The sequence below is a fragment of the Hydrogenophaga intermedia genome (genome assembly GCF_023715105.1).
Classification (GTDB): domain Bacteria; phylum Pseudomonadota; class Gammaproteobacteria; order Burkholderiales; family Burkholderiaceae_C; genus Hydrogenophaga; species Hydrogenophaga intermedia_A.
The window spans coordinates 1-54,359 of sequence record NZ_JAMBNO010000023.1 but is presented as its reverse complement, the minus strand read 5'-3'; the positions used below and the strand labels follow the sequence as shown (position 1 = coordinate 54,359).

Here is a 54,359-nt window from a genome sequence, read left to right as displayed (position 1 = left end):
GGGCACTGGCTCGATGCCTACCCCTTCGTGCGCTTGCATCAGCCCTCGAGCTTCTATGGCGTGTGCTCGGTGCCGCTGGGCGTCAATGCCCTCGACAGCCGGGGCACCAACGCCGGCTACTACGAGCTCGCGGGTGTGGACGAGATCCGTGCCTACTACGCGCACGTGATGCAGCGTCACTTCCTGCCCAGCGGACGCGTTCGCTACTTCCCCAACTGCGATCACCTCGGCGAGCACCGCTTCGTCTCGCGCCTGTCCGGCCAGGTCGGTCAGGTGCGTGTGCGGCGCAAGCTGATCGACACCACCTATCTCGAAGGCCAGGTGCCGGCCACTGCGCCGCCGCCATTCGAGGTGGAGGCCGGCGTGCGCTGCCTGCCCGCGGGCGAGGTGGCGCGCCTGCGCGAACGCGCCGAACGCTACGTCATCGTCGGCGCGGGCAAGACCGCGCTGGACACCTGCGTCTGGCTGCTCGAGCGCGGCGTGTCGCCCGATGCCATCCGCTGGATTCGACCGCGCGAAGCGCGCTGGCTGAACCGGCACTACCACCAGCCCCACAGCCTGTTGCCCGATTTCTACCGCGGCCTGGCGCTGCAGATCGAGGCGATGGCCCTGGCCAGCGATGTCGACGACCTGTTTGCAAGGCTCGACAGCGCGGGCTTCTTCCTGCGCATCGACCCAGGCGTGAGCAGCAGCATGTTCCGCGGCGGCCTGGTGGGCGAAGGCGAGCTCACCCTGCTGCGCCAGGTGCAAGACGTGGTGCGCCTGGGCCACGTGCGCCGCATCGGGCGCCGCGAGATCGTGCTCGACGACGGCCGCGTGCCCACGAGCGAGGACACGGTGCACCTGCACTGTGCCGCGCAAGGGCTGGCCGCGCCGCCACTGCGCCCCATCTTCGAGCCCGGTCGCATCACCGTGCAGCCCACTGTGTGGGGTTTCGCCTGCCAGCAATTCGCCATGATCGGGGTGGCCGAGGCCACCATTCCCGACGATGCGGAGAAAAACCGGCTGTGTCCGCCCATCCGCTGGTGGAACCACAACCGCGACTACCTCACCGCCTTTTTCGCCAGCATGGTCAGCGAGCGCGCACGCGCTGCGCACCCCGCGCTGGCGTCCTGGTCACGACAGACGCGGCTCAATCCGCTCGGTGCGATCGGTCAATACCAGGACGACCCCGTTGTCGTGCAATCGCGCGAGATCATCAAGCGGCACGGCGCTGCCGCGGCGGGCAAGCTGGCGGCCTGGCTCAAGGGCTGACGCTCAGTGTCGCCCGCGTCTCCCGCCGGGTTGGCGACAATGCCCGGTCGCCGCCCTCGCTGATGTGCGGCCCCCCAGCCCACACACACGCCCCTTGCCATTGCCCATGCCCCGCCATCCCGACGACATCTCCAAGACCCTGCTCCAGGCCGTGGCCATCCTCTTGCTGATCGGGCTGATTGCGATGGTGCTGCACAAGGGCTTTGCCGACGTGTCGGCCGTGTGGCAGCAGCACTCGGGCGCCGAGTTCTGGAAGGCGCTGGGGCGCTACCTGTTGCGCAACCTCGCGGGCTGAGGCGCCGCGGGCTGCGGTATCAGCCGGTGCGCACGTTCACCGCCACGTCGATACCCGTCTTCACGCTTTGCGTGACGGTGCAGAACGACTCGAACTGGGCCAGCACGCGCTCCAGGTGCTGCAGCTCGGCCGCGGGCTTTTCCAGTTCAATGGCAACGTCGATGTGCGTGACGCGCAGGCGCCCTTCGGCGTTGCGGCCCTGGGTGAGCGTGGCGGTGGCGCGCACGGTGCCCGGGTCTTGCTTGTACTTCTGCAGCGAAAACAGCAGGCTGGCGCCGAGGCAGTTGGCCACCGCCGCGCCCAGCAGGTGCTCGGGCGAGGGGCCCGCGCCCTGCCCCAGCGGCGCCGGCAGGTCGGCGGTGATGTCGGGCATGCCGGCCCCGAAATCGACGAGGAACTGGTAACCCTGCTGGCGGGTGACGGTGATGCTCAGGGATTCGCTCATGGCTGGCCTTCGGATGGTTTGAGCAAACCATAACGCACCCTGCAAGGCCAGGGCTTGCGGCAGGTCAACCGCCGCCGCGCTGCATGTACAAGTCGAAGCGGCGCATGAAGCCGAAGCGCTGTTCGTCGTTCAGACCATCGAACTGGAAGTCCACCTGAAGAACAGGCATGCGCACCAGGGCGATCACCCGCGGTGGCAGCACCTTCCAGCGCAGTGCCAGGTGCCCCGGTGGCACCTGTACCGTCGCGCGCTGCCCGTCGCGCTGCCAGGCGCATTCGCCGACGGCCGCGGGCAACCAGCGCAACCATTCCGCTTCGGTGCAACCCATCTCGCGCGTGAAGCGCTCGGCGTAGTGCGACTGCACCGAAAGGCCTCAACCGCCGGCGATCGGCGGCCAGATGGCCAGCACGTCGCCGTCGTTGAGCGTGGTGCTCAGGCGCTGCTCGGGCGCGATGTACTTGCCGTTCACCAGCACCAGATGCACCAGCTTGGGCGGCATGCCGTAGGGCTCGATGATCTGCTGCACCGAGGCCGAGGGATCGATGTCGAGCTCGATCTGGTTGCTGCGGCGCGCGTCGGGCGGCAGGTAGTCGGTGAGGGTGGCAAAAAGTTTGAAGGTGATCTTCATGGGTGGCGGCTGCCCTTGGACAGGCTCGGGACGAACGATGACAGGCGATTGAAGCATGTCAGCGGCGGCGTTCGTCGGCGGCACCTGCCCATTGCCCCTGTGCCTGCGCGGCTGCGAGGTAGGCGTCCATCAGCTTCGTCGGGTCGGCCTTGAGTTTGTCCTTCCAGGCACCGAGCTTCACCTGGCCTTCGACGAGGCCACGCATCACGCCCACGTGCTCGGTCCAGCCCACCGAATTGCAGCCCACCATCACATCGCCCTGGAACTGCAGGCTCAGGTGGCGGCCTTCGTTGAGGTCGGTCAGTTCCACGTGCTCGCCGCCGGGCACGCCCTCCCAATTGCCGAAGCTGGTGGAGACCATGCCCAGGGTGTCGAGCACGTTGATCTGCGTCACGCCCTTGAGCTCGGTGCGCTGTCCGACCATGTTGAGCGCGGCCACCCGCGCCTGCTCGGCGGCATTGGGCTGAATCGCACTCACGATGGTCTTGCCGCTCACCTTGTCGAAGGCCTCCGCGCAGTCGCCCGCGGCGTACACACCGGGCACATTGGTCTGCAGGTGCTCGTCGGTGAGCACGCCTTGCAGGCAAGTGATGCCCGAATCCTTGAGGAAGCCGATGGCCGGGCGCACGCCGGTGGCGCTGATGACGAGATCGACCTCGACCGACTCGCCACTGGAGAGCTTCACGCGCAAGGGCGAACCCGCTTCGATGGCCAGCACCTTGGTGCCGGTGTAGACCTTCACGCCCTGCTTCTCGCACCAGGCCTTGATCATGCCGCCCGCGGTGGGGCCCATCATGCGCGGCACCATGCGGTCACCCATCTCCACCACGCTGAGCTGCACCCCGCGCTGCTTGAGCGCTTCCATGATGATGCAGCCGATGAAGCCGGCGCCCATCTGCAGCACCCGCGCACCGGGCTTGGCGAGCCGCGCGATGGCGCGCGCGTCCTCCAGCGTCCAGCAGGGATGCACCCCGGGCAGGTCCATGCCCGGGATGGGGGGGCGCACCGGGTGCGAGCCGGTGGCGATCAGCAGCCTGTCGAAGGTGAGTGTCTGACCGTTGTCCAGTGTCACGGTGCGCTTGGCGCCATCCACCGCCGTGGCCTTGGCACGCACCGGGTTCACCCGCAGTTGATCCAGGTGCTTCGGGTTTTTGCGCAGGTAGGTACCCGGCTCCTCGATGTTGCCGATCAGCAGGTAGGGAATCGCCATGCGCGAGTACGGTGGCTCGGCCTCGTCACCCACAAGGGTGATCTGGTCGTGCGGTGCGTGCTTGCGCAGCGTCTCGGCGGCGATGACGCCGGCCGGGCCGGCGCCGAGAATGACGTGGTGCATGCGGGTCTCCCGAGCAAGAAAAGAGGGGGCAGCGCGCGCACTGCCCCCAGGAGGTTCAGGTGGAACCGGTAAGGGCCTTCGCCCTCACAGGCCCAGTCTTGCCTTGGTCTCGCTGGTCGGGCGGCCCTCGCTGTCCCAGCCACGCACCTCGTAGTACTTGGGCAGCATCTCGGGCAGCTTGCTCACCATGCCCTTGGAAGCACCGGTCTTGGCCGCTTCCGTCAGCAACCGCTTGGGCAGCGAGTCGTCCTTGGCGGTGAAGCCGGCCGCGTTGTTGAACTCGCGCTCCATGTTCCAGATGCGCTCGCCGATCTTCTCGAGTTCTTCGGTGGTGTACTGCTCGTCGCACGCGGCCTGCAGCTGCGGCGCCAGATCGGCCACGCCCCAGGCGAAGGTGGTGAACACGCACAGACCCGAAGAGTCGAAGGCCGCCGTCGCGTCCTGGAAGGCCTTGACGAGCTCGGGCTTGCCGTTGCTCTCCACCGGGTCGGTCTTGACCGGAATGCCCAGCACTTCGGAGGCAATGGTGTAGCCGCGCAGGTGGCACGCACCGCGGTTGCTGGTGGCATAGGCCAGGCCGATGCCCTGGATGGCGCGGCCATCGTAGGCCGGGAACTCCTGGCCCTTGACGCTCATGGACAGGTCGGGGTGGCCGTACTTCTTCGTCAGGCGCGCCGAGCCCTGGCCGATTTCCTTGCCGAAGCCTTCACCCTTGCCGACCATTTCGGCAAACGCCGCCAGTGCCGCGGCCGAACCGAACGGCGCCTCGACGCCGATCTGCGCCTTGGTGAGCACGCCCATCTCGTAGAGCTCCATCACCGCGCCCACGGTGGCACCGAAGCTGATCGGGTCCATGCCGTACTCGTTGCACAGCAGGTTGGCGTACTGCAGGGCCTCGAGGTCGTTCACGCCGTTGGCCGCGCCCAGCGCCCAGGCCGCCTCGTATTCCAGGCCGCCGTTGGCGCCCCAGTACTGCGGCTTGTTCTGCACGGTGAAGTGGTTCTCGTCCATCTTGCTGATGCGTCCGCACGCGATGGTGCAGCCGAAGCAGGCCTGGTTGGTCACGAGGTGCTTCTTGCCATCGCTCTCGCGCGGCGTGGCCATGGCCTCGGCCGAGATGTCCTTGGCACCTTCGAACTGCACGTCGCGGTGGTTGCGCGTGGGCAGCGCGCCCACCTCGTTGATCACGTTCATCAGCACCTGCGTGCCGTAGGTGGGCAGGCCCTGCCCCGTCACCGCGTTCTCGGCAAGGATCTTCTTTTTCTCCTTGGTGACCTGCATGAAGGCCTTCGGGTCGCGGATGTTGCCCACGCCCTTGGTGCCGCGCACGGCGATCGCCTTGAGGTTCTTGCTGCCCATCACGGCGCCCACGCCCGAGCGGCCGGCCGCGCGGTGCAAGTCGTTCACCACGGCGGCGTAGAGCACCTGGTTCTCGCCGGCCTGGCCGATGCAGGAGACACGCACCAGCGGATCCTGCAGCTGGGTCTTGAGCGTCTCCTCGGTCTTCCACACCGTCTGCCCCCACAGGTGCGAGGCATCGCGCAGTTCGGCCACGTCGTCGCTGATGTAGAGGAACACCGGCTTGGGCGATTTGCCCTCGAAGATCACCATGTCCCAGCCGGCCATCTTGAGCTCGGCGCCCCAGTAGCCGCCCGAGTTGGAGCAGGCGATGGCACCGGTGAGCGGGCCCTTGGTGATGACGGTGTAGCGCCCGCCGGTGGAGGCCATGGTGCCGGTGAGCGGCCCGGTGGCCCAGATGATCTTGTTGTCGGGCGACAGCGGGTCGACCTTGGGGTCGATCTCGCTAATGAGGTATTTGCTGCCGAGCCCGCGCGAGCCCAGGTAGGCGCGCGCCCACTCCATGTTCAGCGGTTCGGATTTCACGGTGCCTGCCGTCAGGTTGACGCGCAGGATTTTTCCAGCCCAGGACATGTGTATCTCCTTGTGTGCGTCGGGTTGATCAGGCGGCGCTGGCCTGGTTGCCGAGTTTGTCGGCCCACTGTTTCATGCGATCGATGCCGGTCCAGTTGGCGTCGATGAAGGTGATCGCGCTGGTCGGGCAGGCGTCGGCACAGGCCGGCTCGCCGCCGCACAGGTCGCACTTCTGGACCTTGCCGGTTTCCTGCACGTAGTTGATGGTGCCGAACGGGCAGGCGATGGTGCAGACCTTGCAACCCACGCAGGTGCTCTCGTTCACCACCTTGGCCCCGGTGACCTTGTCGACCGTGATCGCCTCCACCGGGCAGGCGTGCAGGCACCAGGCTTCGTCGCACTGCGTGCAGGTGTAGGGCACCTTCTTGCCGGTGTGATGGAAGTCGAACACCTTGATACGCGACTTCGAGGTCGCAAAGGTGCCGTAGTTCTCGAACGAGCACGCCATCTCGCACTGCAGGCACCCCGTGCACTTGTCGGGGTTGATGTGAAGCACTTTCTGCATTCTTGTCTCCTGTGGGGCGACGCCACACCCGCGGCGCGGTATGCATGCGTCTGCATACGATTCTTGGCGCGCGGGGTTGGGCGACATTGAGGGTTTACCCGGGTGGGCGACAAAAAGTCTCAGATTGCGACAGGGGCATGCCGCCACCGGGGTCGTCGTCGGCGTGGCATCCTCACGGCCATGGAAAACCTCGACCTCCTCGTGCTGCGCACCTTGCTGGACTGGCGCCGTGCCGGCAAGGCCACGCTGCTGGCCACCGTCATCCGCACCTGGGGCAGTTCGCCGCGCCCGGTGGGTTCCATCATGGCCTTGTGCGAAGGCGGCGCGGTGGTCGGCTCGGTCTCGGGCGGCTGCATCGAGGACGACCTGATCCACCGCTACCGCAGCGCCCTGGCAGACGGCCCGCCGCAGCGCACGAAATACGGCGTGAGCGCCGACGAAGCCCACCGCTTCGGCCTGCCCTGCGGCGGCACGCTGGAGTTGCTGCTGGAGTTCAACACCGATGCCGACACGCTGGCCGACCTGGTGGCGCGTCTGAGCGCAGGCCGCATGGTTCAGCGCAGCACCGAGATCGCCAGCGGGCGTGTGGTGCTGACCGACATTGCCCAGCCCGAGGCGCTGCGCGAGCACGATGGCTGGCTGCACAACGCCTTCGGGCCCGAATACCGGCTGCTCATGATCGGCGCCGGTCAGCTCACCGAGTACCTGGCCACCATGGCCTTGTTCAGCGGCTTTTCGGTGACGGTGTGCGACCCGCGCGAGGAATACCGCGGCGCCTGGCAGGTGCCGGGCGTGACGCTCTCGCACGACATGCCCGACGACCTGGTGCGCGGCTTTCGCGCCGACCGCCGCACCGCCATCGTGGCGCTCACGCACGACCCCAAGCTCGACGACCTGGCCCTGCTCGAAGCGCTGGGCACCGAGGCGTTTTACATCGGCGCCATCGGCTCGCGGCGCAACCAGCAACTGCGCCACGCGCGCCTGATCGAGCACTTCGAGCAGACCGAGGAGAGTCTTGCGCACCTGCGCGGGCCGATCGGTATCTACATCGGCAGCAAGACGCCGGCCGAGATCGCGGTGAGCGTGATGGCCGAGATCCTGGCGGTGAAGAACGGCGTGCCGCTGCCGCGCGACCTGGCCGTGGGCCCGGCCAAGGAAAAGCTCGACGTGCGGGCCGATGACGCCGTGAGCTGCTTCGTGCGCGAAGCCCCGTGACGCCAGCCCTCCACACCGTGGCGCTGGTGCTGGTGGCGGGCGCCGGGCGCCGCCTGGGCCATGTGCCCAAGTGCCTCATCCGCCTGAGCGGGCAGACGCTGCTGCAGCGCCTGCTCGATGCCCTGGCCACGCTCGGCATCCGCGACGTGCGCCTGGTGCTCGGCCACCACGCCGACGCGGTGGCTGCGCATGTGAGCACCCTGCCGGCCGGACAGCGCGCGCTGCTGCTGCGCAACCCCGCGCCCGGCGACGAGCCCGCAGATTCCCTGCAGTGGGGGCTGCGCAGCCTCACGTCCATGCCCGAGCGCTTGCTGGTGCTGCTGGGCGACCAGCCCTTGCTGGGTGCGCCGCAGATCGATGCCGCGCTGCGGGCTTTCGAGCAGCGCGAGCGCGGCCGTCACGCCCTGGTACCGCAGGTGGATGGTCGCCCGGGCCACCCTGCGGTGCTCGACGGCCTGGCCTGTGCGCAACTGCGCAACCATGCCGGTGGCCTGCGCGCCTGGCGCCGCGAGCGGCCCGAAGCTGTCGCGTTGTGGAACACGCCAGACCCGGCGCACACGTTCGACCTGGACACCCCGCTCGATCTCGATCGACTGGCACAGACAACCGGTTTGGCGGTGGCGCTGCCGCCGAACGCCCCCATGCCGCAGTGCGGCATGCACAACGGTTGATCGAGAAGCGACAGCCTGCTTCAATGCACCCCATGCCCGTCGGATCCGCTGCCCCCTCCCACGACCGCCTGACCCTGATCGCCCAGGCGCGCCGCGCGATGCTCGACGCGCACGACCCCGACGCCGGCCCACGCCTGTCGCCGTGGGTGGCTAACTCCTGGCGACGCTGCCTGCAACTGGGCCTGGAGCCGCGGCGCGAGGTGGCTTTCGAGGCGGTGAGCAGCGCGCAGATGCAGCGCGCCATCGAGGGCAGCCAGCCGCTGCTGCGCGCCGCCAGCCCCGTGATCCGCCAGCTCGCGCGTGCGATGTCGCACACGCGCTACTTCGCCATCCTCACCAACGCGCACGGCGTGGTGATCGACGTCAACGGCCCGATCGACCGGCACGATCCCAGCGTCAACCGCATCGCGCGTATCGGTGTCGACCTCTCCGAACGCGCGGTGGGCACCACGGCCATCGGCATGGCCCTGACCGACCTGCAGCCGGTGTGGCTGCACCGCGGCGAGCATTTCTTCGACGCCACCAGCGTGTACAGCTGCGCCGGTGCGCCCATCTGGGGGCCCGACGGCCAATGTGTGGGCATGCTCGACCTCACCGGCGTCAACGTCAACGAACAGCCCGCGCTCAAACACCTGGTGTCGCAATCGGCGCGCAGCATCGAGAACGCGATGGCGCTGGCGCAACCGCACCACCTGCTGCTGCGCATGAACTGGCCCGGGCGCGTGCTCGGCGACGACAGCGACGGTCTGGTCTGCCTCGACGCCGACGGCGAGGTCACCGCCCTGAACCGGCCCGCGGCCGAGATGCTGGGCATCGCCCCCGGCACCCCGGTGGGTCACGCCAGCCTGCATTTCGCCTCACCGATCGAGGCGCTGTTCGACGCCGCACATGCCCACGCCAGCGCGCTGGAAATCCCGCTTTGGTCGGGCCTGCGTCTGCAGGTGCTCGCACAGGCCGGGCACCGCAGCGCACGCAGCGCACCGGTGGCGCAGGGCATGCCGCTCAAGGACCTGGAAACCGCCCTCATCCGCAAGGCGGTGGACGACGCCCGCGGCAACGTGATGGACGCTGCCCGCGCCCTGGGCATCAGCCGCGCCACCATCTACCGCAAGCTGGGCGCGAAGCGGCGCTGAGCCAGGCAGCGCCTCAGCCCAGCCACCGCACCGAGCGCAGCGGCTTGAGCACGCTCGACGGCGTCATGCCGAAGGTGTTGCGGAACACGCGGCTGAAGTGCGACGAATCGGCGAACGCGCCGTCGAGGGCGGCGTCGGTGAGGCTGCCCCGGGGCCGGTATCCCGCCATCGCGCGGCGCACCTGCGCCCAGACCCGATAGCTGCGAAAGCTCACGCCGACCTGGGCGCTGAACAGGTGGTTGAAGCGAGAGGCCGACAGATGCACCTCGTGCGCCAGCGCCTCGCGATCGGGCACGGTCTCGCCGGCTTCCCGCAAGCGCTGCAGGCTGCGCAAGACGCGCGCGTCCACCGGCTGCAGCGGTGGCCAGGCCGCGCGCCCCAGCAACGCGGGCAGGTCGAAGCTGTGCAGGCGTTGCTCGGTGTGCCAGCGCTGTGCTGCGCGGGGTGCAAAGTCGCCCAGCACCGGCCCTTGTCGGTCGAACAGAGGCCGCAGCCGGCGCACCTCGGGCGCGTCCGGCTCCAGGTAGATCAAGGCCACGCGCTCGCCCTGCGGGTCGAACAGGTGCTCCACGCCAGCGTCGATCAGCGCGCTGTGGCAGGTCTCGCGCCAGCCCCCGGGGCGCTCGATCGCGAAACGCCCCGACAAGCCCAGCAGCAACACCGGCGCCGCATGGCGGTGCAGCCCGGTGGCGGGCAGCTCACCCAGGTAGAGCGCCTTGTCGGCGCACAGCGTCAATGCGTTGCCAGCCATCACAGCCCAAACCTTCAAGACAGCGCGGCGCGCCACCCGTACCGTGACGCCCCTGCCCCCACACGACACAGGAGAACGAGGTGCCGATTTCCACCACCCGCCAACGGGTGCCGCCCCGGTTGGCCCAAGCCGGCTTCGTGAAGACCGCGAGCCATGGGTTGCCACATCTGTTGAAAGCCCCGCTGATCGGGTTGAACCGCTGGATGGCGGGCCTGCGCGCGCACGAGATCCGCGTCGCCGGGCACCGCCTGCATTATCTCGATGGCGGGCGCGGCGAGCCGGTGCTGCTGCTGCACGGCATCTTCGCCGAGAAGGACCACTGGGTCGACTTCGCGCGGCAGCTCACGCGGCACCACCGCGTGATCGTTCCCGATCTGCCCGGGTTCGGGGAAAGCGATCGGCACGAGGACCAGCACTACGGCTACGCGCAACAGGTGCCCCGCTTGCAGGCGCTCCTGGATGCCCTGGCGCTGCCGCGCGTGCACGTGGCGGGCAGTTCAATGGGCGGTGCCCTGGGCGCGCTGCTGGCCCTGGCCAGCCCCGAGCGTCTGGCCACGCTCGCCTTCGTCGGCGCGCCGCACGGCCTGCGCTCGCCGGTGCCCAGCGAGACCGACCGGATGATCGATCGCGGTGAAGCACCGCTGATCGCACGAGACCCCGGGGAGTTCGAGGCCATGCTCGAGCGCCTCTTCGAACAACGCCCCTGGCTGCCCTGGCCGATCCGGCGCGCCGCCTGTGCAGACGCGATCGACCGCGCCGCGTCGAACCAGCGGATCTGGCAGGAACACCTGGCCGACCGCCATGTGCTGCAGCTGTGCCTGGCCGGCGTGCAGACGCCGCTGCTGGCGCTGTGGGGCCGGTGCGATCGCGTGTTCCACGCCTCGGGCGTGCGGGCACTGCGGCGTCAGCGCCCCGACGCCGAGATCGAACTGCTCGAGGACCTGGGCCACCTGCCCATGATGGAGGCGCCGCGTGCCGTGGCGCAGCGCTACCGGCGCTTCCTCGTGCAGCATCTTGCAGGTACAACTTCGCCATGACGACCCCTGCCGACCCCACACCCCGAAGCACAACGCGGCTGGCCAGCATCGCCGCCCTCGCCTTGTGCAGCCTGCTCGCCGCCTGCGAAACGGCGCCACGCGCGGGCGCCGAGACCACGGCCCAGGTGCTGCAGGTGGCGCCCGATCGGGACAGCCTGCGCGACGGCTACCCGGCGCTGCACGCCGCCCTGCGCGCGGGCGTGGTCCGACGTGACCTCGAAGAAGCACGCCTGGTGCAGGGCGAATGCGGCGTGCCCGATGCCAGCCGCAGCGGCGGCACACGCTGGGTCAGCGTGACGACCCTGGTGCCGCGCGGCACCGCATTGGCACAAGGCAGCCGCATCGTCGTGCGCGATGCCCGCTCCGCCTGGGCGGGTGTTGCGCCCGAGCGGGCCAGCGCGCTGCACGGCCAGTTCGTACGGGTCGACGACACACCACCCACACGAACCACCCCTGCGTGTCACACGAGCGAGCCTGCAGGCGCCACCACCTGGCACCTGCGGGTGCACCTCACGCCCCCGGCCTGGCAGCACGACTTTGCGTCGGCGGCCTTCCAGCGCCTCGATGCCCTGCGCGACGAGGACTTCGCGGCCGGGCGCGTGTTGCGACTGGGCTGCCAGCTCAAGGTGATTGACGGGGGCGACTGGTACGCGCCGCAATGGGTGGCGCTGGCGCCGCCACAACTGCCTCTGAAGGTGGGTGACGTCGTGCGGCTGCGCGCGGGCGCGCAGATGGAGTCGAAGGACGTCGGCCCACGAGCCGAGGTGCTGGCCCGGCTCGACAACGTCCCAACGCCGGCGGGCAATGCCACGGTGCGCTGCAACTGAACCAGCCGCGACGCGCCCGCACGCCGGTAGGCCTTGCCCGGCGGTATGCTCATCGCGGTTCCGAACGGAAGACGCGAATACAGGCAAGGAGATGGCGATGTTCGTGCGAGGCCTTCGTGCCCCATTGCTGGGGCTGTCCCTGGCCATGTGGATCACGGGCGCGCACGCGGCGCAGGCCACGGTGGCGGTGGCCGCCAACTTCGCCGAGCCCATGCGCGCGGTGGCTGAGGTGCTGCGCAAGACCACCGGCCACACGCTGGAGATTTCCGTGGGTTCGACCGGCCGGCTGTACGCGCAGGTTCGCAGTGGCGCGCCTTTCGACGCCATGCTCGCGGCCGACCAGCGGGTGCCCGAGCAACTGGAGGCCGACGGCCTGGCCGTGCCCGGCAGCCGCTTCACCTACGCCACCGGCAAGCTGGTGTTGTGGTCGGCCGACGCCGCGCAGGTAGACGCACGCGGCGATGTGTTGCGCAGCGGCGCCTGGCGCAAGCTGGCCATCGCCAACCCCAAGACAGCGCCCTACGGCGCTGCCGCAATCGAAGCGATCGACAAGCTCGGGCTGGCCACGGGCATCACGCCCCGCCTGGTGCAAGGTGAGAGCATCGGCCAGGCCCACAACTTTGTGTTCACCGGCAACGCCGAGATCGGCTTCGTGGCGATGTCGCAGGTGCTGCAAGGCGGTCGCCTCAAGGGCGGCTCGATGTGGGTGGTGCCGCAGGCGCTGTACACGCCCATCCGACAGGACGCCGTGCTGCTCAAGCGTGGCGAGCACAACGAGGCGGCGCGCGCGCTGATGCAGCTGCTGCGCAGCGAGAGCGTCAAGGCCTTGATTCGCTCCTACGGCTACGATCTCTGAGTGATCCTCACGCCATCCGACCTCCAGGCCATCGCGCTCACGCTGCGCGTCGCGGGGCTGACCACGCTGATCCTGCTGGTGCTGGGCGTGCCGCTGGCGTGGTGGCTGGCGCGCACGCGTTCGTGGTGGCGCCACCCGGTGGGGGCGCTGGTCACCCTGCCCTTCGTGTTGCCGCCCTCGGTGCTGGGCTTTTACCTGCTGGTGGCCATGGGGCCCGAGGGGCCCGTGGGGCAGTGGACGCAATCGCTCGGTCTGGGCCTGCTGACCTTCAGCTTCGGCGGGCTGGTGGTGGCCTCGGTTTTCTATTCGCTGCCCTTCATGGTGCAGCCGGTGCTCACGGCCATGCAGCAACTGGGCGAGCGTCCCCTGGAGGCCGCGGCCAGCCTGCGCGCCTCGCCGCTGGACCGTTTCTTCACCGTGGTGCTGCCGCTGTGCAGGCCCGGCCTCATCACTGGCACCGTAATGAGCTTTGCCCACACCGTGGGCGAGTTCGGCGTGGTGCTCATGGTCGGCGGCAACATACCCGGCGTCACGCGCGTGGTCTCGGTGCAGATCTACGACCACGTGGAAGCGCTCGAGTACACCGACGCCCACCGCCTGGCCGCGGTGATGCTGGTCTTTGCATTCGCGGTGCTGCTGTCGCTGCAGTGGATCAACCGGCGGCGCACATGAACTCCCAACCGATCGAACTGCGCGCCAAGGTGCAGCGCAACGACTTTGCGCTCGACGTCGACCTGCGACTGCCCGGACGCGGTGTCACCGCGCTGTTCGGGCCGTCGGGCTCGGGCAAGACCACCTGCCTGCGCGTGCTCGCCGGGCTGGAGCCCGCAGTGAGCGCGCGCGTGGTGGTCGGCGGGGAGGTCTGGAACGACACCGCGCGCGGCCATTGCCTGCCCACGCACCGCCGCCCACTGGGCTACGTGTTTCAGGAAGCGAGCCTGTTCGAACACCTGAACGTGCGCGACAACCTGCGCTACGGCTGGCGCCGCACGCCCGACGCACAGCGCCGCCACGGCTGGGACCACGGCCTGCAATTGCTGGGCATTGCACACCTGCTCGATCGCCGGCCGGCCGAACTCTCGGGCGGCGAACGCCAGCGCGTGGCCATTGCGCGCGCGCTGGCCACCAGCCCGCGCGTGTTGTTGATGGACGAACCTCTGGCATCGCTGGATGCCGCACGCAAGGCCGAGGTGCTGCCGTGGCTGGAGCAATTGAACGAGCGGCTTGACTTGCCCATCGTGTACGTTACGCACGCGTTCGACGAAGCCCTGCGCCTGGCCGACCACCTGGTGTTGCTCGAGGAGGGTCGCGTGCGCGCGCAGGGCCCGATCGCCGAGCTGATCACGCGCAGCGAGCTGCCGATCGCCCATGGCGATGCGGCCAGCGCCTTGATCACCGGGCAGGTGCTTGGCACGGACGCAGATGGCCTGACCACGCTTGCCATCGACGGCGGGATCTTGCGGCTGACTGCACCGCGACGCGAACCGCATGCCCCCGGCACCACGCTGCGCGTTCGGGTGCAGGCACGCGACGTCAGCGTGGCGCTGCAGGAGCCCCGGCAGATCAGCGTGAACAACGTGCTGCCCGCCACCGTGCAAGGGCTCACCGACGACGGCCCCGGCCAGGTGCTGGTCACGCTGCAACTGGGCGATCGCACAAGCCTGCTTGCGCGGCTCACGCAGGGTTCGGTGCAGCGTCTGGGCCTTGCAACGGGGCTTCCCGTGTTCGCGCTCATCAAGGGCGTGGCCGTGTTGCGCTGAGCTCAGCTGCGCCAGGGCAGTTCCAGCGCCTGGCCATCGGGCAGGCGCACCGGCACTGGCGTCTGGCCGAAGATGCCGGTGAGCTCCAGCGGGGTGGCGCCCACACTGAACAGCTGGTGCAGCTTCTCGCGCGGCAGCACCACACTCTGGCCGGCGCCGAAGCTCCGGACCTGGCCGTCGATATGCAATTCGCCCTGGCCCGCATGGCAAAGCACCACCTCGTCGCAGCTGTGGCTGTGTGGAGGGGTTGCCGCGCCGGGCGTCAGCGTCTGGCGCCAGACGGACAACTGCGTGAGGCCGTCGCTGACGCCTGCCCAGGTGGCGTGTGCCAGGCCTTCGATGGGCGTCGCTGCCGGGGTGGATTGATCGATGACATACATGGTGGGACTCCTTTCGTCCGGGGTTTGTGCGGACCACCATGGCCCGCTGCGGGGCGCAGTGTCTGGCAGTTGAATTCAATCCGGAATAAGCTTTAGCATCGTTTCATTGCCGAATATTCTTCGTTAATCCAGATGGGACCTTCATGACCGGCATTGCAGGCGCGCACGCGCTGATCGCGTTCTCCGAGGTGGCGCGTCGACAAAGCTTCGCTGCCGCGGCACGCGAACTCGGTCAGGCGCCGTCCACCTTGGCCAAGGCTGTCGGACGGCTTGAAGACTCACTGGGCGTGCGTCTTTTTCACCGCACCACACGCAAGGTGAATCTCACCGAAGACGGCGAGCGGCTGTTCGCACGCTGCCAGCGCGTGCTGGGGGAATTGCAGGAGCTTCAAGAAGAAGCCGACGGCCGTCGCGCCACGCCCAGCGGGACGTTGCGGCTTGACCTTCCGATCGCGTACGGGCGGCGCAAACTGCTGCCGGTGCTGGCCTCACTCGTGCGCAAGCACCCCGGCATCACGCTCGACGTGCACCTCTCCGACGCCTATGCCGACCTGGTGCAGGGCGGGCTTGACGCTGCCGTGCGCGTGGGCAGGCTTGAGGATTCGGGCCTGGTTGCACGGCGCTTTGCGAAGCAGTCCATGCTGTTGTGTGCCGCACCCGGCTATCTGCAACGCGTCGGGCGCCCACGGCGCTTCGACGATCTCGCGCGCCACCCCTTCATCGTCTATCGCCAGCACTCCAGCGGGCGGGACCGGCCCTTGCAGTTCGTGGTGAAAGGCAAGGCAATGACGCTGCACCCCGAGCACACGGTGCGCATCAACGATGGCGAGGCCATGGCGCACGCGGCCGCACTGGGCCTGGGCCTGACCCAGTTGCCCGACTACATGGTGGAGGACGAACTCGCGAGTGGCGCGCTGGTGGAGGTGTTGCCAAGCCTGCGTCCGCCCGACATCCCCATCCACCTCGTGATGCCCACGCAACGCCTGATGCCGCCGCGTGTGCGCGCCCTGCTCGACGAGCTGGCCATGGCCTTCGATGCCAAATGAAAAAGCCCCGCCAAAGCGGGGCTTCGGTTGGGCGCTGGCTGTTCAGGCTTTGCGGCGGCGCGCAGCGGCCAAGCCCACCAGGCCGAGGCCCAGCAGGGCCAGGCTGGCCGGCTCGGGCACATCGGTGGTCTTGAGCTGCACCAGCGTGAAGTCGGACTGGTTGTTGCAGCTCTGGTAGTCGCAGAAGGTACTGGTCAGCGCGGTGAACGAGATGCTCACGAAATCGGTGTAGCTGCCAAACGGGTTGCCGGTCAGCGCCCAGACAGCACCCGAACCGTCGGCCGCCTGCGAGAGGTTGGCCAAGTCGCCTGTGCCACTCCAGATGGCGGTGGTGGCGGTATCGGCGCGCAGGGTATGAATAATGGAACCGCCGCCCTGGCGAACGGCCGTGATCTGGGCGATCTCGTTGTAGTCGCCGAACTCGGGGCCGTCGAACAGCACGCCTAGCGTGAAGCCCGCGATGCCGAAGGTGCCCGAGACCGCGGTGCCGGTGAGGTACTCGCCGATGTCGATCTCGTCGCCGGTGCGACCACCGCTGATGCCCACGCCCGTGAACCCGCCCATGGTCTTTTTCTGGAAGGTCCCGCCGGGCGCGATGGTCCAGTTCAAACCGCCGATCACCTGACTGGGTTGGCCGTTGGTGAAGTCGCTGCCATTGATCACCGCAGCGGCGCTCGCCACCGAGGTGGTGCCCATCAAGACCACGGTACCGAGCGCCAGCGCGACTTGGGAGAGGATGGATTTCAGTTTCACGGCAGCTTCCTTGGGGGTTCAGTGGACGGCCGAGGCCGGGATGTGGCACGAATCAGCAATTGACGTGCCACCGTTGCAAGCCCTTGATTTGCAAGCAAAACGCGCGTGCTCTGCAGGGCGTGTGGCAAGATTTCCGACAGTTTGGCTACCCCACGCACCCATGAACCCCGACGCCCTCGCTGCCGCCCACGCGCTACCTGACCGTTGGCTGGCGGCCTTCAACGCCGCGGACTTGGCGGCCATCACGGCCCTATATGTACCCGACGCCCGCCTGTGGGGAACGACCGCGCCGCAAGCGATCGACCACCCGACGGGCGTGCGGGCCTACTTCGCGCGGGTGTTCGACCTGCATCCGCGGCCACGCATGGTGCTGATCGAGCGGCGTGGGCGCGCGCTGGGCGACGGGGTGGTCATCCAGAGCGGCCGCTACGACCTCGAGCTTGCGCCCGGACGGGTGCTGGCGGCACGGTTCACGCTGGTGTTGCGCCTTGAGGCCGATGCCCCCGTCGCGCCCGGTGCGGGTATCGCGTCGTGGCGCATCGTCGAGCACCACTCCTCGGCAGTGCCCGACCCCCCTGACCCCTGGCGTCGCGACTGTCACAGCGCGTTGACCGGAATCTTGAGGTAGCGCACGCCGTTGGGTTCGGCAGGCGGCAGCTCCCCGGCGCGGATGTTCACCTGCACCGAGGGCAGGATCAGGTTGGGCATCTCCAGCGTCGCGTCGCGCTGGGCGCGCATGTCCACGAACTGCTGTTCGCTGATGCCGTCGTTCACGTGGATGTTGTGCGCGCGCTGCTCGGCCACCGTGCTCTCGAAGCGCACCGCGCGCCCCGCGGGCGGGTAGTCGTGGCACATGAAGAGGCGCGTCTCGGGTGGCAGCGAAAGGATCTTGCGGGTGGAGGCGTAGAGGGTTTTCGCGTCGCCGCCGGGGAAGTCGCATCGCGCGGTGCCGACATCGGGCATGAACAGCGTGTCGCCGACGAACACCGCGTCGCCCACGTGATAGGCCGCGCAGGCTGGTGTGTGCCCCGGCACGTAGAGCACCTCGGCCTCGAGCTCACCGATGCGGAACTTCTCGCCCTCCTGGAACAGGTGGTCGAACTGAGAGCCGTCGAGGCGGAACTCCGGTTCCAGGTTGAAGATGGCCTTGAAAACCTTCTGCACCTGAGTGATGCGCCCGCCGATGCCGATGCGCCCACCAAGTTGTTTCTTCAGGTACGGCGCGGCCGAGAGGTGATCGGCGTGCGCGTGCGTCTCAAGGATCCATTCAACCTTGAGATCGTTGGCCTTCACGTAGGCGATCACCGCGTCCGCCGACACGGTGCGCGTGCGGCCGGACTTGGGGTCGTAGTCGAGCACCGAGTCGATGATGGCCGCGGGCGTGCCCGGACCGTTGTGCACGACGTAGGTGACGGTCCACGTGGCCGGGTCGAAGTGGCCGTGGACCTGAAGACGGGGGCTGGCAGCGGACATGGGGCACTCCTTTTTAATAAGTCGTCATTAATATATTGACAGACAATCTATTTGTCAATATATTGATGTTCATCGACAGAACCCACCCGACATCACCATGCCGAGCGTCAAACTCAATCTTGAAGACATGCAGGCCGCTGCCGCCGACGCCTGCCGCCTCATGAAGGTGCTCTCCAACCCCGACCGGCTCATGCTGCTGTGCCAGCTGGTCCAGGGCGAGCACAACGTCGGCGAACTGGAAGCCGCCTTGGGCATCGTGCAACCCACGCTGTCGCAGCAGCTCACCGTGCTGCGCGAAGAGACGCTGGTGAGCACGCGCCGCGAAGGCAAGAACATCTATTACCGCATCGACAGCCCGCAGGCGCTGGCCGTCATCCGCACGCTTCATCAACAGTTCTGCAACCCCTGAAGGACCGCACGCCATGACCATCGACTTCGCCAACTTCACGCCCTGGGCCTCGCTGGCCGGCGGCGTTCTGCTCGGGGTGGCCTCCGCCCTGTTCATCCTGCTCAATGGCCGCGTGCTCGGCATCAGCGGCATCGTGGGCGGCCTGCTCTCGCCCAAGGCGGGCGACATCGGCTGGCGCGTGGCGCTGATCGCGGGCCTGCTGGCCGCGCCCGCCGTCTACGCCCTGATCGCACCCGCGGGCTTCATCACCGCGCCGCGCATCGACGCCGGCTTCGGCCTGGTCGTGCTGGCCGGGCTGTTGGTGGGCATCGGCACGCGCTATGGCTCGGGCTGCACCAGCGGCCACGGCGTGTGCGGGCTCTCGCGCCTGTCGCCACGGTCGTTGGTGGCCACGCTGGCCTTCATGGGCACGGGCTTCGTCACCGTGTTCGTCATCCGTCACCTGATCTGAGGTCCACACCATGCAGAAACTCTCCGCTTTCATCGTCGGCCTGCTGTTCGGCCTCGGCCTCATCCTCTCGGGCATGACCGACCCCGGCAAGGTGCAAGGCTTCCTCGACCTGTTCGGCAACTGGGACCCGTCGCTCGCCTTCGTGATGGGCGGCGCCATCGCCGTCGGCTTCTTCGCCTACGCGCTCGCCAAGCAGCGCACGCGCAACTTCCTCGGGGGTGCCATGCACCTGCCCAAGGCCACGGCCATCGACAAGCGTCTGGTCATCGGCAGCCTCACCTTTGGCGTGGGCTGGGGCCTGGCGGGCTTCTGCCCGGGCCCCGGGCTGGTCTCCATGGCCTCGGGCGAGGTCAAGGGCGCGGTGTTCGTGGCCGCCATGGTGGCTGGCATGGCGGTGTTCGAGTGGCTGGAGCGCGTGAGCACACTCAAGCCCGCGCCCAAGGCCTGAAGCTCAGCGAGGGAACACCATGGACCTGCGCCGCCTCACCCCCCAACTGGCGGTGGCCGCCCAACTCGTGCCGAGCGACGTGCGCGCCGCCGCGGCCGCGGGCTACACCACCTTGATCTGCAACCGCCCCGACGGCGAACAACCTGGCCAGCCCGACCACGAAGCCATGGCGCAGGCCGCGGCCGCCGCCGGCATGCGCTTCGTGTTCCAGCCGGTGATCAGCGGGCGCATCACGCCTGAACAGGCCCGAGCCTTCGGCGACGCGTTGGCGCAGGCCGATGGCCCGGTGCTGGCCTATTGCCGCAGCGGCACACGCTGCGCCACGCTGTGGGCCATGTCCCGGGGTGCCGAACGCCCGTGGGCCGAGGTGATCGAGACCGCCGCCGCCGCGGGCTTCGATCTGCGCGGCCTGCCGCAGCCGACGGGTCGGAACTGAGCCGCCCATGACCACCGCCCACAAGCCCGCTGCCCGCCACTGGTGTCCCGATCTGCCGGTGCGACACTGGGCGCGCCAGTACGACCGCGACACGCTGCTGCGCGACGCGCTCGCTGCGGCCATCGTCACGCTGATGCTGATTCCGCAGAGCCTGGCCTATGCGCAGCTGGCCGGGCTGCCGCCCGAGGTGGGCTTGTACGCGAGCGTGGCGCCACTGGTCATCTACGCGCTGCTGGGCACCAGCCGCGTGCTGGCCGTGGGGCCGGTGGCGGTGGTCTCGCTGATGACGGCCGCGGCCGTGGGCGAGCACGCGGCCGCGGGCACCGGCCACTACATCGCCGTGGCGATCACGCTGGCGTTCCTGTCGGGGCTGATCCTGCTGGCCATGGGCTTGCTGCGCTTGGGTTTTCTCGCCAACTTCCTGAGCCACCCGGTCATCGCCGGCTTCATCACCGCCTCGGGCATCCTGATTGCCGCGAGCCAGCTCAAGACGCTGCTCGGCGTGTCGGCCGGCGGGCATACGCTGATCGAGATGGTCTCGGCGCTGTGGGCGCAGCGCGGCGCGGTCAACGGGCTCACGCTGGGCGTCGGCCTGTCAAGCCTGGCTTTCCTGTTCTGGGTGCGGCGCGGTCTGCAGCCGCTGCTGCGCCGCCTGGGTGTGCCGCCACGCGCGGCCGAATTGGGCGCCAAGGCCGGGCCGGTGGCTGCCATCGTGGCAGCCACCGTGTTCGCCTGGGCCATCGACGCCGGCACCCACGGCGTGAAGCTGGTGGGCGCGGTCCCGCAAGGGCTGCCACCGCTCACCCAGCCGCTGTGGGACATGGCGCTGCTGCAGTCACTGCTGGTGCCCGCGCTGCTCATCAGCGTGGTCGGCTTCGTCGAATCGGTGTCGGTCGGCCAGACGCTCGCGGCCAAGCGCCGCCAGCGCATCGAACCCGACCAGGAGCTCGTGGCGCTGGGCGGCAGCAACCTCGGCGCCGCCTTCACCGGGGGCTTTCCGGTCACCGGCGGTTTCGCGCGCTCGGTGGTGAACTTCGACGCCGGCGCGCAGACGCCCGCGGCCGGTGTCTACACGGCGGCGGGCATCCTGCTGGCCTCGCTGCTGCTCACGCCCGCCCTGTTTTACTTGCCACAGGCCACGCTGGCCGCCACCATCGTGGTGGCCGTGCTCGCGCTGGTGGACTTCGGCATCCTGCGCCGCACCTGGGTCTATGCCAAGGCCGACTTCATCGCCGTGCTGGCCACGCTGTTGGTCACGCTCGCGGCGGGCGTGGAAAGCGGCCTGGTGGCCGGCGTGGGCCTGTCACTGGTGCTGCACCTGTGGCGCACCAGCCAGCCGCACATCGCCGAGGTGGGCCAGGTGCCGGGCACCGAGCACTACCGCAACGTGCTGCGGCACCAGGTCATCACGCAGCTCGACGTGCTGGCGCTGCGCATGGACGAAAGTCTGTACTTCGCCAACGCCCGCGCGCTGGAGGACCGCATCAACGCGGCTGTGGCCGCGCGCCCTGCCCTGCGCCACGTCGTGCTGCAATGTTCGGCCATCAACGACATCGACGCCAGTGCGCTCGACAGCCTGGAAGCCATCAACGAGCGCCTGCGCGACGCCGGTCTTCAGTTGCATTTGTCCGAGGTGAAGGGCCCGGTGATGGACAAGCTGCAGCGCAGCGACTTCCTGCAACGCCTGAGCGGGCGCGTGTTCCTCACGCACCACCAGGCGGCACAGGCGCTCGCCTGAGCCTCACTTCATCGCGTTCGGAAAGAACAACTGCTCGCCACCGATCTTGTGGCTGGCGATGGCGGCCTGGCCGGCGGCGCCGGTGATCCAGTCCACGAAGCGCTGGCCCTCGACCGTTTTCACCTGCGGGTGCCTGGCCGCGCTCACCAGCATCACGCCGTACTGGTTGAACAGGCGCCGGTCACCCTCGACGAGCACCACCAGGTCACCGCGGTTCCTGAAGTTGAGCCAGGTGCCGCGGTCGGTGAGCGCATAGGCGCCGCTGCCGGAGGCGATGTTGAGCGCCGGGCCCATGCCGCAGCCACATTCCCGGTAACCGCTGCCCTTGTTGGCATCGGTGGCGGTCATTTTCCAGAAGCGCAACTCGGCCGCGTGCGTGCCACTTTTGTCGCCGCGCGAGATGAAGGGCGCGTTGGACGCGGCCACCTTCTGCAGGGCGGCCACCACGTCCTTGCCAGCGGTGCGGGCCGGGTCGCTCCTTGGGCCGACGAGCACGAAGTCGTTGTACATGACCTCCTGGCGCCTGGCCGAGAAACCGTCGGCGACGAACTTTTCTTCGGCCACCTTGTCGTGCACGAACAGCACGTCGGCATCACCGCGGCGCGCCATGTCGATGGCTTGGCCGGTGCCCAGGGCCACCACCTTCACGTCGATGCCCGTGGCCTGCTTGAACAACGGCAGGATGTGGCCGAACAGGCCCGACTGCTCGGTGGACGTGGTGGACGCGACGACGATGCTTTGCGCGAGCGCGGCACCGCCGATGAGCAGACCGGCAGACAGGGCGACGAGGGTGCGAACGGCTTTCACCAGCTTTCTCCTTGAACAAACAGATGGGCGTGCGGGCATAAGGCCTGCAACAGATCGGCGTTGAAAAAATCGTCCACGGGCAGGTCCGCCAGCACCCGACCCTGCTCGAGGTAGATCACGCGGCTGGCCAGGCGCTTGACCTGGCCGAGGTTGTGGCTGGCGAACACCAGCGTGGTGGGGCGCACGCCCGCGCGCGTGGCGGTGAACTCGGCAATCAGTTCCTCGACCTCGCGCTTGGCGTGCGGGTCCAGGCTCGCGGTCGGCTCGTCGAGCAGCCAGATGTCGGGCTTGAGTGCCCAGGCGCGCGCCAACGCCAGGCGCTGCTGCTGCCCGCCCGAGAGCGCGCGGCCGTTGCGCTGCGCGATATCGCCCAGGCCCACGCGGGCCAGCGCCTCGTGCGCGCGGGCGCGCGCCTCGGCCCACGGCACACCCTTGAGCCACAGGCCCAGTGTCACGTTGTGCAGCGCGCGCACACGCAGCATGTGCGGGCGCTGGAACAGCATGGCCATACGCGGCGCGGCCGGGCGCAGGCAATGGCCGGCGGCCAGCGGCAGCAGGCCGTGCAGGGCGCGCAGCAACGTGCTCTTGCCGCTGCCGTTGGCGCCGATGAGGGCGACGCGCTCACCCTCGACGATGCGCAGGTTCACGTCGTCGAGCGCGGGCGCGCGCGGTGGCGGGCCCAGGCGCACCTGCAGGCCGCGCAGTTCGAAACAGGTTGTGGGCACCAAGGCCTTGACCACCGGCAGGCTGGTCACGCTGCAGCTCCCACGGGCATCAAGCCGTCGGCGCGTTCGCGCCAGCGCCGCACCAGCGACACCAGCGCGTTGAGCAGCAGCACCACGGCCAGCAGCACCACCCCAAGCCCTAGCGCCAACGGCAGGTCACCCTTGCTGGTTTCCAGCGCGATGGCGGTGGTCATCACGCGCGTGAAGCCGTCGATGTTGCCGCCCACGATCATCACGGTGCCGACTTCGGAGATGGCACGGCCGAAGGCGGTGATGAAGATGGTGAGCAGCGCGTAACGCTCGTCCCAGGCCAGCAGCAGGCTGCGCATCAGCGTGCCGGCGCCCAGGGAGCGAAGTTGCTCGCCGTGGCCGAGGTCGGCGTCTTCCACCACCTGGCGCACCAGCGCCGTCACCAGCGGCAGCACGAGCAGCGTCTGCGCCACGACCATGGCGGGCACGCTGAACAACCAGCCCAGAAAGCCCAGCGGCCCCGAGCGCGACAGCAGCAGGTACACCACCAGACCCACCACCACCGCGGGCACCGCCAGCGCGGTGTTGAGCAGCGTGAGTACCGCACCGCGACCCTTGAAGCGCGCGGCGGCCAGCCAGGCACCAGCGAGCAAGCCCACCGCATACGCAATGGCGGCGGCCAGCACGCTGACCAGCAGCGAACGCCACACGATGGACCACAGGCCGGCATCGCCGGAGAAGACAAGGCCGATGGCCACGCCGACGCTGTCGGAAAAGGTACTCATAGCGACCGGAAGCTTAGCCATGCCCGGCCACGTGCGCCCTACGTGTTCACGCGGTATGCACCGGCTTGCATAAGGTCCTTGAGGCACACTCGCCGCCATGCGACGCATCGAGCTGGCCTACCACCTGAGCACACAGGACCACGCCGCCACACCGGGAGGATCGCCCCTGCGCAACCCCATGATGGACGTGTTGCAGGCCATCAAGAACAGCGGATCGATCTCGGCCGCGGCACGCGAACTGGGGTTTTCCTACCGCCATATCTGGGGCCAGCTCAAGGACTGGGAAACCGAACTCGGGCAGGGGCTGATCTTCTGGGAGCGCGGCCAGGCCGCCCGCCTCACGCCCTTCGGTGAGAAGCTGCTCGCGGCCGAGCGCCTGGCCCAGGCCCGCCTGGGCCCGCAACTGGAGAGCCTGCGCGTGGAGCTGGAACGCGCGTTCGCCCAGGTGCTGGCGCCCGAGGACGACGCCCAGGCCGTGCCCACGCTGCGCCTGTACGCCAGCCACGACCACGCGCTCACCGAACTGGTGAGCCACGCCGCGCAACCCGACAGCGGCAAACCGCTGCACCTGGATGTGCATTTCTGCGGCAGCGTGGATGCGATCCGCGCGCTCAACGAGGGCCGATGCAACATCGCAGGCTTTCACGCTCAACCCTTTGCCGGCGCCGGCACCGCAACAGCGCGCACCTACCGGCCGCTGCTCAAGCCAGGCCAGCACAAGATCATCGGCTTCGCACGGCGCACGCAGGGCTTGATCGTGGCACCGGGCAATCCCCTGCGCCTGCGCGACATCCAGGACGTGGCGCGCCTGCAGGCGCGCTTCGTCAACCGCGCGCTGGGCACCGGCACACGGCTCTTGCTCGACGAATTGCTGGCACGCGCCGGGTTGCTGCCACTTGACATCGATGGCTACGACCAGATCGAACGCTCGCACGCCTCGGTCGCACTCGCCGTGGCCGGGGGCACGGCCGACGTCGGCCTGGGCACCGAGTACGCCGCGCGCAGCGCGCGGCTCGATTTCGTGCCCCTCACCGACGAGCGCTATTTGCTGGTGGGGCTGAAATCCACGCTGGATGACCCGCCGACCCAGCGCCTGCTGCACTGCCTGCGCAGCCGCGCCTGGCAGCAGCGCATGGCGGCACTGCCCGGCTACCAGCCCGACCACTGCGGCGAGGTGGCGGCGATGAAGCGGCTGCTGCCCTGGTGGGGTTGAGCCGCCTCCCTGCGGTCGATCAGATCAACCCGATGCTGCGCGCCGCAGCCTCCAGGCCCTTGTAGTTTTCGGGCTTGGTCTCGATGTAGCGTGTGGCACGGTTGAGGCGCAGGATCTCGGCCTGCTCGGGCACTGCAGGCGACAGGCCAATCAGCGCGGCCTTGATCCTGTCCTGCAAGGCCTTCGGCATGTCGGCGTGCACCGACCAGTTGTAGTTGAAATAGCCGGGCGACGTGTAGAACACATCGACGGCCTTGGTGTCGACCCTGTTCTCGTTCACGAACTTGCGCCAGACGGTGATGTCGAGTGCCGCCGCATCGACCTTGCCACTGACCACTGAGGCGATGGTGGCGTCGTGGGCGCCGCTGTAGGCAATGCGCGCAAAGTCCTTCTCGGGGTTGATGCCAGCTTGCAGCAGGAAGCTGCGCGGCATGGCATGACCCGACGTGCTGCTCTGCGAGCCGAAGGACACCTGCTTGCCCTTCATGTCGGCGAGGGTCTTGATGCCCGAGTCGGTCTTGGCGATGAACACCGACTGGAACTTCGTGTCCTCCTCGCGCTGGGCGAGCGGCACGATCTTGCCGCCCGAGCGCAGGTTGGCCTGCACGTGCGTGAAGCCACCGAACCACACCAGGTCAACCTTCTTGTTCACCAGCGCCTCCACCGCGGCCGGGTAGTCGTTCACGGGCGTGAACTCCACCTTCATGCCGAGCTGTTTCTCGAGGTAGGACGCAAGCGGCGTGAACTTGCGCACCTGCTCGGTGGCGGCCTCTTCGGGGATGGTGGTCACGCGGAGCACCGCCTGCGCGTGGGCAGCGGCGGCGATCAGGCTGGTGGCGATCAGCAGGGCGCCGCGAAGGCGATGGAGAACGGTTTTCATGGTTGGTTTCCTGACAAAGGAAGGAAGGTCTCGGAGAAAAGGGCGCAGCCTTGCACAAAGGGAAGGCGGCATGCCCGGGGTGAAAAGGGCCGACAGGATATACGGCTCGGCGCCGCGTTGCCTCAGCCCAGCCGGCGCGCGATCTCGGCCATCAGCGCGCGCGCCAGAGAGAGTTTGTCGGCGCGCGGCAGTTCGCTCGCACCGTTCGCGTCCACCAGCAGCAGCGCGTTGTGGTCGCGGCCGAAGGTGTCGGGGCCAATGTTGCCCACCAGCAGCGGCACGCCCTTGCGCGCGCGCTTGGCCTGGGCGTGGGCCAGCAGATCGTGGCTCTCGGCGGCGAAGCCCACGCAATACAGCGCGCCGCTCTTCGCACGCGCGCTGGCGGCCACGCCGGCCAGGATGTCGGGGTTCTCGACGAAGGCCAGCGCGGGCACGGCGCCACTGCCGTCCTTCTTGATCTTCTGGTCGGCGGCACTGGCGGGCCGCCAGTCCGCCACGGCAGCAGCGGCAATGAAGACGTCGGCTGCATCGGCGCTGGCCTGCACGGCGCGCTGCATGTCGGCGGCGGACTCGACGTCCACGCGTTGCACGCCGCGCGGCGTGGGCAAGGCCACCGGCCCGGCCACCAGCGTGACCTGGGCGCCCGCTTCGCGCGCGGCGCGCGCGATGGCAAAGCCCATCTTGCCGCTGCTGCGGTTGGTGATGCCGCGCACCGGGTCGATGGCCTCGAAGGTGGGGCCGGCGGTGATGAGCACGTGCTTGCCGGCCAGCCGCTTGGGCTGGAAATGTGCGATCAGCTCTTCCAGCAACTCGTCAGGTTCGAGCATGCGGCCATCGCCCGTCTCGCCGCAGGCCTGGTCGCCCGAGCCCACGCCCAGCACCACGGTGCCGTCGGCACGCAGTTGCGCGAGGTTGCGCTGCGTGGCCGGGTGGGCGTACATCTCGCGGTTCATGGCAGGCGCCACGATCAGGGGCACGCGCTCGATCGGGCGCGCCAGGCAGAGCAGCGAGAGCAGGTCGTCGGCGCGGCCGTGCAGCAGCTTGGCCAGGAAGTCGGCGCTGGCCGGCGCGATGACGATGGCGTCGGCCTCGCGGCTGAGGTTGATGTGGGGCATGTTGTTGCCCTCGCGCGCGTCCCATTGCGAGGTGTAGACCGGCCGGCCGGAGAGCGCCTGCATCGTCACCGGGGTGATGAAGTGCTCGGCCGCGTCGGTCATGACCACCTGCACCGTGGCGCCGGCCTTCACCAGGCCGCGGCAGAACTCGGCCGCCTTGTAGGCCGCCACCCCGCCGCTCAGGCCCAGGACGATGTGTTTTCCCGCGAGATCGCTCATGGAGGCGCAATGTAGCAGTGCCCCGCCAGAAGCCCCAGCGGCCCCGGGCGCCGGGGGTGGGCCACCTATAATTGGAATTTCCCACCTGAGCGTGCCCGCGGGCGCGCCCGAGTCATGACCAAATACGTGTTCGTCACCGGCGGTGTGGTGTCCTCCCTGGGCAAGGGCATTGCTTCTGCGTCTCTTGCCGCGCTGCTCGAATCGCGCGGCCTCAAAGTCACCCTCATCAAGCTCGACCCGTACATCAACGTGGATCCGGGCACCATGTCGCCGTTCCAGCACGGCGAGGTGTTCGTCACCGATGACGGCGCCGAGACCGATCTCGACCTGGGCCACTACGAGCGCTTCATCGAAACGCGGATGAAGAAGTCCAACAACTTCACCACCGGCAAGATCTACCAGTCGGTGCTGGAGAAGGAACGCCGCGGCGACTACCTCGGCAAGACGGTGCAGGTCATTCCGCACGTCACCAACGAGATCCAGGAATTCATCCGCAAGGGGTCGGGCGAGGGCACGGCCGATGCCGTGGACGTGGCCATCGTCGAGATCGGCGGCACCGTGGGCGACATCGAGTCCCTGCCGTTCCTGGAGGCCGTGCGCCAGATGAGCCTGCGTATGGGCCCCAACCACTCGGCCTTCGTGCACCTGAGCTACGTGCCCTGGATCGCCGCCGCCGGCGAGCTCAAGACCAAGCCCACCCAGCACACCGCGCAGAAGCTGCGCGAGATCGGCATTCAGGCCGATGCGCTGCTGTGCCGCGCCGACCGCCGCATCCCCGACGAAGAGCGCGCCAAGATCAGCCTGTTCAGCAACGTGCCCGAGTGGGGCGTGATCAGCATGTGGGACGTCGACACCATCTACAAGGTGCCGCGCATCCTGCACGAGCAGGGCCTGGACGGCCTGATCTGCGACAAGCTGCGCCTGAACACGCCGCCGGCCAACCTCAAGCGCTGGGACGACCTGGTGTACGCGGTGGAGCACCCCAAGGCCACGGTGCACATCGCCATGGTCGGCAAGTACGTCGACCTGTCCGACAGCTACAAGTCGCTCAACGAGGCGCTGCGCCACGCCGGCCTGAAGAACCAGGCCAAGGTCGCCATCGACTACATCGACTCCGAGACCATCACGCCGGCCAACGTGGCGCAGATCCTCGGCCGATTCGACGCCATCCTGGTGCCCGGCGGCTTCGGCAAGCGCGGCACCGAGGGCAAGATCTGCGCGGCGCGCTACGCCCGCGAGAACAAGGTGCCGTACCTCGGCATCTGCCTGGGCATGCAGGTCGCAACCATCGAATACGCGCGTCACGTGGCCGGCCTGAAGGACGCCAACAGCACCGAGTTCGAGCCCGACACCCCGCACCCGGTGATCGCGCTGATCACCGAGTGGAAGGACAAGGACGGCACCATCCAGCAGCGCGACGCCAACTCCGACCTCGGCGGCACCATGCGCCTGGGCGCGCAAAGCTCCGACGTCACCAAGGGCACGCTGGCGCACAGCATCTATGGCGACGTGGTGACCGAGCGCCACCGCCACCGCTACGAGGCCAATGTCAACTACCTCGACACACTGCGCAAGGCAGGCCTGGTGATCTCCGCGCTCACGCAGCGCGAGCAGCTCACCGAGATCGTCGAGTTGCCGCAGGCGGTGCACCCCTGGTACGTGGGCGTGCAGTTCCATCCGGAATTCAAATCCACCCCCTGGGCCGGCCACCCGCTGTTCAATGCCTACGTGAAGGCCGCGCTGACCCACCAGGCGCAGCGCCAGCCCGCCAAGGCCGTTGCTTGAGGACACACAGCATGAAGCTCTGCGGATTCGACGTCGGCCTGGACAAGCCCTTCTTCCTGATCGCCGGCCCCTGCGTCATCGAGTCCGAGCAACTGCAGCTCGACGTCGCTGGCCGCCTGAAGGAAATCACCGCCTCGCTGGGCATCCACTTCATCTTCAAGAGCAGCTTTGACAAGGCCAACCGCAGCAGCGGCAAGAGCTTTCGCGGCCCGGGCCGCGAGGCCGGCCTGGCGGTGCTGGCCAAGGTGCGCTCACAACTCGGCGTGCCGGTGATCACCGACGTGCACAGCGAGGACGACATCGCCCCCGCCGCCGCCGTGTGCGACGTGCTGCAGACGCCCGCCTTCCTGTGCCGTCAGACCGATTTCATCCGCGCCGTGGCGCAAAGCGGCAAGCCGGTGAACATCAAGAAGGGCCAGTTCCTTGCGCCGCACGACATGAAGAACGTGATCGACAAAGCGCGCGACGCCGCGCGCGACGCCGGCCTGCCCGAAGACAGCTTCCTGGCCTGCGAGCGCGGCGTGAGCTTCGGCTACAACAACCTCGTCTCCGACATGCGCGCGCTGGCCATCATGCGCGAGACCGGCGCCCCGGTGGTGTTCGACGCCACCCACAGCGTGCAACTGCCCGGCGGCCAGGGCACCAGCAGCGGCGGCCAGCGCGAGTTCGTGCCGGTATTGGCGCGCGCGGCGGTGGCCGTGGGCGTGTCGGGCCTGTTCATGGAAACCCACCCCGACCCGGCCAAGGCTCTCTCCGACGGGCCCAACGCCGTGCCGCTCAAGCACATGCCCGCCCTGCTCGAAACCCTGCTCGCGCTGGACGCCGTGACCAAGAAGAACGGCTACCTCGAGGACCGGTTCAACGCATGAATGCCGCCGAGCTGCCATCCGACGACACCATCAAGGCCGCTGTGGCTGCGGTGGTGCCCTCGGCTACCGCCGTGTGGCTGTTTGGCAGTGCGGCCAAGGGGCAATGGCACATCGGCAGTGATCTGGATCTCGCTGTGCAGACGCCAGGGCCCTGGTCATCGGCCGAGCGCTTCGATGCGGCCCAGGTGCTCAGCCAGCGCCTGGGGCTCGACGTCGACCTGCTCGACTTCCAGCGTCTGGACACCGTGATGCAGGTCCAGATTCTCGATACCGGTCGCCTGCTGATCGCACGCGACCCGGTGGCGCTGCTCCAATACGCAGGTTTTCTGCACACGGAGTACCAGCACATGCAGCGCTGGCGCCAGCCCATGATGCGCGCACTGGCCGACCGCCTGGTGGCCCGCGGAGGCACAACATGAACAGCAAGCAGGTGCTGGCCGACGCGATTGCACAGAAGGCGGTGCGGCTGGAGCGCTGCGTGGCGCGCGCCCGTGAGGAATTGAACGCCTCCACCGACTTCCGCCATGACCACACCCGCCAGGACGCAGCGATTCTCAATGTGCAACGCGCCTGCGAACTGGCGATCGACATGGGAAACATGGTCATCGCACACGAAGCCTGGGGACTGCCGCAAGGAGCACGCGAGATGTTTGCGATCCTGGCCCGGCAGGGCCTGATCGACGACGCCATGTCGACCGGACTGCAGAACATGGTGGGCTTTCGCAATGTCGCCGTGCACGAATACGATGTGCTGGACCTGGGCATTGCCGAACGCGTGATCCGCCACGAGCTCGATGCCCTGCTGCGCTTTGCCGGCCTGCTGATGCAGCGCTGTTTGAACAACCGTTGATTCTTTCTTTGACCCTGAGGACCTGAGATTCATGAGTGCCATCGTTGATATCGTCGGCCGCGAAGTGCTGGACAGCCGCGGCAACCCCACCGTCGAATGCGACGTGCTGCTGGAGAGCGGCGTGATGGGCCGCGCGGCCGTGCCCTCGGGCGCGTCCACCGGCTCGCGCGAAGCCATCGAACTGCGCGACGGCGACAAGAGCCGCTACCTGGGCAAGGGCGTGCTTAAGGCGGTGGAGCACATCAACACCGAGATCAGCGAGGCCGTGCTGGGCCTCGATGCCTCCGAGCAGGCCTTCCTGGACAAGACCCTGATCGACCTGGACGGCACCGAGAACAAGAGCCGCCTGGGTGCCAACGCCATGCTGGCCGTGTCGATGGCCGTGGCGCGCGCCGCGGCCGAAGAGGCCGGCCTGCCGCTTTACCGCTACTTCGGCGGCATGAGCGCGGTGCAGATGCCGGTGCCGATGATGAACGTCATCAACGGTGGCGCGCACGCCAACAACAACCTCGACCTGCAGGAATTGATGATCATTCCCGTGGGCGCGCCGAACTTCCGCGAGGCGGTGCGCTGGGGCGCCGAGGTGTTCCACGCGCTCAAGAAGATCATTCACGACAAAGGCATGAGCGTGGCCGTGGGCGACGAGGGCGGCTTCGCCCCGAACGTGGCCAGCCATGAGGCCGCGCTGCAGATGCTGCTCGACGCCATCGCCGCCGCCGGTTACACGGCCGGTGAGCAGATCGCGCTCGGCCTGGATTGCGCCGCCAGCGAGTTCTACAAAGACGGCAAGTACCACCTGGAAGGCGAAGGCCTGGTACTGACCGCACAGGAGTGGACCAACGTGCTGGCCACCTGGTGCGACAAGTACCCGATCGTCAGCATCGAGGACGGCATGGCCGAGGGCGACTGGGAAGGCTGGAAGCACCTCACCGAGCGCCTGGGCAAGCAGGTGCAACTGGTGGGCGACGACCTGTTCGTCACCAACACCAAGATCCTGAAGGAAGGCATCGACAAGGGCGTGGCCAACTCGATCCTCATCAAGATCAACCAGATCGGCACCCTCACCGAGACCTTCGCCGCCATCGAGATGGCCAAGCGCGCGGGCTACACCGCCGTCATCAGCCACCGCAGCGGCGAGACGGAAGACAACACCATCGCCGACATCGCCGTGGGCACCAACGCGGGCCAGATCAAGACCGGCTCGCTCTCGCGCTCGGACCGCATGGCCAAGTACAACCAGCTGCTGCGCATCGAGGAAGACCTGGGTGACGTGGCCGTGTACCCCGGCCGCGACGCGTTCTACAACCTGCGCTGATTCATGGCGAATCGCCTGATCCCCGGCCTGCTCGTGGCACTGCTGCTGGTGCTGCACGCGCAGCTGTGGTTCGGGCGCGGAAGCGTGCCGCAGGTGGCGCAACTCGAGCGCGATCTCGCAGCGCAGCTCAAGGCCAACGCCGAGGCCCAGCAGCGCAACGACCAGGTGGCCAGCGAGCTGCGTGACCTGCAGGAAGGCCTGGAAATGGTCGAGGAGCTCGCCCGCCAGGACCTCGGCATGGTCAAGCCGAACGAAGTTTTCGTGCAGATCGCGCGCTGAGCGCGCGCACGCGGTCGCCATGCTCCGTGTTGCGCTGCTCGGCGGCGAGTCCAGCGGCAAGAGCACGCTGGCGCAGCAGTTGCACTCGGGCCTGAGCACGCAGGGCATCGACGTTCACACCGTGCCCGAGCACCTGCGCGAGTGGTGCGAGCGCGCCGGTCGTGCGCCCCATGCCCACGAGCAGGCGGCCATCGCCACCGAGCAAACCCGGCTCATCGAAGCCGCCCGCGCCGAGGTGGTGATTGCGGACACGACCGCACTGGTGGTGGCCGCCTACAGCGAGCTGTACTTCAAGGATCGCAGCCTGTGGCCCGCGGCCATCGCTGCGCAGCGCAGCATGGGGCTCACCTTGCTGATGGGCCTGGACCTGCCGTGGCGCAGCGACGGCTTCTTTCGCGACAGCCCGGCCGTGCGCGAAGCCACCGACGCGCTGCTGCGACGCGAACTGCAGGCAGCGGGCATCGGCTTTCAGACCATCTACGGCCAGGGAGCGCAGCGCCTGCACGCCGCGCTCGGCGCCATCGGCAATGCGCTGGGGCGCGATCTGTTGCCCGACGACCCGACGCTTCGAGAGGGCAACGCTCGCTGGCAGTGCGAGTCGTGCAGCGACCCGGATTGCGAGCACCGCCTGTTTCGCGCGCTGCTCGCGCGTCGCGACGCCCGATGACTCAGTGCTGCTGGGCGCTGCCCGGCGGCTGGTCCTTGGCCTGCAGGAAGATCTGCGCCGCGTCCACCGGGTCGAAACGGTAGCCGGCACCGCAGAAGTCGCAGCTCACCTGCACCTCGCCCTGCTCGGCCAGGATGGATTCGATTTCCTCGCGACCAAGCGAGCGCAGCATGTCACCCACACGCTCGCGTGAGCAGGTGCAGGCAAAGCGAGGGCCGCTGCTGCCTTGCAGGGGCTCGAAGCGGCGCACGTCTTCTTCCCAGAACAGGCGGCGAAGAATGGTCTCGGCGTCGAGTTCGAGCAGTTCCTCGCGCTTCAAGCTGCTGGCCAGGATGGCAATGCGGTTGTAGTCCTCGTTGCGGCCGATCTGATCCTCGTCTCGCTGCTGCGACTGCCCCGCGAGGTTGGCCTCGCCCTGCAGCGGCAGGCGCTGGATCAGCAAGCCCGCGGCCATGTGCTGGTTGGCAGCCAGCACCAGCTTGGTGTCCAGTTGCTCGCTCTGCAGCATGTAGTGCTCCAGAACGTCACTGATCTTCTCCAGCTTCTCGTGCCGGTCGCCGAACAGCGGCACCACCCCTTGGTAGGGCTGCTGGCCGGGCTGGCGGTCCTTGGGGTCGAGGGTGATCGCGCAGCGGCCCTGGTTGGTGACGTTGACCATGTGCGACAGCGGCGCCTCGTCGGCCACCTCGCCCGTGACGGTCGCGGTGGCCCGCAGGCGCAGGTCGGGCTGCACCTCGGCCACGGCGAGCTTCACCGGTCCATCGCCCTGGATCTGCATCACCAGCGCACCGTTGAACTTGATGTTGGCCTGCATCAACGCGGCCGCGGCCGTCATCTCGCCGAGCAGTTCGGTCACGGCCGCGGGGTAGCCGCCGGCCTGCGCACGCCGCTGCAGGATCTCCTGCCAGGCATCGGTGATGCGCACCAGCATGCCGCGCACGGGCAGGCCTTCAAACACGAATTTGTGAAGCTCGGACACTTGTTTCCTTCGACCAAAACCGGGCAGATGACGTTCAGCCCAGCTTTTTCAAGCCCTTGCGGTAGCGCTGGGCGTTCTCGACGTAGTGGGCCGCGCTGCGGCGCAAACCTTCGATCTGCTCGGGGGTGAGCTGGCGCACCACCCGGGCCGGGCTGCCCAGGATCATCGAGCCGTCAGGGAATTCCTTGCCCTCGGTCACCAGCGAACGCGCGCCCACCAGGCAGTGCTTGCCGATTTTCGCGCCGTTGAGCACGGTGGCACCGATGCCGATGAGCGATTCGTCGCCGATGGTGCAGCCGTGCAGCATCACTTGGTGGCCGATGGTGACGCGCTCACCCACCACCAGCGGAAAGCCGTAGTCCGCGTGCATCACGGTGCCGTCCTGCACGTTGCTGCCCTTGCCCACGGTGATGGTCTCGGTGTCGCCCCGCAGCACGGCACCGAACCACACGCTGGTTTCCTCGTGCAGCTGCACATTGCCCATCACCTGCGCGCTGTCGGCCACCCAGGCCGATTCGGCCATCTGCGGCGCCACGCCATCGAGTTCGTACACAGCCATGCGGGGTCTCCTGTCGGGTTCTTCGGAAAGGGCGAAAACCTAGAATTGTAGGGATGCCCCCCACCCCATCGCTGCGCGCCGAGGCATTGGCCACACTGTGCTCGGCCGAACCCACCGCCAAGGTGGAACGCACGCACGCCCTGTGGACGCGCTGGCGCGCGCTCGGCACCGACGACGCATCCGCCTGGGACCGCGAACGCACGCTCACGCCCGATCCGACCACGCCGCTGCCCGGCCGCCCGCCCCGGCCCGAGCTGGTGGCTCCGCAGCAGGTGGCGCAACGCTCGCCCTTCAGGCGCGAGGGCCTGGCCGCGCTGCTGCACGCCATCGCGCACATCGAGTTCAACGCCATCAATCTCGCGCTCGACGCGCTGTGGCGCTTCCCAGGCATGCCGCTGGATTTCTACCGCCAGTGGCTGCAGGTGGCCCAGGAGGAGGCCATGCACTTCGGCCTGCTGCGCGAGCACCTGGCCACGCTCGGCCACGCCTACGGCGACTTCCCGGCACACAACGGCCTGTGGGAGATGTGCGTGAAGACGCAGCACGACATCACCGCGCGCATGGCGCTGGTACCGCGCACGCTGGAGGCGCGCGGACTCGACGCCACACCATTGATCCAGGCCCGCCTGAAGCAGGTGAACACGCCCGAGGCACGGCGCGCGATCGAGATCCTGGACGTGATCCTGCGCGACGAGATCGGCCACGTGGCCGTGGGCAACCGCTGGTATGCGTGGTTGTGTGCGCAACAGGGGTTGGAGCCCGTGGCGCACTACCGCCACCTCGCCCGGCTGCATGCAGCGCCGCGGCTGCGCGGGCCGTTCAATGTGAACGCACGGCGCAGGGCGGGCTTCAGTGATCAGGAGATCGCGGCTTTGTCGGCGCCTGAGTGAGGCCCCTTTGCAAGCCTCGATCACCATGCCATGGCGCCCGGGGGTCGCATTTTGTTGACCCTGGGTGGCCGATGCCCCTTGTGAGCACCGGCGCATGCGTCTAGCATGAGGCACACAAGAAAAGTAGAGGATCGCCATGGTGCCCCAGCACGTCCAGCTGGACGAATACCTCGGCCAGGCATTCAACCGCATGCCGGTGGCCATGATCGTGGTCAACCAGCAGGGTGCTATCACCCGCGTCAACCACCTCGCGGAGACCACCTTCGGCTACGAGGCCCGCGAGCTCATCGGCCAACCGGTCGAGACCCTCATCCCTCAGCGCTACCGCGGCCAGCACCCTCACTACCGTCGCGGCTTTCTCGCCGAAGCCACGGCCCGCCCCATGGGCCTGGGTCGTGACCTGAGCGGCCTGCGCAAAGACGGCAGCGAGTTTCCGGTCGAGATCGGCATCAACCCGGTCGATACGGGCGAGGGCCCGATGGTGCTGTCGGTCATCCTCGATCTGTCCGAACGCAAGCAGGCCGAAAAGCGCATCCAGGACGCGCTGTCCCAGAAGGATTTGCTGCTGCGCGAAGTGCACCATCGCGTGAAGAACAACCTGCAGGTGATCCATAGCTTGCTCGACCTGCAAGTGCTCAAGCTCGACGATCGCGACGTCATCGGCGTCCTGCGCGACAGCCAGAACCGCATCCGTTCGATGTCGCTCATCCATCAGACGCTATACCAGTCGAGCAATTTCGCGTGTGTGGATTTCCAGCGTTTTCTCGACGAGCTCGTGCCGTCGCTGATCGAGTCCTATCGTTCGGTCGTCGGGCAGGTGAACATCGCCATCGACGCTCACCAGGTCAAGCTACCCATCAGCGAAGCCATTCCTTGCGGGCTCATCATCAACGAGCTGGTCAGCAATGCGCTCAAGCACGGCTTTGCAGGCGCACACCACGGAACCATCACGGTGTCCGTTCTGGCCACCCAGGAAGACCAGGTCGAGATCTCGGTCAGCAACGATGGCCACCCGATTCCGACCGATCTCGACTTCGCCCAGTGCACCACGCTCGGGTTTCAACTGGTTCGCCTGCTGACGCGCCAGCTGGACGGCACGCTGGACATACAGCGCGCCGGGCCAACACGCATTGCATTGCGATTTCCGCTGGAGGTGGAAGCATGAGGAACCCCGCCAAGATCCTGATCGTGGAGGACGAAGGTATCGTGGCCTTCAACTTGCAACAACGCCTGCAGCAGCTTGGCTACAAAGTCATCGGCCCGGCCGAATCCGATACCGAAAGCCTGGCCCTGGTGGCCAGCGAACGGCCCGACCTGGTGTTGATGGACATCCACATCAAGGGCGAGCTGGACGGCATCGATCTCGCGGGCCTGCTGGGTCGGGACTATCAGCTGCCGATCGTCTACCTCACCGCGTACTCCGAAGACGCCACTCTGGAACGCGCGCGCCACACGCGGCCTTACGGCTACCTCATCAAACCGTTCTCCGAGCGGGAGCTGCACGCCACCGTCCAGATGGCGCTGGAGCGGCACGAGGTTCAGCGCGCACTGGCCGCCAATCAGACCTTGCTGGAGCAGGCCATGAGCGCGGCGGAGATGGGGTTCGTGCGCATCCGCCCGCAAGCGGGGTCGATCCGGATGAGCGGGGAACCTGCCGCGTTGGCCGCACTGCCCGACGACCAGGACAAGCCCTTGAGCGACTTTCTTTCGCGAGTCTCGCCTACGGATCGGGAGCAGTTCCTCTCCGATTGCGAGCAGGGTGTTCTGAGACGTCGTACCCTGAAACTCGGCGAAACCGATGACTTCCTGCACTGGCTGCAGCTCGATGCGGCCTCGAACGACGAAGGTCTGCTGCAAGGCGTGGCACAGAACGTGAGTGAGCGCGAGGCCGCACGCGCTGCGCTGCAGCGCAGTCACGACCTGCTCGAAGAGCGGGTGCGCGAACGCACCGAGGCGCTGCGCCTGCACATGCGCGAAATCGAATCGTTCAGCCATTCGGCGGCGCACGATCTGCGTTCGCCGATCCGGGCGATTGCCGGCCTGAGCCACCTGCTCGACGAATCCCACGGCGAGGCGCTGGGCGACGAAGGCCGAGCACTGCTGGGTCGTATTGGCCATTCCGCCCGACGCATGGCCGAGCTCGTCGACGCGCTGCTGGGCCTGGCCAAGCTCTCGAACACGCCGCTGAACCCTGAACCGCTGGATCTGGCGGAAATGGCCCGCGAGGTCCAGCAATCGCTGATCGAGACAGAACCCACGCGCCATGTCCAGTTCCGCATCGCACCCAGCGCACCCGGATACGGGGATCGACCATTGGTCCGCAGCGTGATCGAGAACCTGTTGCGCAATGCCTGGAAGTTCAGTCGCGATCGCGACCCCGCCGTCATCGAGTTTTGCGCCGAAACGCGCGATGGCCGCACGGTTTACCACGTGCGCGACAACGGCTGCGGTTTCGACAGCCGTCAGCACGACAAAATCTTCGCCGCCTTCCACCGCCTGCACGACGACCGCCAGTTCGGCGGCTTCGGCTTGGGCCTGAGCATTGCGCAGCGCATCGTGGTGCGCCATGGCGGCGAGATCCAGGCCGAGAGCGAGATCGACCGCGGCGCAACCTTCTACTTCACGCTCGGGCACTGAAGCTCCGACGCTCACCCCCTCGGGTGGTGCTGCGCCACCACGTTCTTGAGCCGCTCACGCGCCACGTGCGTGTAGATGGTGGTGGTGGAGATGTCGGCGTGGCCGAGCAGCATCTGCACGGCGCGCAGATCCGCGCCATGGTTGAGCAGATGGGTGGCGAAGGCGTGGCGCAATGTGTGCGGCGACAGCGGCGCGGTGATGCCCGCCTGCACCGCGTACTTCTTCACCAGTTGCCAGAACATCACGCGCGACATGGCCTCGCCGGCGCGCGCGCCGCGCGAGGTGACGAACAAGTCCTCGCTGGCCTGACCATTCAGGATGGCCGGGCGTGATTCGGCCAGGTAGCGTTGCAGCCACTCGCCCGCCACCTGGCCGAAAGGCACCAGGCGCTCCTTGTTGCCCTTGCCCGTGATGCGCAGCACGTGCTCACCCAGGCCGACGTGCCAGGCCTTGAGCGTGACGAGCTCGCTCACGCGCAGGCCGCTCGCGTACATGAGTTCCAGCATCGCCCGGTCGCGCAGGCCCAGCGGCGTGCCGGTGTCGGGCGCCGCGAGCAGCGCCTCGACCTGGGCCTCGGAGAGTGTCTTGGGCACGCGCAGCGGCTGGCGCGCGGGCAGCAGGCGCAGCGTGGGATCGACGCTCACGAAACGCTCGCGCAGCGCCCAGCGGAAGTAGCGCTTGAACACCGTGAGCCGCCGGTTGGCGGTGGTGGCGCGCGTGGCGGCATGGCGCTCGGCGAAGTAGGCGTGGATATCGGCCTCCTGCGCTTCGGGCAGGGCCTTGCCGCGCGTCGCCAGCCACTGGCCGAAGAGCGTCAGGTCACGCCGGTAGGCCTCGAGCGTGTTGCGCGCAAGGCCCTCTTCGAGCCAGAGGCTGTCGATGAAAGCCGACAGCGAAGGGTGTTCGCTGCCGGCCACCGGCGCGGACATCAGGGCTCCCGCCGGGCCGCCCCAAGGGAGACCTGCGCCCCCTCGGGGGGCAGCGACAACACGAAGTGCGCAGCGTGGGGGCTCATCAGTCCAGCTTGAGTTTCTGCTTGGCCACCACGCCCTTGTAGACCTCGAACTCGGCCTTGATCTGCGCCGTGAACTCGCTCGGCGAGTTGCCCACCACCAGCGAGCCGGTGTCCTCGATGCGCTTGCGCACGCCAGGGTCCTTGAGCGCCTCGGTGGCAGCGGTGTGAATCTTGGTCACCACATCAGGCGCCATGCCCTTGGGGCCGATCAGGCCGTAGTAGGCCATGCGGTTCACCGGCTCCAGGCCCACCTCCTTGAAGGTGGGCACGTTGGGCAGGGCAGCCACGCGCTGCGGCGCTGCGACCACGATGGCCACCAGCCGCCCACCCAGGATGTGCGGCAGCGCCGAGGGCAGGTTGTCGAAGATGATGGGCACCTGACCGCCAATGGTGTCGTTGAGGGCCGGGCCCGCACCGCGGTAGGGAATGTGCGTGATGAAGGTGCCGGTGAGGCTCTTGAACAGCTCGGTCTGCAGGTGGCCGATGCCACCCGTGCCCGAGCTCGCGTAGCTGTACTTGCCCGGGTTCTTCTTCACTTCTTCGAGGAAGCCCTTGAAGTCCTTGGCCGGGAAGCTCGGGTGCACCGCGATCACGTTGGGCGTGGCCGCGATGTTGATGATGGGCGTGAAGTCGTTGAGCGTGTCGTACGGGATCTTGGGGTTGATCGCCGGGTTGGCCGCGGTGGTCGACACCGTGGCCATGCCGATGTAGTGGCCATCGGGCGCGACGCGCGCAAGCTCCTGGGCGCCGACCACGCCACCACCGCCCGCGCGGTTGAGCACGACGACGTTCTGGCCGAGCGCCTTGCTCAGCGGCTCCGACATGACACGAGCAATGATGTCGGTGGTGCCGCCCGGCGCGAACGGCACCTGCAGGGTGACGGGTTTGCTCGGGAACGCCTGTGCCAGGGCAAGGCCCTGCGCGCCCAAGGCGGCCAGAGCGACTGCACTGGCCAGCGCGGTACGACGGTTGATCATGGTGGGGATCTCCTGAGGGGGTTACAAAAGCGAAGTACGCCGACTGTACCCAGTTGGAGCGCGCGACACCTTCGGGACAATACATAAGGGGAAACCCGGCCGCGGCGGTGGCCGGCCGCTACGATCGCGCGGTGAACTTCGCGCAACTGCTCTTCCCCGATTTCTCGCTCATCCTGTGCGGCTACCTCGTGTGCCGCTTCACCAAGCTCAACCGCACGGTGTGGGAGCAGGTCGAGAGCCTGGTCTATTACTTCCTCTTTCCGGTGCTGCTGTTCCACAGCATCGTCAAGAGCCCGCTCGATCTGTCGGCCGCCTCCAGCCTGGTGGGCGCGGCGGTGTCCCTGGCGCTGTGCGCCATCGCCCTCACCTACTCGCTGCCTCACTGGCCGTGGCTGGGCAAGCGCATCGACGTGCGGCTGCATGCCGCCAGCGCCCAGGTAGGGTTCCGCTTCAACTCCTTCATCCTGCTCGCCATCGCCGAGCGCGTGGCGGGGCCGCAGGGTCTGCTGATGGTGGCGGTGATCATCGGTTTTTGCGTGCCCATCTTCAACATCGGCGCGGTGTGGCCCATGGCGCGCCACGCCAACAAGGGCTTCGCGCGCGAGTTGGTGCGCAACCCGCTCATCATCGCCACCGCCACTGGCCTGGTGGCCAACCTGCTCGGTTTTGCCATGCCGCCCTGGCTGGAGCCCACGGTCAACCGCATCGGCCAGGCCTCGCTGGCGCTGGGCCTCATGGCCGCCGGCGCCGGCATGCAGTTCGGCAGCCTGGCCAGCGCCAAGCTGCTGGGCATCCTGGTGCTGGGCATCAAGCACCTGGCCGTCCCGCTGATGGCCTTTGGCCTGGCGCTGCTGTTCCGGCTCGACCCGGTGCAGACGGCCGTGCTGCTCACCTTTTCGGCCGTGCCCACCGCGTCCAGCTGCTACGTGCTGGCGGCGCGCATGGGCTACAACGGACCGTACGTGGCGGGGCTGGTCACGCTATCCACGCTGCTGGGCATGCTGAGCCTGCCGTTCGCACTCGGGGTGCTGGGTTCCCTTCAATAGCCCAGCAGGTTCTGCCGCACATGCAGCAGGTGTTCCAGCGTGAGCTGGCGCGCGCGCACGGTATCGCGCTCGCGCAGGGCGTTCACGATCGCGCGGTGCTCGGCCTGATACGCCAGGCGGCGCTCGGGCGTCACGCTCTTCTTCTTGAGTTGGCCCCAGTCGCTTTGCGCGCGCACGGTCTTCATGAGCGTGAACACGTTGGCCACGAAGCTGTTGTGCGCGGCGTCGGCAATGGCCTGGTGCAATTCACCGTCCCAGTGCTCGAAGGCCTCCAGCGTTTCGGCACGCTCGGCCTCGTCGCAACAGGCCTGCATGCGCTGCAGGTCGGCCGCGTTGGCGTTGCGGATCGCCATGTCGATGATGGCCGGCTCCAGCGCGAGACGCGCCTCCATCAGCTCGGCCGGGCTGGTGTGGCGCGATGAATCGGGCGCAGCGGCCCGGACCAGGCGATTCAGCCGCGTCGACGCGTGATCGGCCACGTAGGTACCGCTGCCCACGGTCTGCTCGATCAGGCCCTGTTGCTTGAGTTCCGCCAGTGCCTTTCGCACGGTGGTGCGGCTCACGCGGTGGCGCTGCGCGAGTTCGCGCTCGGTGGGCAGACGCTCGCCGGCGCGCCACTGGCCCGACTGCAGTTGATCGAGAAGGGTCTGGCGCAGGGCGAGGGGCATGCTCATGGCGTCGCACTGTACCAAAACAGACCAATCGGCGGTAGACCGGCCGGCCAGGGTTATTCCCTGATGGCATCGATCGTTTCACCCTCTACGATTCACAACCTGGTACCTATTGGTATTCATTGGTATATCGACCGTCAGCAGGAGTTTTCGTGCGCATCGTCACCTTCGTTCACCAGGGCCAACGCTTTGTCGGCCTGGTTTCGCCCGATCAACAGACCGTCACGCCGTTCGCGCTGTCGCCCGCCGAGGCACAGCGCGGCGCCTTGCCCTTGGTGGAGGCCGCCGCTGCGGGCCAGGCCCTGCCGGCCACCCAGGGCCCGGCACTGGCGCTGTCGGTCGTGCAGCTGGAATCGCCCATCCCGCGCCCGCGCCGCAACGTCTGGTGCGTGGGGCGCAACTACCACGAGCACGCGAAGGAGCTGCAGGGCTCGGTGTTCAAGAACAACAACGCCAACCCCGCGGTGTGGCCGATCGTCTTCACCAAGGTGCCCGAGTGCGTCGTTGGCCCGACCGACACGGTGAGATTGCCGGGCGAGACCATCTCGCCGCAGATCGACTACGAGGCCGAGCTTGCGGTGGTCATCGGGCGCGGCGGCAAGAACATCGCCAAGGCCGATGCGATGCAGCACGTGTGGGGCTACACCATCGTCAACGACGTGACCGCGCGCGACGTGCAGATGCGCCACCAGCAATGGGACATGGGCAAGAGTTTCGACACCTTCTGCCCCATGGGCCCGTGGCTCGTGACGGCCGACGAACTGGATGGCCAGCACACGCGCGTGCGCTGCTGGGTCAACGGCGAATTGCGCCAGGACGCGCGCACCGAGGACCTGATCTTCGACATCCCGACGCTGATCGAGACCATCTCGCGCGGCATCACGCTCTACCCCGGCGACATCATCGCCACCGGCACGCCGGCCGGCGTGGGCCTGGGCCTGAACCCGCCGCAGTTCCTGAAAACCGGTGACGTGGTGCGTATCGCCATCGACGGCATCGGCGAGATCCAGAACCGCTTTGCCTGAGCCCTCCCCTTCAAAACGACACAGGAGACAGACACCATGCAACGACGCGACTTCCACCGCCTGCTGGGCGCATCGGCCATCGGCCTCACCGGCCTGGGCACGGCCTTCGCGCAAGACGCCTTCCCGAGCAAGCCGATCACCATGGTGGTGCCCTTCCCACCCGGCGGCGTGGCCGATGCCGTGGGCCGGCCGGTGGCCGAGGCCATGGCGCGCCACCTGAACCAGTCGGTGGTGGTGGTCAACCGTGGCGGCGCGGGTGGTGCCATCGGCATGGCGGCGGTGGCCAAGGCGCCGGCCGACGGCTACACCGTGCTGATGGCGCTGTCGTCGCTGGTGGTGCTGCCCGAGGCCGACCGTATCCTCAACCGCCCGCCGCAGTTCGAGGTGAATCAGCTCGCACCGATCGCGCGCATGACGGCCGATCCCACGGTGCTGGTGGTGCGCGCCGACAGCCCGTGGAAAACCTACGCCGAGTTCATCGCGCACGCCAAAGCCAACCCGGGGCGCATCAGCTTCGGCTCATCGGGCAACTACGGGACGATGCAGGTGCCGATGGAGCAGCTCAAGGCGGCCACCAATACCTTCATGCTGCACGTGCCTTACACCGGTGCGGGCCCGGCCATCGTGGGCCTGCTGGGCGGCCAGGTGGAAGCGCTGGCCAGTGGGCCGGCGAGCATCGTGGGCCACATCAAGAGCGGGCGCCTGCGCGCGCTGGCGCACTGGGGCGAAGGCCGCCTGCCGCTGTTGCCCGATGTGCCCAGCTTCAAGGAACTGGGCGTGAACATCGGCTACTCGCAGTGGGCCGGCCTGTTCGCGCCCGCGGGCACGCCGCAACCGGTGATCGACAAGCTGCGCGAGGCCGCGCGCATGGCCGCGCGCGACGAGCGCACGATCCAGATCATGACGACCGCGGGCACGCAGTTCCAGTACCAGGACGCGGCCGAGTTCGACGCCTTCGTGAAGGCCGACGCGGCCGCCATGAAATCGGTGGTTCAGCGCATCGGGCGCGTGAACTGAAGCGCGGCAGCCGAGCTCAGCGCGGCGGCGCCACGGTGTCGATGCGGCGCTGCAAGCGCTCGACCTGCGCCGTGTCGCCCGCCGCGCGCGCGGCCTGCTGCTGCACGCCCAGCCACGCCAGCAGCGGCCGCGGCCAGCCCTGGGCCGAGGCCGTATCCACCGCCACTTGCACAACGCCGGGCGACGCCTGGCCGCGGCGCAGCGCAGCACCGGCGGCCACCAGTCGCGTGACCGGGTCGGCCACGCCTTGCAACGCACCCGCGGGGTCGGCCACTCCCAACGCGGCGCGGTGCGCCGGCGGCATGCGCTCGGCATCACCGGGCTGCAGGCGGTTCGACAGGTAGCGCGCGTAGGCCGCGTCCTCGGGCAAGGCGTCGGCCGACACAGTGTCGAAGCCGGTGCAGGGCTCGGGGTGCAAGGTGGCCACGCGCAAGGCGCAGCGATAAGCCTCGGTGCGCGCCACCAGCTCGGGCCGGCCGGTGCGGGCCACGGCCGCGCGGGCGCGCGCGAACTCGGCGCGTTCCACCGCGTCGCGGCCCTCGAACCAGGCAATGGTCGCGTTATCCAGGCTGCTTTTCGCGCTCATCTGCCAGTCCGGTGGCGGCGGCGTGCTCGAACACGCAGCGAGCAGCGTCACGCCGATCAGGATTCCCAGGCGTCTCATGGCAGCTTGATCTCCGTGTCGCGCGCGAAGGGCCACTTGCGGTTGATTTCGTTGATCAGGCTGTCGACCTGGCGCAGGCTGCGCTCCACCTCGGCGCGCAGCGCGGTGAGGTCGGTGGTGGCCTCGCGCGTGTTGGATGCGATGCCCTGCGCCTCGACCAGCACCGCGTCCACCTTCTGCAGGCTGCCGCGCGCGTCGCCCAACAGACCGTTGAGCTGCGTCACGGTGGCGCGCACATCGCCCAGCAGGCTGCCCTCGCCCGGCGCGGCGCCCTGGCCGAACACCTGGCGGTCGGCGTTGGCCACCAGCGAGTCGAGCCGCGCGGTCAGCGCGTTGGCGCGCGCCATCAAGGCATTGGCGCTGGCGATGGTGGCGGCGAGCTGCTTTGCATCCGCCTCGTTGCCCGTGAGCACACCCAAAGCACCGTGCGGGCCGTTGAGTTTCTCGGTGGTGGTCTGCAGGTTGGCCAGCGTCTGGTTGAGCGCCGCGTCGCGTTGCGTCATCGCCTTGAGGTTTTCCAGCAGCTCGCGCACCGCCGCGGTGATCTGCGGGATCTCGGCCGCAGCATCGCCGCGCAGCACGGTGCGTTCGGCGCCGTCGGGCAGCGGCGGGTCGTCGAGCACGCCGCTGAAGGCGCGGATGCGCGTGCCGCCCACCAGGCTGCGCTCCATGGTGAAGATGCTGGAGCTGCGCAGCCACTTGGCGTCCTTCTCGGCCACGTCGACCAGGATGCGCGCATTGCCGTCCTCACCGAGCTCCACGCGCGCCACGCGCCCGATGGCAAAGCCGGCGAAGGTCATGTCCATGCCCACGGTCACGCCCTCGGCGTCGTCGGCGATCAGCACCACGCGCTGCGTGGGCTCGAACACGCCGCGCGCGAACATCACGTACAGCACCGAACCCACCACCAGCAGCAGCGTGAGCGCCATCAGCAACGCGGCCTTGAAGGCGAGACCACGCACCGGCGGTGGCTCGGGCACCAGGGGGTCTTCGTGCTGCGGGTTGGTCATGGCGTGATCAGTAATAGTTGCCCACGAGCGAAACGATCTCGACCATCAGCAGCACCGAGAACAGGCGCGCGAATTCGGTCATGTCGCTGCGTGGCACGAAGCGGCCGTGCGCGTCGGGTTCGGCGGCGCCGGCCAGCGGCACCACCGCCACGGCCAGGCTGAAGAAGAAGGTCTTGAAACCGAAGATCAGCGAGACCACCGGCGTGAACACCGAACCCACGTCGCGCGTGTAGCCGGCCAGCGCCCAGGGCGAGGCGCCATAGACCATGAGGTAGGTGAGCACCAGCGCGATCACGCCCGAGAGTGCGGCCAGCAGGATGACCGAATGGATGCTGGCCAGCGCGCGCGGCAGCAGAACGCCGGCCAGGCCGGCAATGCCCGGAATGCGTTGCCCCGTGCGTTGGCGCGCGTCGAGCTGCGCGCGCAGCTGCTCGGCCCCGGGCATGGCGTGGCGCAGCGCCACAAACAACGCGGCCGTGAGCGGAATGAGCTCCAGCACCAGGGTGCGCACCAGCACTTCCAGCGCGTACTGCGACAGGCCGTAGCTGCTGGCGGTGGCGGTGACGATGCGGATGATGACCAGGCTGATGAGCAGCGACAGCACCAGGAACCAGGGCAGTAGCGGCAGCACCGCGTGCACCATGTGCAGCAGCACCGCGCGGCTGCGGCCCTGGGTGTAGCTCGACGGCGAGAGCACCAGCACCAGGATCTGTGCCGCCAGTTGCAGCGCGTGCCACCAGGCCACGGCCTGCCCGCGCAGGCGCCGGGCTTCGCGGCCGAGGGCGTGTGGCGGGTTGGCGTGCAGCGGCATGCGCAGCATGATAGCCAGCGCCCGTGTCTCGCCGGCATGTCGCAAAGTGAGACTTCGTGACAGGCGGGTGACGCAGGGGCGACGCGCTCGGTGTTTGTGCCGATGGCCAAATGGCAACCCGCCGCTCCAATGCCCAGCGGCACCGACCCGACAGCACCCCGGAGACAACATGAAGCACGCCTACTCGCCGCTGGTGCGGCGCCAGACCATCGCCGACGCCCTGCACCGCACGGCCCTGCGCCTGCCGGACAAGCTCGCCATCGCCTGCGGCGAGGTGCGCTGGAGCTACGCCGACTTCAACGCCCTGGTGAGCCGCCTGGCTGCCGGCCTGGCGCAGCTCGGCGTGGCCGAGGGCGACAAGGTGGCCGTGCTGGCGCGCAATTCGCACGGTTTCGCGGCGCTGCGCTTTGCCGTGGCGCGCCGCGGCGCGGTGCTGGTGCCGATCAACTTCATGCTCAAGGCTGACGAAGTCGCCTACATCCTGCGCCACGCGCAGGCGAAAACCCTGGCCACCGACAGCGGCCTGAGCAGCCTGGCGCGCGCCGCGGCCGCGCTGGACACCGCGGTGGAGCGCTTCATCTGGCTGCCCGGCGAAGACCCGAGCGAGCCCGACCCGACCATGCACCGCTTCGACCACCTGGCCGCGTGCGCCGACCCGCTGCCCGAGGTGACGCTGCAAAGCACCGACGTGGCGCAGATCGTCTACACCAGCGGCACCGAGTCCATGCCCAAAGGCGCCATGCTCACGCACGACGCGGTGCTGTGGCAGTACGTGAGCTGCGTCATCAACGCCGAGATCTCCGAGACCGACGTGGCCCTGCACGCGCTGCCGCTGTACCACTGCGCGCAGCTCGACGTGTTCTTCGGCCCCGCCATCTACATCGGCAGCAGCAACGTCATCACCGGCAAGCCGGTACCCGACCATTTGCTCAACCTGCTGGAGCAGCACCGCATCACCAGCTTCTTCGCGCCGCCCACGGTGTGGATCGCGCTGCTGCGCTCGCCCGCCTTCGACGCCGCGCGCCTGAAGACGCTGGCCAAGGGCTACTACGGCGCATCCATCATGCCGGTGGAGGTGTTGAAGGAACTGGCCTCGCGCCTGCCCGCGGTGCGGCTGTGGAACCTGTACGGCCAGACCGAGATTGCGCCGCTGGCCACCATGCTGCCGCCCGAGGACCAGCTGCGCAAGCCGGGCTCTTGCGGCAAGGCGGTGCTCAACGTGGAGACGCGCGTCGTCAACGAACTGATGGAAGACGTGATGCCCGGCGAGGTGGGCGAGGTGGTGCACCGATCGCCGCACCTGATGCTGGGCTACTTCAACGACCCCGAGAAAACCGCCGCCGCCTTCAGCGGCGACTGGTTCCACAGCGGCGATCTGGCCACCATCGACGACGAGGGCTACATCACGATCGTCGATCGCAAGAAGGACATGATCAAGACCGGCGGCGAGAACGTGGCCAGCCGCGAGGTGGAGGAAATGATCTACCGCCTGAGCGCGGTGAGCGAGGTGGCGGTGATCGGCCTGCCCGACGCCAAGTGGGTCGAGGCGGTGACGGCCATCATCGTGGTCAAGGCCGGCCACGCGCTCACCGAGGACGAAGTCATCGCCCACTGCAACACGCACATGGCGGGCTTCAAGAGCCCGAAGCGCGTGGTGTTCACCGATGCGCTGCCCAAGAACCCGAGCGGCAAGCTGCTCAAGCGCGAGCTGCGGTTGAAGTACGCGCAGCAAGGCTGAACGCGCCCGCGCGCCCGGCCCTCAACCCTGCGCCAGCGCCCAGGCCACGTGCTCGCGCACGAGTGCGCTGGGGTGTTCGGCGCGCGCCTGCAGCGCCTGCGTGATGGCCGGGTCCGGCTTACCACGCAGCGCATTGCCCAGGCCCACCGCCAGATTGCGCAGCCAGCGCTCGTGGCCAATGCGGCGGATCGCGCTGCCTTCGGTGCGGCGCAGGAACTCGTCCTCGCTCCAGCCGAACAGCTCGACCATCGTGGCGCCGGCAAAGCCCTCGCGCACGTCGAAATCGGGCAGCGTGGCGCGCTGCGCGAACTTGTTCCAGGGGCAGGCCAGCTGGCAGTCGTCGCAGCCGTAGATGCGGTTGCCCATGGGCGCGCGCAGTTCCAGCGGAATCGGCCCTGCGTGTTCGATGGTGAGGTAGCTGATGCAGCGGCGCGCGTCCACGCGCTGCGGGCCGGTGATGGCCTGCGTGGGGCACACATCGATGCAGGCGCTGCACGTGCCGCAGTGGTCGGTGACCGGTTCGCTCGGCGGCAGTTGCAGATCGACGTAGATCTCGCCCAGGAAGAACATCGAGCCCGCCTCGCGGTGCAGCGTGAGCGTGTGCTTGCCGCGCCAGCCGATGCCGCTGCGTGAAGCGAGCTCGACCTCCAGCACCGGCGCCGAATCGGTGAACACGCGGTGGCCGAACGGGCCGATCTGCGCGGCAATGCGGTCGGCCAGTTGCTGCAGGCGCGCGCGCAGCACCTTGTGATAGTCCCGCCCACGGGCATACACCGAGACGATGGCCTCGCCCGGGCGCTGCAGGCGCTGCCATTCGTGGTCCACCCAGTCGGGCGGCGTATCGCGAGGCAGGTAGTCCATGCGCGCGGTGATCACGCTCAGCGTGCCGGGCACCAGCTCGGCCGGGCGCGCACGTTTGAGGCCGTGGGCGGCCATGTAGGCCATCTCGCCGTGGCATCCAGCCGACAACCAGGCCATCAATCCCGGTTCTGCGGCGCTCAAGTCCACCCCGGCCACCCCGATTTGGGAGAATCCAAGTTGTCGTCCCCAAGCACGCAACTGCGAGACGAGTTGAGCAGCATCCAACACAGCCTTCATGGGGCGCCGATGGTAGCAACGCCCCCCGCCACCTGGCAGGGCCGCTGGGCCCACGAGGCCGACACCCAGGCCTTTGCCCAGCGGATGGCCACGTGCCCGGCCGTTGCCCACGCCACGCTGGCCCTGCATGGCGACCTCGGCGCCGGCAAGACCACCTTCGTGCGCCACCTGCTGCGCGCCCTGGGCGTGCGCGGGCGCATCAAGAGCCCCACCTACGCGGTGGTGGAACCGCACAGCGCCATCGACTGCCCGCTGATGCCGCCCGGCGAGGTGCTGTCCATCTGGCATTTCGACTTCTACCGCTTCTGCGACCCGCGCGAGTGGGAGGAAGCGGGCTTTCGGGAACTGTTCGCCAGCCCGGGCCTCAAGCTCGTCGAATGGCCCGAGCGCGCGGCCGGCTTCCTGCCCCCGATCGACCTGGACCTGCACATCGACCCCGACCCGATGAACACCGACCCCGAGCACGACGACGCGCGACGCGTGCGCGCCGAGGCCCAAACGCCCGCCGGCCGCCTGCTGCTGGCCGCCATCGCATGACGGCACCGCCGCAAGCCGCCCTGCCCCGCCGCACGCTGCTGCGCGCCGGCACCCTGGTGCTGCTGCTCGGCAGCGCGCACATCGCGCGCGGCGCCAGCGTGCTGGCGGTACGCCTCTGGCCGGCGGAGGACTACACCCGCGTCACCATCGAAAGCGATGCACCGCTCAGCGCGCGCTCCTTCATGGTGAACGAGCCGCCGCGCCTGGCGGTCGACATCGAGGGCATTGACCTGCTGCCCGGCCTGCGCGAGCTGGTGGCGCAGCTGCGCGCTGACGACCCCAACATCGCCGGTATCCGCGTGGGCCAGAACGCGCCCAACGTGGTGCGGCTGGTCATCGACCTCAAGCACGCCATCCAGCCGCAGGTGTTCAACCTGCCGCCGGTGGCCGCCTACCAGCACCGGCTGGTGTTCGACCTCTACCCCACCAACCCGCCCGACCCGCTGGAACAGCTGATCGCGCAGGCCATGAAATCGCGCGACGAGGCGAGCGAGCGCGCGGCACGCCTGCTGGGCCTGGAGACCGGACGCCTGGCGCAGGCCAGCCCCGGCCCGGCCGCGCCGCCCACCCCACCCGGTGAAGCGCACGACCCGCTGGGCGACCTGATCGCCCGCGCGGGCAAGCCCGGGGCGGCGCCGGCCGACAAAGCCAACGAAGCGGCCGGCGCCCCAGCCAAACCCGGCGACGCCACCACCGTGGCCAAGGGCCCGCCCCCGCCCAGCAAGCAGCGCCCCGGCAGCGCGCCCGCGCGCAAGACCGAACGCCTCATCGTCGTCGCGCTCGACCCCGGCCACGGCGGCGAGGACCCGGGCGCTATCGGCCCGCGCGGCACACGCGAGAAAACCGTGGTGCTGCAGATCGCCCAGAAGCTGCGCGACCGCATCAACGCCACCACCGTCAACGGCAACCCCATGCGCGCCTACATGACGCGCGACGCCGACTTCTTCGTGCCGCTGCAAACGCGCGTGAGCAAGGCCCAGCGCGTGCGCGCTGACCTTTTCATCAGCATCCACGCCGACGCCTTCTACAGCCCCAAGCCCGCAGGCGCCAGCGTCTACGCGCTCAGCACCCGCGGCGCGAGCTCCGCCGCCGCGCGCTGGATGGCCGACAAGGAAAACGCGGCCGACCTGGTGGGCGGCATCAACGTCAAGGCCAAGGACGCCACCGTGCAGCGCACCTTGCTCGACATGAGCACCACCGCCCAGATCAACGACAGCCTCAAGATCGGCAGCAAGCTGCTGGGCGAGGTGAAGCAAGTGGGCAAGCTGCACAAGCCGCGCGTGGAACAGGCCAACTTCGCGGTGCTGCGCGCGCCCGACATCCCCAGCGTGCTGGTGGAAACCGCCTTCATCAGCAACCCCGACGAAGAGCGCCGCCTGAACGACCCCAAGTACCAGAACGAGCTCGCCGACGCCCTGCTGCGCGGCATCGTGCGCTACTTCGAGGCCAACCCGCCCCTGGCCCGCACACGGCAGATCTGAACGCGGCCGCGCGCGGCAGATCGCGCTGTGCATGGACAAGCGCAATCAGCCTGGGACATGATGCGGCGACGCCATCGCTCAGGAGGCATCGTGCAGATCACCGGCAAGCGATTCGATGTGGCCATCGTGGGCGGTGGCCTGGCCGGCGTCGTGGCACTGGCCTATGCGCGTCGGGCCGGGCTGGACGCCGTGGTGCTGGAGCGCCAGGGCCGCGTGGGCGGGCTCTGGCGCGACCTCCCCGCCTGGCAGGACATCCAGATCAGCACCGCAGACTGGCAGCTGGGTGACCTGCCGTTGCAGGGAGCGACCCAGCCGCACATCCTGGCCAACATCGAAGCCTGGGTCGAGCACTTCGGCCTGGCCGACGGCATCCAGCTGAACACGCCGGTGCAGTCGGCCCGGGAGGACGCCGCCGGCTGGGAGCTGGCCACGCCCCAGGGCCTGGTGCACGCGCGGCACCTGGTGGCGGCCACGGGCGCACACAACACGCCGAACATCCCTGCATGCGCGCGCACGGGAAGCACGGTGCGCGAATTCCATTCGAGCGCGCTGCGAGACCCCGGCCTGTTGAGTGGCCGCGACGTCCTGGTGGTGGGCGGCGGCGCCTCGGCCTTTGACCTGCTGGAGCTGTGCATTCAGCACGGCGCGCGGCGCCTGACCTGGGCCTTTCGGGGCACGCGCTGGTTTGTGCCCACGCGCAAACCCAAACACGTGGCCGGTAGCGTGCGCGGCTTTGCCCGCCTGCAGGCCAGCGGCATGACGGCCGAGCAGCAAAGCGCAACCATCGGTGCCGACATGCGCGAGCGCTACCAAAAATTCGGCATCACCGACATCATGCCCACGCAGCCCTTCGACGTGCTGCGCGACCAGCTCATTCCAGGGCGCCCCGCCATGCTCGAGCACTATGCGGAGATTGATCGCCACCACGCCAGCGTGGAGAGCATCACCGGCAACACGGTGGCGCTGTCAAACGGGCAGGCCGTACCAACCGAGCTGCTGCTCTGGGGCACCGGCTACGGTATCGATCTGTCGTACTTTGCATCGGTAGCCATCGCCTCCATCCGCAATGTGGAGGATCTGGCGGCGCGCTGCGGCTGCATCTTTCGCAGCCTGGACGCATCCAACCTGTACTTCCCTGGCGTCGGCCTGGACGGCATTGGCTCGTCCCCGTGGGCCTACGCGCTGCTTTGCCGCACCATCATGTCTCACATCAAGGGCACAGCACGGCTCGACGACGTGCCCATGGGCCACAAAGTCAACCACTTCGACATCGTCCAACACCTCGCCCCGCGCGACCCGGCGAGCTACCCTCCCGACAGCTGGCAGTCGCACTACCGCGATCTCGCGCTCAACACACCGGACGAACTACCGTATCCGATTCCTTGAGGAGAGGTCTGCCCGATCTTGGGGAGAACGGACGCAGCCATTGGCCAACATGGTCTGGGCGATGTCGCAGGCATCCTGTTCACTCAAGCGCAGCAGATGGTGCATTCGCTTCATGGGTTGATGAGCAGCTCACCAGGCGCAGTTAGTTTTTTCCCAAAGTCGAAACCATGGGCTGCAGCCTCGTCTTTGCCGACCTCGAGAGAGGCCCCCTGCCATCGTCAGGTCACCAGCTCGAGATACTCCTGTCGCGTCTGCGGCAGTACGCTCGCGACAAGTTGCTCATATGACGTTTGGTGGCTGGCCAGCATGCGGGCCGATGCCACGGACTTCGACCGGCAATACCAGTGACAGGTATGCTGCATCAGGAGCATCTCGGCCAGAATGGCAAAGGCGCGGTCCTTCGGGGAGGCGCCCTGTTGCTCGATCGCACGGCAGATGCCGCGGGCGTGTACGCGCAGCGCCTCTCGCATGTCGAAGGACCTGTCGAACGCGGGCGAACCGGGCAACCAGATCGGGAACTTGCTCACGCGCGTGGCCGTGGGCTCGACACCCGCGAAGTCCTCCGCCAGCTTGCTGACCTGCCGGCTCAGGGCATCTTCCGTCCCGCGCAGCACGCCCCAAACCTGCTCGCCGCGGGTGGGGTCTGATTCGCCCAGGGCGCGCGAGTAACCCTGCGACAGCGTCTCAATGTGCTTTTCGATGTCGTGGCCGTGCAGGTAGCGGGCCAGGATGGCTATGCGCCGTTGCTGCTGCCTGCCCCTGGTGATCCACAAAGCAACGAGCGTGAGAGGGAGGAGAAGAAGGAAATCCACGGACCGATGGTACACAGGCCATCACCCGACGGCCGCCCGCTTTCCAGCGGTCGATCACCGAGAACCCTGTGGCGATCGATGCGAAGGGTGCGGTGAGGATCACGCCAGGTTGGGGTAAGCGACTGATCGACTTTTCTGAAACGGGTTGACCGTTGCCGCTGTCGCTTCATCTGAGATTCGGAGCTGCAACGGGTGCTTAAGACTGGACTGAGACGTTCCCTTTTGAAACGTGGCCGGCATCTTCTGACCCGGAGCAGTCCTTCACCCACGTTCCGAAAACCGGACCTTCAGTTCTAAGGTGCCAAATTATCCAGAGGGCTGGCGGTGCTACCAGTGGCCACCTTCAGCACATGTGTGTAGATCGCTGGGTATTTCGGACCAACGTGACCGGTGATTTCGGCATCGTGACCGAGGATTTCGGCCTATCGTGACCAAGTCCATTTTCGGTTCATCGTGACCGGTCGTTTCGGCAACGTGACCGAGCATTTCGGTCATCGTGACCGCCGTTTCAGTCCTCATTTTTGTTGGGCCTGAAGCCTGGCAGTGCTGCGTAGAGAACTCAACCCGGGCGTCCTAACCTCGACGGCTTTTGCCCTCAGGAGCCAGATGCCCAAACCTCGAATGTCTCTACGCATGATCAAAGACGTTATCCGCCTGAAGTGGCAGGCCGATCTCTCGCACGAGCAGATCGCTGCCACCCTCAACATATCCAAGGGAGCCGTCGCCAAGTACGTTGGCCTGACCAATGCCG

General features: G+C 68.1%; 60 protein-coding genes (1 of these 60 running past the window's edge). 35 read left to right on the top strand and 25 right to left on the bottom strand.

The window, feature by feature from the left end:
• Both M3149_RS18785 and M3149_RS18780 read left to right on the top strand, forming a co-directional pair.
• On the top strand, positions 1–1,254 hold the 3' portion of the coding sequence (locus M3149_RS18785; protein WP_251711020.1) for an NAD(P)-binding protein. It extends 132 nt beyond the left edge of the window; 1,254 of the gene's 1,386 nt are visible here — the last part of the coding sequence; the start codon falls outside the window, past its left edge; the stop codon is at positions 1,252–1,254.
• 106 nt (positions 1,255–1,360) lie between these two features.
• Positions 1,361–1,549 (top strand): hypothetical protein, encoded by a 189-nt coding sequence (locus M3149_RS18780; RefSeq protein WP_251711019.1) that lies wholly within the window; start codon positions 1,361–1,363, stop codon positions 1,547–1,549.
• 19 nt (positions 1,550–1,568) lie between these two features.
• Here M3149_RS18780 and M3149_RS18775 read toward each other — a convergent pair whose 3' ends face one another.
• The 6 genes from M3149_RS18775 to M3149_RS18750 form a co-directional block, all read right to left on the bottom strand.
• Positions 1,569–1,994 carry an OsmC family protein gene (locus tag M3149_RS18775; RefSeq protein WP_251711018.1) on the bottom strand — a complete coding sequence of 142 codons (426 nt, stop codon included), beginning with the start codon at positions 1,992–1,994 and terminating at the stop codon, positions 1,569–1,571.
• A gap of 64 nt (positions 1,995–2,058) precedes the next feature.
• Complete coding sequence (locus M3149_RS18770) at positions 2,059–2,358, bottom strand: hypothetical protein (protein WP_251711017.1); 300 nt, start codon at positions 2,356–2,358, stop codon at positions 2,059–2,061.
• Positions 2,359–2,367: 9 nt separating this feature from the next.
• Positions 2,368–2,622 (bottom strand): MoaD/ThiS family protein, encoded by a 255-nt coding sequence (locus M3149_RS18765; RefSeq protein ID WP_251711016.1) that lies wholly within the window; start codon positions 2,620–2,622, stop codon positions 2,368–2,370.
• 58 nt (positions 2,623–2,680) lie between these two features.
• Positions 2,681–3,955 carry an NAD(P)/FAD-dependent oxidoreductase gene (locus M3149_RS18760; protein WP_251711015.1) on the bottom strand — a complete coding sequence of 425 codons (1,275 nt, stop codon included), beginning with the start codon at positions 3,953–3,955 and terminating at the stop codon, positions 2,681–2,683.
• Positions 3,956–4,039: 84 nt separating this feature from the next.
• Positions 4,040–5,887 (bottom strand): aldehyde ferredoxin oxidoreductase family protein, encoded by a 1,848-nt coding sequence (locus M3149_RS18755; RefSeq protein ID WP_251711014.1) that lies wholly within the window; start codon positions 5,885–5,887, stop codon positions 4,040–4,042.
• Positions 5,888–5,915: 28 nt separating this feature from the next.
• Complete coding sequence (locus M3149_RS18750) at positions 5,916–6,392, bottom strand: 4Fe-4S dicluster domain-containing protein (protein WP_251711013.1); 477 nt, start codon at positions 6,390–6,392, stop codon at positions 5,916–5,918.
• Between the two features lie 180 nt (positions 6,393–6,572).
• Here M3149_RS18750 and M3149_RS18745 point away from each other — a divergent pair, with 180 nt between their 5' ends.
• From M3149_RS18745 to M3149_RS18735, 3 genes are read left to right on the top strand one after another with little or no spacing between them, the layout of a single operon-like run.
• A complete protein-coding gene (locus M3149_RS18745) occupies positions 6,573–7,607 on the top strand; it encodes an XdhC family protein (RefSeq protein WP_251711012.1) in 1,035 nt (344 codons plus the stop codon).
• Positions 7,604–8,278 carry a nucleotidyltransferase family protein gene (locus tag M3149_RS18740; protein WP_251711011.1) on the top strand — a complete coding sequence of 225 codons (675 nt, stop codon included), beginning with the start codon at positions 7,604–7,606 and terminating at the stop codon, positions 8,276–8,278. Before M3149_RS18745 ends, M3149_RS18740 begins: the two co-directional genes overlap by 4 nt.
• Before the next feature lie 23 nt (positions 8,279–8,301).
• Positions 8,302–9,411: a helix-turn-helix domain-containing protein gene (locus tag M3149_RS18735; protein ID WP_251711010.1), complete on the top strand. Its 1,110-nt coding sequence runs from the start codon at positions 8,302–8,304 to the stop codon at positions 9,409–9,411.
• Positions 9,412–9,424: 13 nt separating this feature from the next.
• Here M3149_RS18735 and M3149_RS18730 read toward each other — a convergent pair whose 3' ends face one another.
• Positions 9,425–10,162, bottom strand: coding sequence for a helix-turn-helix transcriptional regulator (locus M3149_RS18730; protein WP_251711009.1), 738 nt, complete (start codon positions 10,160–10,162; stop codon positions 9,425–9,427).
• Positions 10,163–10,242: 80 nt separating this feature from the next.
• On the opposite strand from M3149_RS18730, the gene M3149_RS18725 reads away from it, so the two are divergent.
• The 5 genes from M3149_RS18725 to modC all read left to right on the top strand — a co-directional run bounded on the left by M3149_RS18725 (position 10,243) and on the right by modC (position 14,642).
• Positions 10,243–11,199 carry an alpha/beta fold hydrolase gene (locus M3149_RS18725; protein ID WP_251711008.1) on the top strand — a complete coding sequence of 319 codons (957 nt, stop codon included), beginning with the start codon at positions 10,243–10,245 and terminating at the stop codon, positions 11,197–11,199.
• Positions 11,196–12,026, top strand: coding sequence for a hypothetical protein (locus M3149_RS18720; protein ID WP_251711007.1), 831 nt, complete (start codon positions 11,196–11,198; stop codon positions 12,024–12,026). Before M3149_RS18725 ends, M3149_RS18720 begins: the two co-directional genes overlap by 4 nt.
• A gap of 97 nt (positions 12,027–12,123) precedes the next feature.
• Complete coding sequence (gene modA / locus M3149_RS18715) at positions 12,124–12,882, top strand: molybdate ABC transporter substrate-binding protein (RefSeq protein ID WP_251711006.1); 759 nt, start codon at positions 12,124–12,126, stop codon at positions 12,880–12,882.
• Positions 12,883–13,554, top strand: a complete 672-nt coding sequence (gene modB, locus M3149_RS18710) for a molybdate ABC transporter permease subunit (RefSeq protein WP_251711005.1) — start codon at positions 12,883–12,885, stop codon at positions 13,552–13,554.
• Positions 13,551–14,642, top strand: a complete 1,092-nt coding sequence (gene modC / locus M3149_RS18705) for a molybdenum ABC transporter ATP-binding protein (protein ID WP_251711004.1) — start codon at positions 13,551–13,553, stop codon at positions 14,640–14,642. Before modB ends, modC begins: the two co-directional genes overlap by 4 nt.
• 2 nt (positions 14,643–14,644) lie before the next feature.
• Here the strand turns inward: modC and M3149_RS18700 are convergent, their stop codons facing one another.
• The gene (locus M3149_RS18700) at positions 14,645–15,022 is read right to left on the bottom strand and encodes a cupin domain-containing protein (RefSeq protein WP_251711003.1); all 378 of its coding nucleotides are present in this window, start codon (positions 15,020–15,022) and stop codon (positions 14,645–14,647) included.
• 143 nt (positions 15,023–15,165) lie between these two features.
• Here M3149_RS18700 and M3149_RS18695 point away from each other — a divergent pair, with 143 nt between their 5' ends.
• The gene (locus M3149_RS18695) at positions 15,166–16,068 is read left to right on the top strand and encodes a LysR family transcriptional regulator (RefSeq protein WP_251711002.1); all 903 of its coding nucleotides are present in this window, start codon (positions 15,166–15,168) and stop codon (positions 16,066–16,068) included.
• A 42-nt stretch (positions 16,069–16,110) separates the two neighbouring features.
• Here M3149_RS18695 and M3149_RS18690 read toward each other — a convergent pair whose 3' ends face one another.
• Positions 16,111–16,821: a PEP-CTERM sorting domain-containing protein gene (locus tag M3149_RS18690; protein ID WP_251711001.1), complete on the bottom strand. Its 711-nt coding sequence runs from the start codon at positions 16,819–16,821 to the stop codon at positions 16,111–16,113.
• Between the two features lie 160 nt (positions 16,822–16,981).
• Here M3149_RS18690 and M3149_RS18685 point away from each other — a divergent pair, with 160 nt between their 5' ends.
• Positions 16,982–17,449 (top strand): nuclear transport factor 2 family protein, encoded by a 468-nt coding sequence (locus M3149_RS18685; RefSeq protein ID WP_251711000.1) that lies wholly within the window; start codon positions 16,982–16,984, stop codon positions 17,447–17,449.
• Here the strand turns inward: M3149_RS18685 and M3149_RS18680 are convergent.
• On the bottom strand, positions 17,419–18,294 hold the full coding sequence (locus tag M3149_RS18680; protein WP_251710999.1) for an MBL fold metallo-hydrolase: 876 nt from the start codon (positions 18,292–18,294) through the stop codon (positions 17,419–17,421). The genes M3149_RS18685 and M3149_RS18680 overlap by 31 nt on opposite strands.
• A gap of 97 nt (positions 18,295–18,391) precedes the next feature.
• Here M3149_RS18680 and M3149_RS18675 point away from each other — a divergent pair, with 97 nt between their 5' ends.
• The 5 genes from M3149_RS18675 to M3149_RS18655 are packed head-to-tail and all read left to right on the top strand — an operon-like array spanning position 18,392 to position 21,776.
• Positions 18,392–18,703, top strand: coding sequence for an ArsR/SmtB family transcription factor (locus M3149_RS18675; protein WP_251710998.1), 312 nt, complete (start codon positions 18,392–18,394; stop codon positions 18,701–18,703).
• A 13-nt stretch (positions 18,704–18,716) separates the two neighbouring features.
• Complete coding sequence (locus tag M3149_RS18670) at positions 18,717–19,154, top strand: YeeE/YedE family protein (RefSeq protein ID WP_251710997.1); 438 nt, start codon at positions 18,717–18,719, stop codon at positions 19,152–19,154.
• A 10-nt stretch (positions 19,155–19,164) separates the two neighbouring features.
• Positions 19,165–19,602 (top strand): YeeE/YedE family protein, encoded by a 438-nt coding sequence (locus tag M3149_RS18665; RefSeq protein ID WP_251710996.1) that lies wholly within the window; start codon positions 19,165–19,167, stop codon positions 19,600–19,602.
• Between the two features lie 19 nt (positions 19,603–19,621).
• Positions 19,622–20,038 (top strand): TIGR01244 family sulfur transferase, encoded by a 417-nt coding sequence (locus tag M3149_RS18660; RefSeq protein WP_251710995.1) that lies wholly within the window; start codon positions 19,622–19,624, stop codon positions 20,036–20,038.
• 7 nt (positions 20,039–20,045) lie between these two features.
• Positions 20,046–21,776 (top strand): SulP family inorganic anion transporter, encoded by a 1,731-nt coding sequence (locus M3149_RS18655; protein ID WP_251710994.1) that lies wholly within the window; start codon positions 20,046–20,048, stop codon positions 21,774–21,776.
• Between the two features lie 3 nt (positions 21,777–21,779).
• On the opposite strand, the gene M3149_RS18650 is transcribed toward M3149_RS18655, so the two are convergent.
• Genes M3149_RS18650 through M3149_RS18640 form a run of 3 tightly spaced genes read right to left on the bottom strand, consistent with a single transcriptional unit; the run spans position 21,780 to position 24,063 of the window.
• Positions 21,780–22,622 carry a substrate-binding domain-containing protein gene (locus M3149_RS18650; RefSeq protein ID WP_285887279.1) on the bottom strand — a complete coding sequence of 281 codons (843 nt, stop codon included), beginning with the start codon at positions 22,620–22,622 and terminating at the stop codon, positions 21,780–21,782.
• Positions 22,580–23,338: an ATP-binding cassette domain-containing protein gene (locus M3149_RS18645; protein ID WP_435370763.1), complete on the bottom strand. Its 759-nt coding sequence runs from the start codon at positions 23,336–23,338 to the stop codon at positions 22,580–22,582. Before M3149_RS18645 ends, M3149_RS18650 begins: the two co-directional genes overlap by 43 nt.
• Entirely contained in the window at positions 23,335–24,063 is a 729-nt protein-coding gene (locus M3149_RS18640; protein WP_251710992.1) for an ABC transporter permease, read from the bottom strand. Before M3149_RS18640 ends, M3149_RS18645 begins: the two co-directional genes overlap by 4 nt.
• A gap of 97 nt (positions 24,064–24,160) precedes the next feature.
• On the opposite strand from M3149_RS18640, the gene M3149_RS18635 reads away from it, so the two are divergent.
• Positions 24,161–25,276 (top strand): substrate-binding domain-containing protein, encoded by a 1,116-nt coding sequence (locus tag M3149_RS18635; protein WP_251710991.1) that lies wholly within the window; start codon positions 24,161–24,163, stop codon positions 25,274–25,276.
• Between the two features lie 19 nt (positions 25,277–25,295).
• Here M3149_RS18635 and M3149_RS18630 read toward each other — a convergent pair whose 3' ends face one another.
• Positions 25,296–26,156, bottom strand: a complete 861-nt coding sequence (locus tag M3149_RS18630) for a putative selenate ABC transporter substrate-binding protein (RefSeq protein ID WP_251710990.1) — start codon at positions 26,154–26,156, stop codon at positions 25,296–25,298.
• 122 nt (positions 26,157–26,278) lie between these two features.
• Positions 26,279–27,490 (bottom strand): bifunctional phosphopantothenoylcysteine decarboxylase/phosphopantothenate--cysteine ligase CoaBC, encoded by a 1,212-nt coding sequence (coaBC, locus tag M3149_RS18625; RefSeq protein ID WP_251710989.1) that lies wholly within the window; start codon positions 27,488–27,490, stop codon positions 26,279–26,281.
• Positions 27,491–27,604: 114 nt separating this feature from the next.
• Here coaBC and M3149_RS18620 point away from each other — a divergent pair, with 114 nt between their 5' ends.
• Genes M3149_RS18620 through M3149_RS18590 form a run of 7 tightly spaced genes read left to right on the top strand, consistent with a single transcriptional unit; the run spans position 27,605 to position 33,255 of the window.
• Entirely contained in the window at positions 27,605–29,275 is a 1,671-nt protein-coding gene (locus tag M3149_RS18620) for a CTP synthase (protein WP_251710988.1), read from the top strand.
• 11 nt (positions 29,276–29,286) lie between these two features.
• Positions 29,287–30,144, top strand: coding sequence for a 3-deoxy-8-phosphooctulonate synthase (kdsA, locus tag M3149_RS18615; RefSeq protein WP_251710987.1), 858 nt, complete (start codon positions 29,287–29,289; stop codon positions 30,142–30,144).
• Positions 30,141–30,563 carry a type VII toxin-antitoxin system MntA family adenylyltransferase antitoxin gene (gene mntA / locus M3149_RS18610; RefSeq protein WP_251710986.1) on the top strand — a complete coding sequence of 141 codons (423 nt, stop codon included), beginning with the start codon at positions 30,141–30,143 and terminating at the stop codon, positions 30,561–30,563. Before kdsA ends, mntA begins: the two co-directional genes overlap by 4 nt.
• Positions 30,560–30,994 (top strand): type VII toxin-antitoxin system HepT family RNase toxin, encoded by a 435-nt coding sequence (gene hepT / locus M3149_RS18605; RefSeq protein ID WP_251710985.1) that lies wholly within the window; start codon positions 30,560–30,562, stop codon positions 30,992–30,994. The genes mntA and hepT overlap by 4 nt, the downstream gene beginning before the upstream one ends.
• A 31-nt stretch (positions 30,995–31,025) precedes the next feature.
• Positions 31,026–32,309 (top strand): phosphopyruvate hydratase, encoded by a 1,284-nt coding sequence (gene eno, locus M3149_RS18600; protein ID WP_251710984.1) that lies wholly within the window; start codon positions 31,026–31,028, stop codon positions 32,307–32,309.
• A 3-nt stretch (positions 32,310–32,312) separates the two neighbouring features.
• Positions 32,313–32,588: a septum formation initiator family protein gene (locus M3149_RS18595; protein ID WP_251710983.1), complete on the top strand. Its 276-nt coding sequence runs from the start codon at positions 32,313–32,315 to the stop codon at positions 32,586–32,588.
• A 19-nt stretch (positions 32,589–32,607) separates the two neighbouring features.
• Entirely contained in the window at positions 32,608–33,255 is a 648-nt protein-coding gene (locus M3149_RS18590; protein WP_251710982.1) for an AAA family ATPase, read from the top strand.
• Position 33,256: 1 nt separating this feature from the next.
• Here M3149_RS18590 and M3149_RS18585 read toward each other — a convergent pair whose 3' ends face one another.
• A complete protein-coding gene (locus M3149_RS18585) occupies positions 33,257–34,234 on the bottom strand; it encodes an Hsp33 family molecular chaperone HslO (protein WP_251710981.1) in 978 nt (325 codons plus the stop codon).
• 34 nt (positions 34,235–34,268) lie between these two features.
• On the bottom strand, positions 34,269–34,793 hold the full coding sequence (locus tag M3149_RS18580; protein ID WP_251710980.1) for a gamma carbonic anhydrase family protein: 525 nt from the start codon (positions 34,791–34,793) through the stop codon (positions 34,269–34,271).
• Between the two features lie 53 nt (positions 34,794–34,846).
• On the opposite strand from M3149_RS18580, the gene M3149_RS18575 reads away from it, so the two are divergent.
• From M3149_RS18575 to M3149_RS18565, 3 genes are all read left to right on the top strand, one after another.
• Positions 34,847–35,683 (top strand): ferritin-like domain-containing protein, encoded by an 837-nt coding sequence (locus M3149_RS18575; protein WP_251710979.1) that lies wholly within the window; start codon positions 34,847–34,849, stop codon positions 35,681–35,683.
• A 136-nt stretch (positions 35,684–35,819) separates the two neighbouring features.
• On the top strand, positions 35,820–36,848 hold the full coding sequence (locus tag M3149_RS18570; protein ID WP_251710978.1) for a sensor histidine kinase: 1,029 nt from the start codon (positions 35,820–35,822) through the stop codon (positions 36,846–36,848).
• Positions 36,845–38,320, top strand: a complete 1,476-nt coding sequence (locus tag M3149_RS18565; RefSeq protein ID WP_251710977.1) for a sensor histidine kinase — start codon at positions 36,845–36,847, stop codon at positions 38,318–38,320. Before M3149_RS18570 ends, M3149_RS18565 begins: the two co-directional genes overlap by 4 nt.
• An 11-nt stretch (positions 38,321–38,331) precedes the next feature.
• Here the strand turns inward: M3149_RS18565 and xerD are convergent, their stop codons facing one another.
• Both xerD and M3149_RS18555 read right to left on the bottom strand, forming a co-directional pair.
• Positions 38,332–39,249, bottom strand: a complete 918-nt coding sequence (xerD, locus tag M3149_RS18560) for a site-specific tyrosine recombinase XerD (RefSeq protein ID WP_251710976.1) — start codon at positions 39,247–39,249, stop codon at positions 38,332–38,334.
• 85 nt (positions 39,250–39,334) lie between these two features.
• Positions 39,335–40,312: a tripartite tricarboxylate transporter substrate binding protein BugE gene (locus M3149_RS18555; RefSeq protein WP_285887276.1), complete on the bottom strand. Its 978-nt coding sequence runs from the start codon at positions 40,310–40,312 to the stop codon at positions 39,335–39,337.
• A 131-nt stretch (positions 40,313–40,443) separates the two neighbouring features.
• On the opposite strand from M3149_RS18555, the gene M3149_RS18550 reads away from it, so the two are divergent.
• On the top strand, positions 40,444–41,358 hold the full coding sequence (locus M3149_RS18550; RefSeq protein WP_251711021.1) for an AEC family transporter: 915 nt from the start codon (positions 40,444–40,446) through the stop codon (positions 41,356–41,358).
• Here the strand turns inward: M3149_RS18550 and M3149_RS18545 are convergent.
• Complete coding sequence (locus M3149_RS18545) at positions 41,352–42,032, bottom strand: FadR/GntR family transcriptional regulator (protein WP_251710975.1); 681 nt, start codon at positions 42,030–42,032, stop codon at positions 41,352–41,354. The genes M3149_RS18550 and M3149_RS18545 overlap by 7 nt on opposite strands.
• Positions 42,033–42,181: 149 nt before the next feature.
• Between M3149_RS18545 and M3149_RS18540 the strand changes: the two genes are divergently transcribed.
• Together M3149_RS18540 and M3149_RS18535 are read left to right on the top strand one after the other, a co-directional pair.
• On the top strand, positions 42,182–43,054 hold the full coding sequence (locus M3149_RS18540) for a fumarylacetoacetate hydrolase family protein (RefSeq protein WP_251710974.1): 873 nt from the start codon (positions 42,182–42,184) through the stop codon (positions 43,052–43,054).
• Positions 43,055–43,090: 36 nt separating this feature from the next.
• Positions 43,091–44,071, top strand: a complete 981-nt coding sequence (locus M3149_RS18535; protein WP_251710973.1) for a Bug family tripartite tricarboxylate transporter substrate binding protein — start codon at positions 43,091–43,093, stop codon at positions 44,069–44,071.
• A 16-nt stretch (positions 44,072–44,087) separates the two neighbouring features.
• Here M3149_RS18535 and M3149_RS18530 read toward each other — a convergent pair whose 3' ends face one another.
• From M3149_RS18530 to M3149_RS18520, 3 genes are read right to left on the bottom strand one after another with little or no spacing between them, the layout of a single operon-like run.
• The gene (locus M3149_RS18530) at positions 44,088–44,735 is read right to left on the bottom strand and encodes a hypothetical protein (protein WP_251710972.1); all 648 of its coding nucleotides are present in this window, start codon (positions 44,733–44,735) and stop codon (positions 44,088–44,090) included.
• The gene (locus M3149_RS18525; RefSeq protein WP_251710971.1) at positions 44,732–45,745 is read right to left on the bottom strand and encodes an MlaD family protein; all 1,014 of its coding nucleotides are present in this window, start codon (positions 45,743–45,745) and stop codon (positions 44,732–44,734) included. The genes M3149_RS18530 and M3149_RS18525 overlap by 4 nt, the downstream gene beginning before the upstream one ends.
• Positions 45,746–45,752: 7 nt before the next feature.
• Positions 45,753–46,565, bottom strand: a complete 813-nt coding sequence (locus M3149_RS18520; RefSeq protein WP_251710970.1) for an MlaE family ABC transporter permease — start codon at positions 46,563–46,565, stop codon at positions 45,753–45,755.
• Between the two features lie 160 nt (positions 46,566–46,725).
• Between M3149_RS18520 and M3149_RS18515 the strand changes: the two genes are divergently transcribed.
• Positions 46,726–48,294, top strand: a complete 1,569-nt coding sequence (locus M3149_RS18515; RefSeq protein ID WP_251710969.1) for an acyl-CoA synthetase — start codon at positions 46,726–46,728, stop codon at positions 48,292–48,294.
• Positions 48,295–48,315: 21 nt separating this feature from the next.
• Here M3149_RS18515 and queG read toward each other — a convergent pair whose 3' ends face one another.
• Positions 48,316–49,392 (bottom strand): tRNA epoxyqueuosine(34) reductase QueG, encoded by a 1,077-nt coding sequence (queG, locus tag M3149_RS18510; RefSeq protein WP_251710968.1) that lies wholly within the window; start codon positions 49,390–49,392, stop codon positions 48,316–48,318.
• A gap of 9 nt (positions 49,393–49,401) precedes the next feature.
• On the opposite strand from queG, the gene tsaE reads away from it, so the two are divergent.
• From tsaE to M3149_RS18495, 3 genes are all read left to right on the top strand, one after another.
• Entirely contained in the window at positions 49,402–49,929 is a 528-nt protein-coding gene (gene tsaE, locus M3149_RS18505; RefSeq protein ID WP_251710967.1) for a tRNA (adenosine(37)-N6)-threonylcarbamoyltransferase complex ATPase subunit type 1 TsaE, read from the top strand.
• Positions 49,926–51,410, top strand: a complete 1,485-nt coding sequence (locus M3149_RS18500; RefSeq protein WP_251710966.1) for an N-acetylmuramoyl-L-alanine amidase — start codon at positions 49,926–49,928, stop codon at positions 51,408–51,410. Before tsaE ends, M3149_RS18500 begins: the two co-directional genes overlap by 4 nt.
• A 90-nt stretch (positions 51,411–51,500) precedes the next feature.
• Complete coding sequence (locus tag M3149_RS18495; protein WP_251710965.1) at positions 51,501–52,796, top strand: flavin-containing monooxygenase; 1,296 nt, start codon at positions 51,501–51,503, stop codon at positions 52,794–52,796.
• Between the two features lie 218 nt (positions 52,797–53,014).
• On the opposite strand, the gene M3149_RS18490 is transcribed toward M3149_RS18495, so the two are convergent.
• A complete protein-coding gene (locus tag M3149_RS18490) occupies positions 53,015–53,608 on the bottom strand; it encodes a hypothetical protein (protein WP_251710964.1) in 594 nt (197 codons plus the stop codon).
• Positions 53,609–54,359 lie beyond the last annotated feature (751 nt).

Bases quoted from the DNA above. Each gene is read 5' to 3' on its own strand.
- M3149_RS18780 (WP_251711019.1), top strand. From the start codon at position 1,361: ATGCCCCGCCATCCCGACGACATCTCCAAGACCCTGCTCCAGGCCGTG.
- M3149_RS18775 (WP_251711018.1), bottom strand. From the start codon at position 1,994: ATGAGCGAATCCCTGAGCATCACCGTCACCCGCCAGCAGGGTTACCAG.
- M3149_RS18765 (WP_251711016.1), bottom strand. From the start codon at position 2,622: ATGAAGATCACCTTCAAACTTTTTGCCACCCTCACCGACTACCTGCCG.
- M3149_RS18760 (WP_251711015.1), bottom strand. From the start codon at position 3,955: ATGCACCACGTCATTCTCGGCGCCGGCCCGGCCGGCGTCATCGCCGCC.
- M3149_RS18755 (WP_251711014.1), bottom strand. From the start codon at position 5,887: ATGTCCTGGGCTGGAAAAATCCTGCGCGTCAACCTGACGGCAGGCACC.
- M3149_RS18750 (WP_251711013.1), bottom strand. From the start codon at position 6,392: ATGCAGAAAGTGCTTCACATCAACCCCGACAAGTGCACGGGGTGCCTG.
- M3149_RS18745 (WP_251711012.1), top strand. From the start codon at position 6,573: ATGGAAAACCTCGACCTCCTCGTGCTGCGCACCTTGCTGGACTGGCGC.
- M3149_RS18735 (WP_251711010.1), top strand. From the start codon at position 8,302: ATGCACCCCATGCCCGTCGGATCCGCTGCCCCCTCCCACGACCGCCTG.
- M3149_RS18730 (WP_251711009.1), bottom strand. From the start codon at position 10,162: ATGGCTGGCAACGCATTGACGCTGTGCGCCGACAAGGCGCTCTACCTG.
- M3149_RS18720 (WP_251711007.1), top strand. From the start codon at position 11,196: ATGACGACCCCTGCCGACCCCACACCCCGAAGCACAACGCGGCTGGCC.
- modA (WP_251711006.1), top strand. From the start codon at position 12,124: ATGTTCGTGCGAGGCCTTCGTGCCCCATTGCTGGGGCTGTCCCTGGCC.
- modC (WP_251711004.1), top strand. From the start codon at position 13,551: ATGAACTCCCAACCGATCGAACTGCGCGCCAAGGTGCAGCGCAACGAC.
- M3149_RS18700 (WP_251711003.1), bottom strand. From the start codon at position 15,022: ATGTATGTCATCGATCAATCCACCCCGGCAGCGACGCCCATCGAAGGC.
- M3149_RS18695 (WP_251711002.1), top strand. From the start codon at position 15,166: ATGACCGGCATTGCAGGCGCGCACGCGCTGATCGCGTTCTCCGAGGTG.
- M3149_RS18685 (WP_251711000.1), top strand. From the start codon at position 16,982: ATGAACCCCGACGCCCTCGCTGCCGCCCACGCGCTACCTGACCGTTGG.
- M3149_RS18680 (WP_251710999.1), bottom strand. From the start codon at position 18,294: ATGTCCGCTGCCAGCCCCCGTCTTCAGGTCCACGGCCACTTCGACCCG.
- M3149_RS18675 (WP_251710998.1), top strand. From the start codon at position 18,392: ATGCCGAGCGTCAAACTCAATCTTGAAGACATGCAGGCCGCTGCCGCC.
- M3149_RS18670 (WP_251710997.1), top strand. From the start codon at position 18,717: ATGACCATCGACTTCGCCAACTTCACGCCCTGGGCCTCGCTGGCCGGC.
- M3149_RS18665 (WP_251710996.1), top strand. From the start codon at position 19,165: ATGCAGAAACTCTCCGCTTTCATCGTCGGCCTGCTGTTCGGCCTCGGC.
- M3149_RS18660 (WP_251710995.1), top strand. From the start codon at position 19,622: ATGGACCTGCGCCGCCTCACCCCCCAACTGGCGGTGGCCGCCCAACTC.
- M3149_RS18655 (WP_251710994.1), top strand. From the start codon at position 20,046: ATGACCACCGCCCACAAGCCCGCTGCCCGCCACTGGTGTCCCGATCTG.
- M3149_RS18650 (WP_285887279.1), bottom strand. From the start codon at position 22,622: ATGCCCGCACGCCCATCTGTTTGTTCAAGGAGAAAGCTGGTGAAAGCC.
- M3149_RS18640 (WP_251710992.1), bottom strand. From the start codon at position 24,063: ATGAGTACCTTTTCCGACAGCGTCGGCGTGGCCATCGGCCTTGTCTTC.
- M3149_RS18635 (WP_251710991.1), top strand. From the start codon at position 24,161: ATGCGACGCATCGAGCTGGCCTACCACCTGAGCACACAGGACCACGCC.
- M3149_RS18630 (WP_251710990.1), bottom strand. From the start codon at position 26,156: ATGAAAACCGTTCTCCATCGCCTTCGCGGCGCCCTGCTGATCGCCACC.
- coaBC (WP_251710989.1), bottom strand. From the start codon at position 27,490: ATGAGCGATCTCGCGGGAAAACACATCGTCCTGGGCCTGAGCGGCGGG.
- M3149_RS18620 (WP_251710988.1), top strand. From the start codon at position 27,605: ATGACCAAATACGTGTTCGTCACCGGCGGTGTGGTGTCCTCCCTGGGC.
- kdsA (WP_251710987.1), top strand. From the start codon at position 29,287: ATGAAGCTCTGCGGATTCGACGTCGGCCTGGACAAGCCCTTCTTCCTG.
- mntA (WP_251710986.1), top strand. From the start codon at position 30,141: ATGAATGCCGCCGAGCTGCCATCCGACGACACCATCAAGGCCGCTGTG.
- hepT (WP_251710985.1), top strand. From the start codon at position 30,560: ATGAACAGCAAGCAGGTGCTGGCCGACGCGATTGCACAGAAGGCGGTG.
- eno (WP_251710984.1), top strand. From the start codon at position 31,026: ATGAGTGCCATCGTTGATATCGTCGGCCGCGAAGTGCTGGACAGCCGC.
- M3149_RS18595 (WP_251710983.1), top strand. From the start codon at position 32,313: ATGGCGAATCGCCTGATCCCCGGCCTGCTCGTGGCACTGCTGCTGGTG.
- M3149_RS18590 (WP_251710982.1), top strand. From the start codon at position 32,608: ATGCTCCGTGTTGCGCTGCTCGGCGGCGAGTCCAGCGGCAAGAGCACG.
- M3149_RS18580 (WP_251710980.1), bottom strand. From the start codon at position 34,793: ATGGCTGTGTACGAACTCGATGGCGTGGCGCCGCAGATGGCCGAATCG.
- M3149_RS18575 (WP_251710979.1), top strand. From the start codon at position 34,847: ATGCCCCCCACCCCATCGCTGCGCGCCGAGGCATTGGCCACACTGTGC.
- M3149_RS18570 (WP_251710978.1), top strand. From the start codon at position 35,820: ATGGTGCCCCAGCACGTCCAGCTGGACGAATACCTCGGCCAGGCATTC.
- M3149_RS18565 (WP_251710977.1), top strand. From the start codon at position 36,845: ATGAGGAACCCCGCCAAGATCCTGATCGTGGAGGACGAAGGTATCGTG.
- xerD (WP_251710976.1), bottom strand. From the start codon at position 39,249: ATGTCCGCGCCGGTGGCCGGCAGCGAACACCCTTCGCTGTCGGCTTTC.
- M3149_RS18555 (WP_285887276.1), bottom strand. From the start codon at position 40,312: ATGATCAACCGTCGTACCGCGCTGGCCAGTGCAGTCGCTCTGGCCGCC.
- M3149_RS18545 (WP_251710975.1), bottom strand. From the start codon at position 42,032: ATGAGCATGCCCCTCGCCCTGCGCCAGACCCTTCTCGATCAACTGCAG.
- M3149_RS18535 (WP_251710973.1), top strand. From the start codon at position 43,091: ATGCAACGACGCGACTTCCACCGCCTGCTGGGCGCATCGGCCATCGGC.
- M3149_RS18530 (WP_251710972.1), bottom strand. From the start codon at position 44,735: ATGAGACGCCTGGGAATCCTGATCGGCGTGACGCTGCTCGCTGCGTGT.
- M3149_RS18525 (WP_251710971.1), bottom strand. From the start codon at position 45,745: ATGACCAACCCGCAGCACGAAGACCCCCTGGTGCCCGAGCCACCGCCG.
- M3149_RS18520 (WP_251710970.1), bottom strand. From the start codon at position 46,565: ATGCTGCGCATGCCGCTGCACGCCAACCCGCCACACGCCCTCGGCCGC.
- M3149_RS18515 (WP_251710969.1), top strand. From the start codon at position 46,726: ATGAAGCACGCCTACTCGCCGCTGGTGCGGCGCCAGACCATCGCCGAC.
- queG (WP_251710968.1), bottom strand. From the start codon at position 49,392: ATGAAGGCTGTGTTGGATGCTGCTCAACTCGTCTCGCAGTTGCGTGCT.
- tsaE (WP_251710967.1), top strand. From the start codon at position 49,402: ATGGTAGCAACGCCCCCCGCCACCTGGCAGGGCCGCTGGGCCCACGAG.
- M3149_RS18500 (WP_251710966.1), top strand. From the start codon at position 49,926: ATGACGGCACCGCCGCAAGCCGCCCTGCCCCGCCGCACGCTGCTGCGC.